This window comes from Escherichia sp. 93.1518, assembly GCF_013368915.2.
Classification (GTDB): Bacteria; Pseudomonadota; Gammaproteobacteria; order Enterobacterales; family Enterobacteriaceae; genus Escherichia; species Escherichia ruysiae.
In genome coordinates this window covers 1-50,451 of sequence record NZ_JABWMT020000029.1, presented here as the reverse complement: position 1 = coordinate 50,451, position 50,451 = coordinate 1, and the positions used below count along the sequence as shown (strand labels likewise).

At 49.5% G+C, this 50,451-nt stretch carries 44 protein-coding genes and 3 pseudogenes; 26 read left to right on the top strand and 21 right to left on the bottom strand.

Features of this window, described 5'->3' with window-relative positions; translation table 11 throughout:
• Positions 1-92 precede the first annotated feature (92 nt).
• Positions 93-329, bottom strand: coding sequence for a DUF1435 domain-containing protein (locus HEN21_RS18400; RefSeq protein WP_016231568.1), 237 nt, complete (start codon positions 327-329; stop codon positions 93-95).
• A gap of 140 nt (positions 330-469) precedes the next feature.
• Between HEN21_RS18400 and fhuF the strand changes: the two genes are divergently transcribed.
• Complete coding sequence (gene fhuF, locus HEN21_RS18395) at positions 470-1,258, top strand: siderophore-iron reductase FhuF (protein ID WP_176252096.1); 789 nt, start codon at positions 470-472, stop codon at positions 1,256-1,258.
• Between the two features lie 37 nt (positions 1,259-1,295).
• On the opposite strand, the gene bglJ is transcribed toward fhuF, so the two are convergent.
• Together bglJ and HEN21_RS18385 are read right to left on the bottom strand one after the other, a co-directional pair.
• A complete protein-coding gene (gene bglJ / locus HEN21_RS18390; protein WP_016159441.1) occupies positions 1,296-1,973 on the bottom strand; it encodes a DNA-binding transcriptional activator BglJ in 678 nt (225 codons plus the stop codon).
• The gene (locus HEN21_RS18385; RefSeq protein ID WP_000936648.1) at positions 1,931-2,656 is read right to left on the bottom strand and encodes a helix-turn-helix domain-containing protein; all 726 of its coding nucleotides are present in this window, start codon (positions 2,654-2,656) and stop codon (positions 1,931-1,933) included. The genes bglJ and HEN21_RS18385 overlap by 43 nt, the downstream gene beginning before the upstream one ends.
• 617 nt (positions 2,657-3,273) lie before the next feature.
• On the opposite strand from HEN21_RS18385, the gene HEN21_RS18380 reads away from it, so the two are divergent.
• From HEN21_RS18380 to opgB, 6 genes are all read left to right on the top strand, one after another.
• On the top strand, positions 3,274-4,044 hold the full coding sequence (locus tag HEN21_RS18380) for a threonine/serine exporter family protein (RefSeq protein ID WP_010351504.1): 771 nt from the start codon (positions 3,274-3,276) through the stop codon (positions 4,042-4,044).
• A complete protein-coding gene (locus HEN21_RS18375) occupies positions 4,035-4,508 on the top strand; it encodes a threonine/serine exporter (protein WP_000525340.1) in 474 nt (157 codons plus the stop codon). The genes HEN21_RS18380 and HEN21_RS18375 overlap by 10 nt, the downstream gene beginning before the upstream one ends.
• Before the next feature lie 106 nt (positions 4,509-4,614).
• The gene (gene dnaT, locus HEN21_RS18370; RefSeq protein WP_010351507.1) at positions 4,615-5,154 is read left to right on the top strand and encodes a primosomal protein DnaT; all 540 of its coding nucleotides are present in this window, start codon (positions 4,615-4,617) and stop codon (positions 5,152-5,154) included.
• A gap of 2 nt (positions 5,155-5,156) precedes the next feature.
• On the top strand, positions 5,157-5,894 hold the full coding sequence (dnaC, locus tag HEN21_RS18365; protein ID WP_176252095.1) for a DNA replication protein DnaC: 738 nt from the start codon (positions 5,157-5,159) through the stop codon (positions 5,892-5,894).
• 48 nt (positions 5,895-5,942) lie between these two features.
• Positions 5,943-6,434 (top strand): DUF2501 domain-containing protein YjjA, encoded by a 492-nt coding sequence (gene yjjA, locus HEN21_RS18360; RefSeq protein ID WP_016231567.1) that lies wholly within the window; start codon positions 5,943-5,945, stop codon positions 6,432-6,434.
• Positions 6,435-6,688: 254 nt separating this feature from the next.
• The gene (opgB, locus tag HEN21_RS18355; protein WP_176252094.1) at positions 6,689-8,980 is read left to right on the top strand and encodes a phosphatidylglycerol--membrane-oligosaccharide glycerophosphotransferase; all 2,292 of its coding nucleotides are present in this window, start codon (positions 6,689-6,691) and stop codon (positions 8,978-8,980) included.
• 119 nt (positions 8,981-9,099) lie between these two features.
• On the opposite strand, the gene HEN21_RS18350 is transcribed toward opgB, so the two are convergent.
• On the bottom strand, positions 9,100-10,122 hold the full coding sequence (locus HEN21_RS18350) for a zinc-binding alcohol dehydrogenase family protein (protein ID WP_176252093.1): 1,023 nt from the start codon (positions 10,120-10,122) through the stop codon (positions 9,100-9,102).
• Positions 10,123-10,260: 138 nt separating this feature from the next.
• Between HEN21_RS18350 and HEN21_RS18345 the strand changes: the two genes are divergently transcribed.
• On the top strand, positions 10,261-11,175 hold the full coding sequence (locus tag HEN21_RS18345; RefSeq protein ID WP_000091592.1) for a GntR family transcriptional regulator: 915 nt from the start codon (positions 10,261-10,263) through the stop codon (positions 11,173-11,175).
• Positions 11,176-11,393: 218 nt separating this feature from the next.
• Positions 11,394-12,755: an MFS transporter gene (locus HEN21_RS18340; protein ID WP_000410122.1), complete on the top strand. Its 1,362-nt coding sequence runs from the start codon at positions 11,394-11,396 to the stop codon at positions 12,753-12,755.
• A gap of 49 nt (positions 12,756-12,804) precedes the next feature.
• Here the strand turns inward: HEN21_RS18340 and tsr are convergent, their stop codons facing one another.
• Positions 12,805-14,466 (bottom strand): methyl-accepting chemotaxis protein, encoded by a 1,662-nt coding sequence (gene tsr, locus HEN21_RS18335; RefSeq protein WP_000919637.1) that lies wholly within the window; start codon positions 14,464-14,466, stop codon positions 12,805-12,807.
• 227 nt (positions 14,467-14,693) lie between these two features.
• Here tsr and HEN21_RS18330 point away from each other — a divergent pair, with 227 nt between their 5' ends.
• From HEN21_RS18330 to yjiA, 4 genes are all read left to right on the top strand, one after another.
• Positions 14,694-15,236, top strand: a complete 543-nt coding sequence (locus HEN21_RS18330; protein ID WP_105287033.1) for a hypothetical protein — start codon at positions 14,694-14,696, stop codon at positions 15,234-15,236.
• 414 nt (positions 15,237-15,650) lie between these two features.
• On the top strand, positions 15,651-17,801 hold the full coding sequence (btsT, locus tag HEN21_RS18325) for a pyruvate/proton symporter BtsT (protein WP_001309197.1): 2,151 nt from the start codon (positions 15,651-15,653) through the stop codon (positions 17,799-17,801).
• 117 nt (positions 17,802-17,918) lie between these two features.
• Positions 17,919-18,122 (top strand): YbdD/YjiX family protein, encoded by a 204-nt coding sequence (locus tag HEN21_RS18320; protein ID WP_000467859.1) that lies wholly within the window; start codon positions 17,919-17,921, stop codon positions 18,120-18,122.
• A gap of 10 nt (positions 18,123-18,132) precedes the next feature.
• Entirely contained in the window at positions 18,133-19,089 is a 957-nt protein-coding gene (gene yjiA / locus HEN21_RS18315; protein WP_001295525.1) for a GTPase, read from the top strand.
• A gap of 33 nt (positions 19,090-19,122) precedes the next feature.
• Here yjiA and HEN21_RS18310 read toward each other — a convergent pair whose 3' ends face one another.
• Together HEN21_RS18310 and HEN21_RS18305 are read right to left on the bottom strand one after the other, a co-directional pair.
• Positions 19,123-19,425, bottom strand: a complete 303-nt coding sequence (locus tag HEN21_RS18310) for a BrnA antitoxin family protein (protein ID WP_000063156.1) — start codon at positions 19,423-19,425, stop codon at positions 19,123-19,125.
• Positions 19,412-19,700 (bottom strand): annotated as a pseudogene (locus tag HEN21_RS18305) (BrnT family toxin). Before HEN21_RS18305 ends, HEN21_RS18310 begins: the two are co-directional and overlap by 14 nt.
• Positions 19,701-19,896: 196 nt before the next feature.
• Between HEN21_RS18305 and HEN21_RS18300 the strand changes: the two are divergent.
• The 5 genes from HEN21_RS18300 (at position 19,897) to symE (ending at position 28,042) form a co-directional block, all read left to right on the top strand.
• Complete coding sequence (locus tag HEN21_RS18300) at positions 19,897-21,063, top strand: restriction endonuclease (protein WP_108188963.1); 1,167 nt, start codon at positions 19,897-19,899, stop codon at positions 21,061-21,063.
• A gap of 63 nt (positions 21,064-21,126) precedes the next feature.
• Positions 21,127-22,746, top strand: a complete 1,620-nt coding sequence (locus HEN21_RS18295; RefSeq protein ID WP_176252092.1) for a type I restriction-modification system subunit M — start codon at positions 21,127-21,129, stop codon at positions 22,744-22,746.
• Positions 22,736-24,130 (top strand): restriction endonuclease subunit S, encoded by a 1,395-nt coding sequence (locus tag HEN21_RS18290; RefSeq protein ID WP_183082923.1) that lies wholly within the window; start codon positions 22,736-22,738, stop codon positions 24,128-24,130. The genes HEN21_RS18295 and HEN21_RS18290 overlap by 11 nt, the downstream gene beginning before the upstream one ends.
• A 94-nt stretch (positions 24,131-24,224) precedes the next feature.
• Entirely contained in the window at positions 24,225-27,488 is a 3,264-nt protein-coding gene (locus HEN21_RS18285; RefSeq protein WP_176251765.1) for a type I restriction endonuclease subunit R, read from the top strand.
• 215 nt (positions 27,489-27,703) lie between these two features.
• Positions 27,704-28,042, top strand: a complete 339-nt coding sequence (gene symE, locus HEN21_RS18280) for an endoribonuclease SymE (RefSeq protein ID WP_176251766.1) — start codon at positions 27,704-27,706, stop codon at positions 28,040-28,042.
• 42 nt (positions 28,043-28,084) lie between these two features.
• Here symE and HEN21_RS18275 read toward each other — a convergent pair whose 3' ends face one another.
• Complete coding sequence (locus HEN21_RS18275; protein ID WP_000394260.1) at positions 28,085-28,249, bottom strand: DUF1127 domain-containing protein; 165 nt, start codon at positions 28,247-28,249, stop codon at positions 28,085-28,087.
• A 175-nt stretch (positions 28,250-28,424) separates the two neighbouring features.
• Here HEN21_RS18275 and HEN21_RS18270 point away from each other — a divergent pair, with 175 nt between their 5' ends.
• On the top strand, positions 28,425-29,837 hold the full coding sequence (locus HEN21_RS18270; protein WP_176251767.1) for an aminotransferase-like domain-containing protein: 1,413 nt from the start codon (positions 28,425-28,427) through the stop codon (positions 29,835-29,837).
• Positions 29,838-30,079: 242 nt separating this feature from the next.
• Here HEN21_RS18270 and HEN21_RS18265 read toward each other — a convergent pair whose 3' ends face one another.
• Positions 30,080-31,048: an Rpn family recombination-promoting nuclease/putative transposase gene (locus HEN21_RS18265; protein ID WP_176251768.1), complete on the bottom strand. Its 969-nt coding sequence runs from the start codon at positions 31,046-31,048 to the stop codon at positions 30,080-30,082.
• A 184-nt stretch (positions 31,049-31,232) separates the two neighbouring features.
• On the opposite strand from HEN21_RS18265, the gene HEN21_RS18260 reads away from it, so the two are divergent.
• The 4 genes and pseudogenes from HEN21_RS18260 (at position 31,233) to HEN21_RS18245 (ending at position 35,038) form a co-directional block, all read left to right on the top strand.
• Positions 31,233-32,513: a DUF445 domain-containing protein gene (locus tag HEN21_RS18260; protein ID WP_176251769.1), complete on the top strand. Its 1,281-nt coding sequence runs from the start codon at positions 31,233-31,235 to the stop codon at positions 32,511-32,513.
• A gap of 127 nt (positions 32,514-32,640) precedes the next feature.
• Positions 32,641-32,765 (top strand): annotated as a pseudogene (locus tag HEN21_RS23470) (double-cubane-cluster-containing anaerobic reductase); the annotation flags it as partial.
• Between the two features lie 170 nt (positions 32,766-32,935).
• Complete coding sequence (locus tag HEN21_RS18250; RefSeq protein WP_176251770.1) at positions 32,936-33,793, top strand: SdiA-regulated domain-containing protein; 858 nt, start codon at positions 32,936-32,938, stop codon at positions 33,791-33,793.
• A 66-nt stretch (positions 33,794-33,859) separates the two neighbouring features.
• Positions 33,860-35,038, top strand: coding sequence for an MFS transporter (locus tag HEN21_RS18245; protein ID WP_176251771.1), 1,179 nt, complete (start codon positions 33,860-33,862; stop codon positions 35,036-35,038).
• A gap of 39 nt (positions 35,039-35,077) precedes the next feature.
• On the opposite strand, the gene kptA is transcribed toward HEN21_RS18245, so the two are convergent.
• A complete protein-coding gene (gene kptA / locus HEN21_RS18240; protein ID WP_176251772.1) occupies positions 35,078-35,644 on the bottom strand; it encodes an RNA 2'-phosphotransferase in 567 nt (188 codons plus the stop codon).
• Positions 35,645-35,807: 163 nt separating this feature from the next.
• On the opposite strand from kptA, the pseudogene HEN21_RS18235 reads away from it, so the two are divergent.
• Both HEN21_RS18235 and iadA read left to right on the top strand, forming a co-directional pair.
• A pseudogene (locus HEN21_RS18235) lies at positions 35,808-36,028 on the top strand (hypothetical protein); the annotation flags it as partial.
• A 12-nt stretch (positions 36,029-36,040) separates the two neighbouring features.
• A complete protein-coding gene (iadA, locus tag HEN21_RS18230) occupies positions 36,041-37,213 on the top strand; it encodes a beta-aspartyl-peptidase (protein ID WP_000568390.1) in 1,173 nt (390 codons plus the stop codon).
• Positions 37,214-37,288: 75 nt separating this feature from the next.
• Here iadA and iraD read toward each other — a convergent pair whose 3' ends face one another.
• The 4 genes from iraD to uxuA all read right to left on the bottom strand — a co-directional run bounded on the left by iraD (position 37,289) and on the right by uxuA (position 41,860).
• On the bottom strand, positions 37,289-37,681 hold the full coding sequence (iraD, locus tag HEN21_RS18225; RefSeq protein WP_176251773.1) for an anti-adapter protein IraD: 393 nt from the start codon (positions 37,679-37,681) through the stop codon (positions 37,289-37,291).
• Between the two features lie 410 nt (positions 37,682-38,091).
• Positions 38,092-38,865: a Uxu operon transcriptional regulator gene (uxuR, locus tag HEN21_RS18220; protein ID WP_176252145.1), complete on the bottom strand. Its 774-nt coding sequence runs from the start codon at positions 38,863-38,865 to the stop codon at positions 38,092-38,094.
• A gap of 269 nt (positions 38,866-39,134) precedes the next feature.
• On the bottom strand, positions 39,135-40,595 hold the full coding sequence (locus HEN21_RS18215; RefSeq protein WP_016231564.1) for a fructuronate reductase: 1,461 nt from the start codon (positions 40,593-40,595) through the stop codon (positions 39,135-39,137).
• 80 nt (positions 40,596-40,675) lie between these two features.
• Positions 40,676-41,860, bottom strand: a complete 1,185-nt coding sequence (gene uxuA, locus HEN21_RS18210) for a mannonate dehydratase (RefSeq protein ID WP_000438582.1) — start codon at positions 41,858-41,860, stop codon at positions 40,676-40,678.
• 339 nt (positions 41,861-42,199) lie between these two features.
• On the opposite strand from uxuA, the gene gntP reads away from it, so the two are divergent.
• Positions 42,200-43,543, top strand: coding sequence for a gluconate permease GntP (gene gntP / locus HEN21_RS18205; protein ID WP_016159466.1), 1,344 nt, complete (start codon positions 42,200-42,202; stop codon positions 43,541-43,543).
• A 184-nt stretch (positions 43,544-43,727) separates the two neighbouring features.
• Here gntP and fimH read toward each other — a convergent pair whose 3' ends face one another.
• From fimH to fimA, 7 genes are all read right to left on the bottom strand, one after another.
• The gene (gene fimH, locus HEN21_RS18200; protein WP_010352630.1) at positions 43,728-44,630 is read right to left on the bottom strand and encodes a type 1 fimbria D-mannose specific adhesin FimH; all 903 of its coding nucleotides are present in this window, start codon (positions 44,628-44,630) and stop codon (positions 43,728-43,730) included.
• 19 nt (positions 44,631-44,649) lie between these two features.
• The gene (gene fimG / locus HEN21_RS18195; RefSeq protein ID WP_016231563.1) at positions 44,650-45,153 is read right to left on the bottom strand and encodes a type 1 fimbria minor subunit FimG; all 504 of its coding nucleotides are present in this window, start codon (positions 45,151-45,153) and stop codon (positions 44,650-44,652) included.
• A 12-nt stretch (positions 45,154-45,165) separates the two neighbouring features.
• On the bottom strand, positions 45,166-45,696 hold the full coding sequence (locus HEN21_RS18190) for a fimbrial protein (protein WP_010353036.1): 531 nt from the start codon (positions 45,694-45,696) through the stop codon (positions 45,166-45,168).
• 9 nt (positions 45,697-45,705) lie between these two features.
• Positions 45,706-48,342, bottom strand: a complete 2,637-nt coding sequence (fimD, locus tag HEN21_RS18185; protein ID WP_176252144.1) for a fimbrial usher FimD — start codon at positions 48,340-48,342, stop codon at positions 45,706-45,708.
• A gap of 66 nt (positions 48,343-48,408) precedes the next feature.
• On the bottom strand, positions 48,409-49,134 hold the full coding sequence (gene fimC / locus HEN21_RS18180) for a type 1 fimbria chaperone FimC (RefSeq protein ID WP_000066582.1): 726 nt from the start codon (positions 49,132-49,134) through the stop codon (positions 48,409-48,411).
• A 36-nt stretch (positions 49,135-49,170) separates the two neighbouring features.
• Positions 49,171-49,710: a fimbrial protein gene (locus HEN21_RS18175; RefSeq protein WP_176252143.1), complete on the bottom strand. Its 540-nt coding sequence runs from the start codon at positions 49,708-49,710 to the stop codon at positions 49,171-49,173.
• A 65-nt stretch (positions 49,711-49,775) separates the two neighbouring features.
• Positions 49,776-50,324 carry a type 1 fimbrial major subunit FimA gene (fimA, locus tag HEN21_RS18170; protein WP_000695573.1) on the bottom strand — a complete coding sequence of 183 codons (549 nt, stop codon included), beginning with the start codon at positions 50,322-50,324 and terminating at the stop codon, positions 49,776-49,778.
• Positions 50,325-50,451 lie beyond the last annotated feature (127 nt).

Below are 50,451 nucleotides of genomic sequence, written 5' to 3'. Positions count from 1 at the left end.
TCAGGTGTTAGTGTCCTTACGGACGTGGGGGTTCAAGTCCCCCCCCTCGCACCAATTATCTTTACTTTCTCTCTTGTTTCTTCCCTGCTTTATCATCCCTGATTCCAGTTTATTATCATCAGCATGACGCCAGAAATAAGCGCCAGGCACGATGGTAGCAATACATAATGCCGTAACTGTTTGTGATACAGCATCACCGGCGTCAATACTAATCCCATCAGAATGACAATCCGCCACTGATCCGGCGATAAATCCGCATACATCAGCCCTGCAATCAGCAATCCCGGCAGCAACACTCCCCAGCCACTGCCCAGCGTACGTTGCAACATGGTTTCATCTCTTTCATTGATAATGATAACCAATATCATATGATAATTTTTATCATTTGCAAGCCAGAGAAATCCCTTGCTATCGGGTAAACCTATCGCTAGGATTAGCAATCATTATCATTTAGATTACCATCACGATTATGACCTATCGTTCCGCACCGCTTCCTGAAGATGTCATCTGGCGAACGCATCTCCAGCCGCAGGATGCTGGGCTTGCACAAGCCGTACGTGCGACGATCGCCAAACATCGTGAACATTTGCTGGAGTTTATCCGCCTGGATGAACCCGCTCCGCTTAACGCCATGACGCTGGCGCAATGGTCATCACCGAATGCGCTAAGTTCTCTACTGGCGGTCTATTCCGATCATATCTACCGCAACCAACCGATGATGATCCGCGAGAACAAGCCGCTGATCTCGTTGTGGGCACAATGGTATATCGGCCTGATGGTGCCACCATTAATGCTGGCGCTGCTGACGCAGGAAAAAGCGTTAGACCTTTCCCCGGAACATTTCCACGTTGAGTTTCACGAAACCGGACGCGCCGCCTGTTTCTGGGTCGATGTGTGTGAAGACAAAAACGCAACAACACATTCTCCACAACAGCGAATGGAAACGTTAGTCAGCCAGGCGCTTGTCCCGGTAGTGCAGACATTAGAAGCGACTGGAGAGATTAACGGCAAACTTATCTGGAGTAATACCGGTTATTTGATCAACTGGTATCTGACAGAAATGAAGCAGTTGCTCGGCGAGGCGACGGTTGAATCGCTCCGCCATGCCCTCTTTTTTGAGAAAACACTCACCAGCGGCGAAGACAATCCACTCTGGCGTACCGTGGTACTGCGCGACGGCCTGCTGGTGCGCCGAACCTGCTGCCAGCGTTATCGCCTACCGGATGTGCAGCAATGTGGCGATTGTACGCTGAAATGAAAGCACTGCCGGGGAAGTAAACCCGGCATCATGCGGATTAATAGGGATGCAACACATTACTTGCTTCGCAATGCCGCATACATAACAGAATATCTGCGGCCTCCAACAACCCTGCATCAGAACTGACGCCCAATTTCGACATCACATTAAATTTATGCGCGCGGATCGTTTTGATATTGCGTTTAAGCTGCTCGGCAATTTGTGTCATTGAGTAGCCACGCGACATAAAACGCAATATTTCTCTCTCCGTTGGGCTTAACGTCCGACTTTGGTTAATGTACCACTGATTGTTCAGCCGATCGGTTGCCTGACGCACACCATTTAATGACAAAAATAACTCCTGATGAAAAACTTCCAGCGTCGATGCTTTACTTAATACTCCGTCCAGTGGTGATGGAGATAATGAACCGATCAACCGTGCTTCAATATCATCATCTGCAATAACCAAACGTCGGGTACGCGGAAATTTAATCGCCAGCTCAGTCAGGCAAGATAATCCTTCTCTGCGCTCACTTCTCATGGCAGAAAAAGAAAAAATAACCGCCGCAAACGAGAACCGCGACATGGCATCCTGAAACGACTCCTGGCTGGTATAGGTGTGGAGCTTATAAGGGTTACCCGCAAACTTTCTGAATAAACTCTCAATACCGATACTGCTCATGACGCATTTTTCTATAAGTGCGACATTTCTCTTCTTAATTCGGTTGTGTTCCATTCTGCGGCATCTCCATAAACAGAAGGCAAGTTAAGTTCTCTTGCACCCTGCGCGCTATTTATCCATGCATACATCTCAGCATTGCTGTGAATTGCCAGCCGACGCATCGCACTGTTTTTTTGTGCGCTGATAGTTTTATTACTTTTCTTGAGCAATGAAGCTATCTGGTTGATGCCCCATCCTTTGCCTAACAGCCGCAGTACCTTGCGCTCTGAAAGGGTCAGAATGACGGTGCGATAGCTAAAATCCTGAGTTTCAGTCATTGCCGGAGAGGTCAGCATGGCGCTGATACGATCCGCATACGCATTGCCGGAACGAACGGTCTTAACCAGATTCTCAATGGGTTCGACATCGGACAGTAACGTCGCTGTTGGGCACATAAGCAGTTCTACTGCCGGGGAGTACCAGGCACGCGAAACCATGAAAACCCAATGTATTTCCCGGTATTGTGAGATCAATGAATAGTAATGTTCACAAACGGAACGCGGGTCTTCCGTTTCGCCGGATAAATCGGCAACCACTAACCCAGCACGACGTAATTGTAATAAGGTCAACTCCTCCGCAGAGGCGCTACTCGTTATTTCATATTCAGGTAGATGGGTCCTCATGACCTCTTTTAATCCTGCCTGCATAACGGGTATTTTACTGATAACAATTCCATTTTTGCAGCATCCTGGCAACATATATCCTCCATATCCACTCTCTATAAATCATGATGGTTTAATCAGGATATTCATCCCTCAAATGACTCCAACAAATTAATAGATCTAGCGAATAAATTATCCTTAGCATTCACTTTCATATCAGTTTACCCCTGACATACCAAAAATCCTTTGTATGTTTCAGGAGGCTAGCATCAAATAATAACCTGGTAAAATACCTCTGACACATTTAAAATATCTAAATTATGTTGTTAGAAATACTTAATCAAAAACCGCAAATCCAATCAGTTTACGATATCATTCAAAATAATGACCAAAGGCTAAATACAAGGCCTTTAGTCCGAAAGAACAACAAAAAAAGCAATAAAAACTGAAAGATATTTCTTATCCAGATTCGATAAATTGATTTCTCCTGCTATTAGCCAAACAAGTAAAAACAAAACCATAAATTCATTTCAGTGATAATATTCATGAGGATATTTATTTGACCTCCGACGCGGATCGCTTCCTGTGACCATAACCAGAATTAATCAGCGCAATTTTGATCTTAACCAACCCCAAAACAACCGCGCTTCATGATACAAATGGGGTCTCATTATTTGAACAATACGCAGCACGTCTATGACAAAGGGCGAGTTATGCAAACTGAGCAACAGCGAGCCGTAACACGGCTATGTATCCAGTGCGGATTATTTCTTTTGCAGCACGGGGCGGAAAGTGCGCTGGTGGATGAGCTTTCTTCACGACTTGGGCGTGCGCTGGGGATGGACTGCGTTGAAAGCTCCATCTCTTCCAACGCAATTGTGCTGACCACCATTAAAGATGGTCAATGTTTAACCTCGACACGTAAAAATCAGGATCGCGGCATTAATATGCATGTGGTTACTGAAGTACAGCACATTGTGATTCTGGCGGAACATAAATTGCTGGATTGCAAAGGTGTGGAGAAGCGTTTTAGTCAAATACATCCTCTGCGCTATCCGCGTTGGCTGGTAGCCCTGATGGTTGGACTTTCTTGCGCCTGTTTCTGCAAACTGAATAACGGTGGCTGGGACGGCGCGCTGATTACGTTCTTTGCCAGCATGATCGCCATGTACATCCGCCAACTGCTGGCACAACGCCATCTTCACCCGCAGATAAACTTTTGCCTCACCGCATTTGCCGCCACCACGATTTCCGGCCTCCTTTTACAACTTCCGACATTCAGTCATACGCCTACCATAGCGATGGCGGCCAGCGTTCTGTTGCTGGTGCCGGGCTTTCCGTTGATTAATGCCGTCGCCGATATGTTTAAAGGCCACATCAATACCGGGCTGGCACGCTGGGCAATTGCCAGCCTGTTGACGTTGGCTACCTGCGTTGGCGTGGTGATGGCACTGACGATTTGGGGACTACGCGGATGGGTATGATCGAATTTCTCATAGCGTTGGTGCAGGATATGATCCTCGCGGCAATTCCTGCGGTCGGATTTGCGATGGTATTCAATGTTCCGGTTCGGGCGTTACGCTGGTGTGCGCTGCTTGGCGCGATTGGTCATGGTTCACGAATGATCTTAATGACTACCGGGCTGAATATTGAGTGGTCAACCTTTATGGCATCTATGCTGGTCGGCACCATTGGTATTCAATGGTCGCGCTGGTATCTGGCGCATCCAAAAGTCTTTACCGTGGCGGCTGTTATCCCCATGTTCCCTGGCATTTCTGCTTATACAGCAATGATTTCAGCTGTAAAAATCAGTCAGTTAGGTTATAGCGAGCCGTTGATGATTACCCTGTTAACCAACTTTCTTACGGCATCATCAATTGTTGGTGCATTATCCATCGGTCTTTCCATTCCTGGATTATGGTTGTACCGCAAGCGCCCTCGCGTATAAAATTGCCTCGCTTAAAGCACACGGATGAGAGACAGCCTCCTTTCATCCGTGTGTTACTATAAAAGTAATCTCCCTTCTCGTTCATCGTTCCATATTGAGAAACAGTATGTCTTCCAGAGTTTTGACCCCGGACGTCGTTGGTATTGACGCCCTGGTACACGATCACCAGACCGTTCTGGCAAAAGCTGAAGGCGGAATGGTTGCCGTATTTGCTAACAACGCCCCGGCGTTTTATGCCGTCACGCCCGCGCGTCTTGCTGAACTGCTGGCGCTGGAAGAAAAGCTGGCACGTCCGGGAAGCGATGTCGCTCTGGACGATCAACTCTATCAGGAACCGCAAACTGCCCCCGTTGCCGTACCGATGGGAAAATTTGCCATGTACCCAGACTGGCGACCCGATGCCGACTTCACTCGCCAGGCCGCGTTGTGGGGCGTGGCACTAAGAGAGCCCGCTACCGCCGAAGAACTGGCCTCATTCATTGCCTACTGGCAGGCGGAAGGTAAAGTCTTTCATCATGTACAGTGGCAGCAAAAACTGGCGCGCAGTCTGCAAATTGGTCGCGCCAGCAACGGCGGACTAGCCAAACGAGATGTGAACACGGTCAGCGAACCTGACAGCCAAATTCCACCAGGATTCAGAGGTTAACGATGAAAAACGTTGGCGACCTGATGCAACGCCTGCAAAAAATGATGCCTGCCCATATCAAACCTGCATTCAAAACGGGTGAAGAGCTACTGGCCTGGCAGAAAGAACAAGGGGCGATCCGCTCCGCCGCTCTCGAACGTGAAAATCGGGCGATGAAAATGCAGCGCACCTTTAACCGCTCCGGCATTCGTCCGCTGCATCAGAACTGTTCCTTTGAGAACTATCGTGTTGAATGCGAAGGGCAGATGAATGCGTTGAGCAAAGCGCGTCAGTATGTCGAAGAGTTCGACGGCAACATCGCCAGCTTTATCTTTTCTGGCAAGCCGGGCACCGGTAAAAACCATTTGGCGGCGGCAATCTGCAACGAACTACTGCTGCGCGGCAAATCGGTATTGATTATTACTGTTGCCGATATTATGTCGGCGATGAAAGATACCTTCAAAAATAGCGGTGCCAGTGAAGAACAACTGCTCAACGATCTGAGCAACGTTGATCTACTGGTGATCGACGAGATCGGCGTGCAGACCGAATCTAAATACGAAAAAGTGATCATCAATCAGATCGTCGATCGTCGCTCTTCTTCCAAGCGCCCAACCGGAATGCTGACAAACAGCAATGTGGAGGAAATGACGAAGTTGCTGGGCGAGCGTGTTATGGATCGTATGCGCCTGGGTAACAGTCTGTGGGTGATCTTCAACTGGGACAGTTATCGTAGTCGGGTAACGGGTAAAGAGTATTAATCCCCATTCCCGGCGTTATACTGCGACAAAATTCCACCTTGAGTAATGATGATGAAAACTGTTAAACACCTTCTGTGCTGTGCAATTACCGCCAGCGCATTAATTTCCGCCGGGGTGAATGCCGCTTCCTGGAAAGATGCGCTCTCCAGCGCCGCCAGCGAGTTAGGCAATCAAAACACCACACAGGAAGGCGGCTGGTCGCTCGCTTCATTAACTAACCTGCTTAGTAGCGGCAATCAGGCATTAAGCGCAGATAACATGAACAATGCCGCAGGCATTCTGCAATACTGCGCGAAGCAAAAGCTGGCTTCGGTGACCGATGCGGAAAACATCAAAAACCAGGTACTGGAGAAGCTGGGTCTGAACAGCGAAGAGCAGAAAGAAGACACCAACTATCTGGACGGCATTCAGGGTTTGCTGAAAACCAAAGATGGCCAGCAGCTTAATCTGGATAACATCGGTACGACTCCGCTGGCGGAGAAAGTGAAAACCAAAGCCTGCGATCTGGTATTAAAGCAAGGTCTGAACTTTATCTCTTGATCCGCATAACGCCGCGTTTTAGCTGTTAATCGGCTGGCGCGGCAATCCCCTTCTCTTTTTCCCACTTCTGACGCTTTCATCCCCTGCTATGCGGGAAACAACCTCGATCAAAAAAGTCTGTTTATAAACTAATTCCTAACAACATCGCATTTTTTTGACACTAGAATTGCAGCAATATGGCAGCGCCATTACATTGTGTTTCTCAAAAAATCTTAAGCATCGGCTACACAGCCTGGTTTAGTGAGGATCGCCCGTTGTCAGAACTACTCTCATTTGCCTTGTTTCTCGCCTCTGTGCTGATCTACGCATGGAAAGCGGGACGTAACACCTGGTGGTTTGCCGCCACGTTAACGGTGTTAGGGTTATTTGTCGTTTTAAATATTACCCTGTTTGCCAGCGACTATTTTACTGGCGATGGTATTAACGACGCGGTTCTCTATACCTTAACCAACAGCCTGACCGGTGCAGGCGTCAGCAAATATATCCTGCCAGGTATTGGCATTGCACTGGCACTGGCAGTCGTTTTCGGTGCACTGGGCTGGATCCTGCGCCGCCGACGTCATCATCCGCACCATTTTGGTTACAGCCTTTTGGCGCTCTTGCTGGCACTGGGTTCTGTCGATGCCAGCCCGGCGTTTCGTCAGATAACAGAACTGGTGAAATCCCAGTCGCGCGACGGCGATCCGGACTTTGCGGCTTATTATAAAGAACCGTCGAAAACCATTCCTGACCCGAAACTCAACCTGGTTTATATCTACGGAGAAAGCCTCGAACGCACCTATTTTGACAACGATGCTTTCCCGGATCTCACGCCTGAACTGGGCGCGCTGAAAAATGAAAGTCTGGATTTCAGCCACACGCAGCAGTTGCCGGGAACGGACTACACGATTGCGGGCATGGTGGCTTCCCAGTGTGGTATTCCGCTTTTTGCTCCATTTGAAGGCAACGCTTCTGCATCCGTTTCCAGCTTCTTCCCGCAGAACATCTGTCTGGGCGATATCCTGAAAAACTCGGGTTATCAGAACTATTTCGTACAGGGAGCCAATCTGCGTTTTGCCGGTAAAGATGTGTTCCTGAAATCACACGGCTTCGACCATTTGTACGGCTCAGAAGAGCTGAAAAGCGTGGTCGCAGACCCGCATTATCGCAACGACTGGGGATTCTACGACGATACCGTGCTGGATGAAGCATGGAAAAAATTTGAAGAGCTTTCCCGCTCTGGTCAGCGGTTCTCACTGTTTACCCTGACGGTCGATACCCATCACCCGGATGGTTTTATCTCTCGTACCTGTAATCGCAAAAAATATGATTTTGACGGTAAACCGAACCAGTCATTCAGTGCGGTAAGTTGTAGCCAGGAGAACATCGCGACGTTTATCAACAAAATCAAAGCGTCACCGTGGTTTAAAGATACCGTCATCGTCGTCTCTTCTGACCATTTAGCGATGAATAACACGGCGTGGAAATACCTCAATAAGCAGGATCGCAATAACCTGTTTTTTGTCATCCGTGGCGACAAACCGCAGCAAGAGACGCTGGCAGTGAAGCGCAACACGATGGATAACGGCGCTACGGTACTGGATATCCTTGGTGGTGATAATTTTATCGGCCTCGGACGCAGTAGCCTTTCTGGTCAGTCAATGTCAGAAGTGTTCCTGAACATGAAAGAGAAAGTACTGGCGTGGAAGCCGGATATCATTCGTCTGTGGAAATTCCCCACCGAGATAAAAGAATTTACCATCAATCAGAATAAAAACATGATCGCCTTCTCGGGTAGTCATTTCCGTTTGCCGCTGCTGCTGCGGGTTTCAGACAAACGAGTGGAACCGCTGCCAGAAAGTGAATACTCCGCACCACTGCGTTTCCAACTGGCCGATTTCGCCCCACGTGATAATTTCATCTGGGTTGACCGCTGCTACAAAATGGGGCAGTTGTGGGCGCCGGAACTGGCGCTTTCTACCGACTGGTGTGTTTCACAGGGGCAACTTGGCGGGCAACAAACAGTGCAGCATGTCGATAAGCCAGAATGGAAAGGTAAAACGGCATTTAAGGACACGGTCATCGACATGGCACGCTACAAAGGCAATGTCGATACACTGAAGATTGTCGATAACGATATTCGCTACAAAGCAGACAGTTTCATCTTTAACGTCGCGGGTGCGCCGGAAGAGGTGAAACAGCTTAGCGGGATTTCCCGTCCGGAGTCGTGGGGTCGCTGGTCTAATGCACAGCTTGGCGATGAAGTGAAAATCGAGTACAAGCATCCGCTGCCGAAGAAATTTGATCTGGTGATTACCGCCAAAGCCTACGGTAATAACGCCAGCCGCCCCATTCCGGTACGCGTTGGCAATGAAGAACAAACCATTGTGCTGGGCAACGAAGTGACCACCACTACGCTGCATTTCGATAACCCAACCGATGCCGACACCCTGGTGATTGTGCCGCCGGAACCCGTCGCAACCAACGAAGGGAATATTCTCGGTCACTCGCCGCGTAAACTCGGTATCGGGATGGTGGAAATTAAAGTGGTGGCGCGTGAAGGGTAAACACTGACGGATTTACAGGTCGGATAAGACGCGTAAACGTCTTATCCGACCAACAAAACATTATTGATAAATAAAAATAGTGTCCAACACTGCATAGCCACTTTACCAGTCACTCATTATCAGAAAGTAACCACACCCTTAATCAACTCACGATTGTTAATCACATCGCGCTCATAGGTTTCTGCCAGCGTGGCGAACGGATAGCGATGGGTTAACATCATGCCGGCAGTGATCTTCCCTTCCGCCATCAGTCGCCAGACTTTCGCAAAATCTTCCGGCGTAGCGTTACGGCTGCCCATTATTGTGGCCTCTTTTTTGTGGAATTCTGGATCAGAGATTTGCAAATCGCCTTTAAACAGGCCGACAAAGACTACCGTGCCACCGTGGCGAATCAGATTAACAGTGTTATTCATCGCATGTTGATTACCTGTCGCGTCGATCACTTTCTGCGCCAGAGAGCCACCAAATTGCGCGCGTAGTTGGTCATCAAAATCTTCTGCGAACGGATCAAGCACGGGCAGCTCCAGACGCCTTATCACATGCTCACGCCGCGCCAGACTGGTATCGACCACCACCACCTGTGCGCCATCAACTTTAGCGATTGCCGCCGCGCCAAGACCGATTGGCCCCGCCCCGACCACCAGCACCTGCTCGCCAGGCGCAACTGCCGCGCGGCGCACCGCATGAGCACTAATGGCGAAGGGTTCAATCAACGCTGCCGCCTGTGGGTCGATGCCGTCTGCGGGCAAAATGTTCGCTTCTGGCACGCTTAAATACTCACTAAAACCGCCATCCTGATGCACTCCTATGACCGAAATGCTTTCACAGCAGTTGGTGCGACCACTTTTACACGCCGGGCATTGCTGACAGGCGATATAAGGGATCACTGCAACTTGCTGGCCATTTTTGAGATCAGCAATATCTTTACCTAATTCAACAATCTCTCCACATATTTCATGGCCTAACACGCGTGGATAACTAAAAAATGGTTGATTTCCACCCCAGGCATGAATATCAGTACCACAAATTCCGACAGACTTAATCTTTATCAATACTTCATCGCCACCGGGAATTGGCATTTCATATTGTTTCCAGACTAATTCTTTCGGTTTCTGGCAAATTAATGTATTTATCTTAGGCATAATTCTGCTCTCCATTTTTTGTTGTCTTAGATATCAATGAAAATGAAAAATGCCAGTGAAATAGAAAATCTATTTTGTGAAAATACACGCATAAAAATGTTTTAAATCGGGTTTTAATAGCGCGACAAGGAGAAAAATATGAGTCGCTCACAAAATTTACGCCATAATGTGGTTAACCAGTTTATTGATGAGATGGTATGTGGTCATATCCCTTCCCCACTCCCATCGCAAAGCTCACTAGCGGAAATGTACAACGTCAGTCGCACCACGGTGCGTCATGTTCTCAGCCACTTACGCGAATGCGGTGTCCTGACGCAGGTCGGGAATGACCACGTCATCACGCGTAAACCTGATCACAACGATGGTTTTGCCTGTCCCGCAGCTTCGATAAGCGAGCAAGACAAAGTATTTGAGCAGTTTTTTTTCACGATGATAAATCAGCGTCAGTTATTGCCTGGTGAAACTTTTTCTGAGCTGCAACTGGCGCGAGCGGCAGGTGTCAGCTCGATTACGGCAAGAAAATATCTTTTAAAATTATGGTGCTATAACCTCACCCAAAGCGAGAAACGCGGTCAGTGGAGGATAAAGCATTTCGATCAATCCTACGCCGAGCAGCTTTTTGAACTGCGCGAAATGTTGGAAACGCGCTCAATCCAGCGTTTTCTCACCCTGCCTGATAATGATCCGCGCTGGTTTCAGGTGAAAACCATGCTCGAACGCCACCGAATGCTGCGTAACAACATCGGCAGTAATTTTCACACGTTCTCGCAACTGGACAGAGAGTTCCATTCCTTATTGCTTTCAGCCACTGACAATATCTTTTTCAATCAATCCATTGATATTATCTCCGTCATCTTTCATTTCCACTATCAATGGGACGAAAACGATCGCCGGCAGCGCAATATCATAGCCATAGATGAGCATATGACTATTCTCAGTGCTTTGGTTTGCCGCAGCTATGTGGATGCAACGCTTGCACTACGTAACCATTTGAATTCAGCTAAACAAGCGATGATTCGTTCCATCAAGAAGAACAAGCGGTACGTTTATTAAATACAGATTAAAAACAGCAAACTATTAGTTTGTGCACGGTTTTATCAAAATATAAACACCCGAAATTTCCGACTTACCTATGCTCGCAACCAGTCGACTATAAATGTTTTCTTGTGAGCGGTAGTGAAATCCTAAAGATTTCATCTGCCATTAATATTAACCCTGCGCAATACATAATTACGCAAATAATTAATATATTATAGATACAGGAGTTCGGCGTGGAAAAAGAAAATATTACCCTCGATCCGCAATCTTCCTTTCGCTCAACGTCGTCGGTAGATATCCCCGTGCCACCAAATGGATTAATTCAACGCAGTACACGAATTAAACACATTCAAACCACCGCCATGTTGTTATTATTTATTGCTGCGGTAATAAATTTTCTCGATCGCAGTTCGCTGTCGGTGGCGAATGTAACTATTCGTGGAGAACTGGGGTTAAACGCCACCGAGATGGGCGCTTTACTCTCCGTGTTCTCGCTCTCTTACGGGATTGCGCAATTGCCAGCAGGCGCACTGCTGGATCGCAAAGGTTCACGTCTGATGTTGGGACTAGGGATGCTAGTCTGGTCGCTATTCCAGGCAATGTCTGGCATGGTACACAGCTTTACGCAGTTCGTGCTGGTACGTATTGGTATGGGGATCGGTGAGGCTCCCATGAACCCGTGCGGTGTTAAAGTGATTAACGACTGGTTCAACATCAAAGAACGTGGACGTCCGATGGGCTTTTTTAACGCAGCCGCCATCATTGGTGTTGCCATAAGCCCGCCGATTCTGGCAGCGATAATGCTGGCCATCGGCTGGCGTGGGATGTTTATAACCATCGGATCACTGGGTATTTTTCTCGCCATCGCCTGGTTTATGCTCTATCGCAACCGCGAGCAGGTAGTGCTGACCGCCGTTGAACAAACCTATCTCAACGCCGGTAGTGTCAATACCCGCCGCGACCCACTCACTTTTGCCGAATGGCGCAGCCTGTTTCGTAACCGCACAATGTGGGGAATGATGCTCGGTTTCAGTGGTATCAACTATGCGGCATGGCTGTACATTGCCTGGTTGCCGGGTTACCTGCAAACAGCCTATCACCTGGATTTAAAAAGCACGGGCTTGATGGCGGCAATACCTTTCCTGTTCGGTGGGATCGGGATGCTACTCAACGGATATGTGACCGACTGGCTGGTCAAAGGAGGGATGAAGCCGATTAAGAACCGTAAGCTCTGTATTATTACCGGGATGTTCAGTTCAGCCGCCTTTACTCTGATAGTACCGCAAGCGACAACCCCCATGAGCGCGGTTCTGCTGATTGGCATGGCGTTGTTCTGCCTTCACTTTGCCAGTACATCCTGCTGGGGACTGGTTCACGTAGCGGTCGCTTCTCGCATGACCGCGTCAGTGGGCAGTATCCAGAACTTTGCCAGCTTCATCTGCGCCTCATTAGCGCCGATTATTACCGGTTTTATTGTCGATACCACTCACTCATTCCGTCTGGCGCTACTCATCTGCGGTTGCGTCACCGCAGCAGGCGCGCTGGCGTACATCTTCATGGTACATCAACCCATTAGCGATCCGCATAAAGAGTAATCTCCCCTTGCCCGATAAGTCATCGCTTATCGGGCATTTTTTGTGGCAATTAAAACGTTTCCCAGTTATCCCCGCTATCAGCCACTACCGCTTTACGCGACACCATCGGTGCCACCGTTTTTACCGCCAACGCTTCGCGCTGACGCTGTTGCTCTTGCTGAATACGAAATACAGCCACAGCTTCAGTCAGGCGGCTGGCCTGCTCTTCCAGCGCGGCGGCAGCAGCGGCAGACTCTTCCACCAGCGCAGCGTTCTGTTGTGTTACCCGGTCCATCTCGACAACCGCTAAGCCAACCTGATCGATACCGCGACTCTGCTCATCAGAAGCGGAGGCAATTTCGCCCATGATATCGGTCACGCGGGTCACGGCGCTGACAATCTCCGCCATAGTTTCCCCGGCGCTTTCGACGAGTGTCGATCCGACATCCACTTTGCCAACCGAATCTTCAATCAGACTTTTAATTTCACGCGCCGCCTGGGCGCTACGCTGAGCCAGATTACGCACTTCTCCCGCGACCACCGCAAAACCACGGCCTTGTTCACCCGCGCGTGCTGCTTCGACTGCCGCATTCAAGGCCAGAATATTCGTCTGGAAAGCAATGCCGTCGATGACACTGATAATATCGGCAATTTTCTGCGAGCTTGTGGAAATATCGCGCATGGTTTGTACCACGCTATCGACCACATTACCGCCACGTTGTGCCGTTTCGGAAGCACTTAACGCCAGATGGCTTGCCTGTCGCGCGTTCTCGGCATTCTGTTTCACTGTCGCAGTCAATTGCTCCATGCTGGCTGCCGTCTCTTCTAACGAAGCGGCTTGTTGCTCAGTGCGTGAAGAGAGATCGTTATTACCGGTAGCGATTTCGCTGGCTCCGCTATAGATGGCATTAGCACCATTACGCACATCACCCACGGTACGTACCAGTTCACTTTGCATATGGCGCAAACTCTCTGCCAGTTGCCCCACTTCATTAGAGCCATCTACCTCGATCGGTTTCACCAGATCGCCGCCAGCAATATGACGAATGTTGTCGATCAGGCGATTCATCGGCGCCACCAGCGACGTTTTAATACCAAACCAGACGGCGAAGATAACCGCCAGTACGACGATCAGCACACCCGCCAGCACCCACATTGCCTGGTTAAAGGCAGCATTATTATCGGTGACGGCGATGTCATAGAGACGATCGTTTTGCTGCATATACGCCATATACTGCTTCTCGAAACCGTCCTGATATCCCTGAGTCGGTTGGTCAAAAAACTCGTTGATTTTGCCCGCCCCTAATAACTGGATCAGCTCCGCCAGTGCATTGTGATAGATATCGTAATTACGTTTGATCTCCGTGGCAGCCGCTGTGCTCTGATGCAAGTCTCGCGGTAATGCTTCGTAATCTGCCCAGTTTTTTTCCGCTTGTTTCAGCGAAATAGTGGCACTCTGCATCAGCTCGGCGACGGTCGAACCGCTGCCAATATTGTTCTGATCCATCATGTAGCGGATACCCGCACGGTTGAGGGTGTTACGCGTCTGCAACAACGCAACCCAACTGCCATTTAGCGTAGATTGCTGCTGGCGAATGGTTTGTAAGACGGAGAGATTTTCTTTGTCCTTTTTTAAAGCGTTAAAGAACAGGCTGCCTGATGTCAGTTGCAAAAGGCCGAAAACGGCCAAAACCAGCAGTAAGCTGGTCACGATCCTGATACGTTTTAACATGGTTTCTCTTTTCCTGTTGACCGATAGCAGGATTTTCGGCCTGGAATGAGAAAACTTTATAGGTAGCGACCTGAAACTGGTTAAATTTATCTCACTTTTTTATTTTTGTTCAAAAATACAATAACCACTCATTGATACATTTTTCTTTCTTATTTTTTTCACACTAACTGTATCTGTTTTGAACGAAATATGTTCTATATGTGAATTTTTAAGAAAGGACATCTGAAATGTTAAACCGTGACTTCGATCATCTCTCAACGCTATTACATCTCTTTTTTGAACGTGAGGATATTTGTCAAAAACTTAATATTATTGACCAAAACAATATCACTGGTTGGGAAGTGTGGCTTCAGGTTGAATTTGCCAATATGCTCTGCTCAACAGGCCATGAATGGTGGCGAGAACAAACACTTTGCTGTGATAAGCGCAGAAATCCCCAGCGCCCCACACTACGCACAGATTTCTTATTACGTAAAAAAGGCTGGACGCAAGATAGCTATATCGCACTTGAAATAAAACAAAACAGAGACGCGACTAGTTGTGTTAAAAATATGATCGCAGACTTAGAGAAAAGTGCCAAAATTAAACGTTCTGAACTTGATTTGCGTAGTTTCTGGACCCTGGGCATCACCCCCATGATAGACAGGGAAAGACTGGATTATCTCATCGACAGTTATTTAGATGAGAAATTTCACCTTACTAAATCTCGTAAAAAACACGTTTTACTTAAAGAAATAAATAATACACCATATTGCTATATTGTTATTTAATATTTATAGCGTGAATATAATTTTTATATGAGTAACACAACCGAGGGCTAAAAATCGCTTCGGTTGTGATCAATATCACATAAATAGCCTTCATAAACCTCGCCCAATACCGCTCAACTGCAAAACTGACCGCTTACGTCCCTAATATAACCACTCAGTTATTTACCTTACTTTACGCGCGCGTAACTCTGGCAACATCACTGCAGGATAGCGGTCAATTTACCTCCTCAAACGCAACGCAAACCTAGAACGGCTTCGGCCTATGATTAACAAATTACTCAATGGATTTTGGTTTGCAGGAAGGCAGCAAGTGAGTGAATCCCCGGGAGCTTACAACAGTAAGTGACTGGGGGAGCGAATGTAGCTGCCGCACCAGTAAGCCAAAAGACGACGAGTAAAATGCCAGGTTTTACTATGGATACGAAAAAACTATTCAAGCACATACCCTGGGTGATTCTTGGAATCATCGGTGCATTCTGCCTCGCGGTAGTTGCATTACGTCGGGGGGAGCACGTCAGTGCCCTGTGGATCGTGGTCGCCTCTGTGTCGGTGTATCTGGTGGCGTATCGCTACTACAGTCTGTACATCGCCCAGAAGGTGATGAAACTCGACCCCACGCGCGCGACGCCTGCGGTTATTAACAACGACGGTCTGAACTACGTTCCGACCAACCGTTACGTGTTGTTTGGTCACCACTTCGCCGCTATCGCCGGTGCCGGTCCGCTGGTTGGTCCGGTTCTCGCCGCGCAGATGGGCTACCTGCCGGGTACGCTGTGGCTACTGGCGGGGGTAGTGCTGGCCGGTGCAGTGCAAGACTTTATGGTGCTGTTTATCTCTTCTCGCCGTAACGGCGCATCTCTCGGTGAGATGATCAAAGAAGAGATGGGGCCAGTACCAGGGACTATCGCGCTGTTTGGCTGTTTCTTAATCATGATCATCATCCTCGCCGTCCTGGCGCTGATTGTGGTTAAAGCCCTGGCCGAAAGTCCGTGGGGTGTCTTCACCGTTTGCTCAACCGTACCGATTGCGCTGTTTATGGGTATCTACATGCGCTTTATCCGTCCGGGGCGTGTGGGTGAAGTCTCTGTCATTGGTATCGTGCTGCTGGTTGCCTCTATCTACTTCGGCGGCGTGATTGCTCACGACCCGTACTGGGGTCCGGCACTGACCTTTAAAGACACCACCATTACCTTCGCGCTGATTGGCTATGCGTTTGTTTCCGCACTGCTGCCGGTGTGGCTGATCCTCGCACCGCGCGACTATCTGGCAACCTTCCTGAAAATCGGCGTTATCGTCGGCCTGGCGCTGGGTATCGTGGTACTGAACCCGGAACTGAAAATGCCTGCGATGACCCAGTACATTGACGGTACTGGCCCGCTGTGGAAAGGCGCTCTGTTCCCGTTCCTGTTCATCACCATCGCCTGTGGTGCGGTATCTGGCTTCCACGCCCTGATCTCTTCCGGTACGACGCCGAAACTGCTGGCTAACGAAACCGACGCGCGTTTCATTGGCTACGGCGCAATGCTGATGGAGTCCTTCGTGGCGATTATGGCGCTGGTTGCTGCGTCCATCATCGAACCGGGTCTTTACTTCGCGATGAACACCCCGCCTGCGGGTCTCGGCATCACCATGCCTAACCTGCATGAAATGGGTGGCGAGAACGCGCCAATCATCATGGCGCAGCTGAAAGACGTTACCGCACACGCGGCAGCAACCGTCAGCTCCTGGGGCTTCGTGATTTCTCCAGAGCAGATCCTGCAAACCGCGAAAGACATTGGTGAGCCTTCTGTCCTGAACCGTGCAGGTGGTGCGCCGACGCTGGCGGTAGGTATCGCACACGTGTTCCACAAAGTGCTGCCGATGGCTGACATGGGCTTCTGGTATCACTTCGGTATTCTGTTCGAAGCACTGTTCATCCTGACCGCACTGGATGCCGGTACGCGTTCTGGCCGCTTTATGCTGCAAGACCTGCTGGGTAACTTCATTCCGTTCCTGAAAAAAACCGACTCTCTGGTTGCCGGTATCATCGGTACAGCGGGCTGTGTGGGTCTGTGGGGCTACCTGCTGTATCAGGGCGTGGTCGATCCGCTGGGCGGCGTTAAGAGCCTGTGGCCGCTGTTCGGTATCTCTAACCAGATGCTGGCAGCCGTGGCGCTGGTACTGGGCACCGTTGTGCTGATTAAGATGAAGCGTACCCAATACATCTGGGTAACTGTTGTTCCGGCGGTATGGCTGCTTATTTGCACCACCTGGGCGCTGGGTCTGAAACTGTTCAGCACCAACCCGCAGATGGAAGGCTTCTTCTACATGGCAAGCCAGTACAAAGAGAAGATTGCTAACGGTACTGACCTGACGGCGCAGCAGATTGCCAACATGAACCACATCGTTGTGAACAACTACACCAACGCAGGCCTGAGTATTCTGTTCCTGATTGTGGTGTACAGCATCATCTTCTACGGTTTCAAAACCTGGCTGAAGGTGCGTAACAGCGACAAACGTACTGACAAAGAAACACCGTACGTTCCAATCCCGGAAGGCGGCGTGAAGATCTCTTCGCACCACTAACCGGATGCCTTATCCGGCCTACAAAGTGTCTATCGTAGGCCGGATAAGGCGTGTACGCCGCATCCGGCAAATCCCCAGCCCGGACCTTCCGGGCTTTACGCATATCTGGAAGGCAAAATGTTTGGTAACTTAGGACAGGCAAAAAAATATCTCGGCCAGGCGGCGAAGATGTTGATTGGCATTCCAGACTACGACAACTACGTCGAGCATATGAAGACCAACCATCCCGACAAGCCGTACATGAGCTATGAAGAATTCTTCCGCGAACGCCAGAACGCGCGCTACGGCGGCGATGGTAAAGGCGGTATGCGCTGTTGTTAATGGAGAGAGCATGAACCCGATTGCAGTTACCCTACTCACCGGTTTTTTAGGCGCAGGCAAAACCACCCTGCTGCGCCATATTCTTAACGAACAACACGGCTACAAGATTGCCGTGATTGAAAACGAATTCGGCGAAGTCTCCGTTGATGATCAACTAATTGGCGACCGCGCCACGCAGATCAAAACGCTGACCAACGGCTGCATCTGCTGTTCGCGCTCCAACGAGCTAGAAGACGCACTACTCGACCTGCTGGATAATCTCGACAAGGGCAATATTCAGTTCGACCGTCTGGTGATTGAATGCACCGGCATGGCCGATCCCGGCCCGATTATTCAGACCTTTTTCTCCCATGAGATTTTATGCCAGCGCTACCTGCTGGACGGCGTGATTGCGCTGGTGGATGCGGTACATGCCGACGAGCAGATGAACCAGTTCACCATCGCCCAGTCACAGGTTGGCTACGCCGACCGTATTCTGCTGACCAAAACCGACGTCGCTGGCGAAGCAGAAAAACTGCGTGAACGTCTGGCGCGCATCAACGCCCGCGCACCGGTGTACACCGTCACTCACGGCGACATCGACCTGGGCCTGCTGTTCAACACCAACGGTTTTATGCTGGAAGAGAACGTTGTCAGCACCAAACCGCGTTTCCACTTTATCGCCGATAAACAAAACGATATTTCATCGATTGTGGTGGAACTGGATTACCCGGTAGATATCAGCGAAGTTTCCCGCGTGATGGAAAACCTGCTGCTGGAATCGGCAGATAAACTGCTGCGTTACAAAGGGATGCTGTGGATTGACGGCGAACCTAACCGCCTGCTGTTCCAGGGCGTCCAGCGCCTCTACAGCGCCGACTGGGACCGCCCGTGGGGCGATGAAAAACCGCATAGCACGATGGTGTTTATCGGGATTCAGTTGCCGGAGGATGAGATTCGGGCAGCGTTTGCGGGGTTGAGGAAGTAATTTTGGATGATGGCCGCCACGTGGCGGCCTGAATTATTTTTTGTTCTGATCGCGCAGCATCGCTTCACGTAAAATTGCGTTCAGGCGAGTTTGATAGCCTTTACCTGGTCGCTTCAGCCATTCCATCACATCAGCATCAATACGCACCGAAGCCTGGGTTTTCAATGGCCGATAAAACTTACCGCGTTCGGCGTTAGACCATTGCTCATCGCTGGAAGGTGGGATATCACTGTAATCAATATCTTCGTCGGATTTATTCGCCAGCGCCTTCAATTCGGCCTCATGCTGCACATCGAGTGTAGAGGAGGTCCCTCGTTTATGTTTAACCATGCTCATAGCGACTCCTCTCTTTACGATCTGCTTTTCGTGCACTGATGATTCGAATAATTTCATTTCCGCTTTCGAAACGGATGGTATGCGCAGCCAGGATAACCACGATGCCGTGAACCACGGCCGATAGTCTGCCAGCGATACTCACCGTTTTCTATGCGATCTTGCTGTGACAAATGTTGTGGATCATCAAACACTAACACCGCATCTTCAAAGCGGATGCCATGTTTCACCCGATTACTTTTGGCCTTGTTTGCATCCCATTCAAACTCCATAGGCATAGTTGCCATCCCTGATTGTATATACAAAAATGTATCTACAATTATTCTGCAATTATAGCGTTGATGTTGGAAATAGCATCACGTTTTGGATAATCAACCATGAAATTGACAATGAGTAAGTTGGACTTGATTCATCCAATAGAATTTCTCACCTGACATGGCACACTAAACACCTCGCTGTCGTTAAGGGATTACCGTGAAAAACTACAAAGTCATTACCCCGCTTTTTCCTACCTATGCGCAAGTTAAGGCTATGATGAAAGCCGTCTCAGGCTATTCCCTGAAAGCGGTACGCAATATGATTACCGCCATTCACGAGCAAACCGGTACGCCGCAAAAACCCGTTGACTGGTCGGAACCTGACCTGTGGATCAGCGAACGCTTAACGGGTGAAGATGCCGACATCGCCCGTCGTATTTGGGATACCGATAATCACATATTGAACCCGCGCCACAGCTACGGCTGCTACTTATTCCTCAACTATCCCCAGTTTGAGCTGATGGAAAGCACGCCAGACGATACCTGGCAGCCCACCTCGCGCGGGCAAAAATTCCTGCAAGATGATGAAAAAACGCTGCGTTCACTGGACGATCAGGAAGGCATTCTGCAACTGCTTGAACTGCTGGCTGGCCGCGAAATGTCGCGCCGCGCTGATTTATTGCCGGAATGGCAGGCCTTTTTGCATCAGCATTCGAAATTCGCTTCCGCCAGTTCGGTGAAAAGCACGCTCTACTCCCGTCTCTATAACCTTATCGACCGTGACATGGTTAACCGTGAAGGCATGAGCTATCGCATCACCGACACCGGGCGCGCCTGGCTTGGAAAAGCGTTGCCAGCACGAAAAAGCGATCCGCGTAAAGAGCTGTTGGAAGCGGTGAAACGCTACAACGAGCAGCAAAAAGAGCTGCTGCGCGAACAACTCAGCACGATGAACCCTTACAAGTTTGAGCAACTGGTCGGTCAATTACTGGAAGCAATGGGCTACGAGCAGGTCGAAGTGACCAAAGCCTCAGGCGATAAAGGCGTGGACGTGATTGGTCAGGTGCAGGTCGGCATCACCACCATTACCGAAGTGGTGCAGGTCAAAAGAATGCAGAACACCATCACTCGCCCGTATATCGACCAGTTGCGCGGGGCGCTGCCTTACCACAAAGCCATTCGCGGTACGCTCATCACCACCGGGAAATTTGCGGCGAAATGTGCAGAAGCGGCGCTCTTTCCGGGTGCCGCGCCCATTACGCTTATCGACGGCGATCGCTTACTGGAACTGTTAATCGAAAATAACGTCGGCATTCGCCGCAGCAATGCAGTGGAATTGCTGGATGTGGATTTGCAGTTGTTTGATGAGCTGGAGATGGATTAAAGGGCGAAATTTGCCGCCGCTACCATTACAATAGCGACCCAATTTATCTGAACAGAGTTCATCATGGCCAAAGCACCAACTAAAAAAGCCAAAGCAAAGAAAGGCTTTGAAGAAACATTATGGGATACCGCAAACCAGCTTCGCGGTAGCGTTGAGTCCTCCGAATACAAGCACGTGGTGTTGAGCCTCGTGTTCCTGAAATTCATCAGCGATAAGTTTGAAGCGCGCCGCAAAAAAATGATTGCCGATGGGCAAGCAGACTTCCTTGAGATGGAAGTGTTCTACCAGCAGGACAACATTTTCTACCTGCCGGAAGAGGCGCGCTGGTCGTTTATCAAACAAAATGCCAAACAGGACGATATTGCGGTTCGTATTGACACCGCCCTCTCGACCATTGAGAAACGTAACCCATCACTGAAAGGCGCGCTGCCAGACAACTACTTCAGCCGTCAGAATCTGGAAACCAAAAAACTGGCGTCACTGATTGATACCATCGACAACATCGAAACGCTGGCACACGAAACTGACGTTGAAACGTTATCGAAAGAAGACCTGGTCGGACGCGTTTACGAATACTTCCTCGGTAAGTTTGCCGCAACCGAAGGCAAAGGCGGTGGTGAGTTCTACACGCCCAAATGTGTGGTTACGCTGTTAACTGAAATGCTCGAACCTTTCCAGGGCAAAATTTATGACCCGTGCTGTGGCTCGGCAGGGATGTTCGTGCAGTCGGTGAAGTTTGTCGAGAGCCATCAGGGTAAAAGTCGTGATATCGCGCTGTATGGTCAGGAACTGACAGCCACGACCTATAAACTGGCAAAAATGAACCTCGCCATTCGCGGTCTTTCTGCTAACCTCGGCGAACGCCCGGCAAACACTTTCTTTAGCGACCAGCACCCGGACCTGAAAGCCGACTACATTCTGGCGAACCCGCCGTTCAACCTGAAAGACTGGCGTAATGAAGCCGAATTAACCGAAGATCCACGCTTTGCCGGTTATCGTATGCCGCCAACCGGTAACGCCAACTACGGCTGGATTTTGCATATGCTCTCCAAGCTGTCGGCTAACGGCACAGCAGGTTTTGTGTTGGCAAACGGCTCGATGAGTTCTAACACCAGCGGCGAAGGAGAGATCCGTGCACAGATGATCGAAAATGATCTAATCGACTGCATGATCGCTCTGCCAGGTCAGTTGTTTTACACCACGCAGATCCCGGTGTGTTTATGGTTTATGACCAAATCGAAGGCTGCCGATCCGGCCAAAGGTTATCGTGATCGTCAGGGCGAGACGCTGTTTATTGATGCGCGTAACCTCGGCAGCATGATTAGCCGCACAACTAAAGAGTTAACGGCGGAAGATATTGCCACAATCGCCGATACCTACCATGCCTGGCGCAGTACGCCGGAAGAACTGGCTGCACGGATTGCGCGTGGTGACAGCAAGCTGGAAAAATATGAAGACCAGGCAGGCTTCTGCAAAGTTGCAACCCTGCAAGATATTAAAGATAACGACTACGTACTGACACCGGGCCGCTATGTGGGTGCAGCCGAGCAGGAAGAAGACGGCGTGGCGTTTGAGACGAAAATGCGCGAATTGTCGAAGACGTTGTTTGAGCAGATGAAGCAGGCGGAAGAACTGGATCGTGCGATTCGCAAGAATTTGGAGGCGCTGGGTTATGGGGAATAAGTGGCCAGAATTCCGTTTGGATGAAATTACGACTTTAATTGTTGATTGTCCTCATTCAACGCCAGAATGGACAGACTCAGGAGTTATTGTTCTCAGAAGTAATAATATCCGCAATGGTGCTTTAGATTTAGCAACCCCTAGTTTTACAACAGAAGAAGGTTATCTAGAACGTATCAAGAGAGCCATTCCCTCTGAAGAAGATATAGTTCTAACCAGAGAAGCGCCAATGGGTGAAGTATGTATAATTCCAAAAGGGATAAAATGCTGCTTGGGACAAAGAATGGTATTAATACGTGCGGATAAATCTCAAGTCATCCCAGAATATCTACTATATGTAATGCAGAGTTCATATATTCAACATCAAATTAGCTGGAATGAAGGTACTGGAACAACCGTAAGCAATATCAGAATACCTAATATTAAAGCATTAAAAATACCTTTACCAAAAATCACTATTCAACGGACAATTGTTTCTAATTTATTAGTGATTGACAAAAAAATAGCAATAAATACTGGGATCAACCAAACCTTGGAACAAATGTCCCAAACCCTTTTCAAATCCTGGTTTGTGGATTTTGATCCGGTGATTGATAACGCTCTGGATGCAGGAAACCCTATCCCAGAAGCTCTGCAAGCTCGTGCAGAATTGCGTCAAAAAGTACGTAATAGTACTGATTTTAAACCGCTTCCGACGGAAATCCGCTCGCTTTTCCCAAGTGAATTTGAAGAAACGGAGTTGGGTTGGGTGCCAAAGGGCTGGCATTATAAAAATGCAGAAGAAATAGCAACGATCTCCATAGGAAAAACGCCGCCTCGTACTCAAAAAGAATGTTTTTGCGACAAAAAAGACAGTAACTATGCATGGGTCTCGATTAAGGATCTAGGAAATTGTAGTGTATTCATTAAAGATAGTAGTGAGTATTTAACTTCTGACGCAGTTAATAGTTATAATGTAAAAATTGTCCCTAAAGATGCTGTATTATTAAGTTTCAAGTTGACAATCGGTAGAATAGCGATAGCCGAAGATATATTAACTACCAATGAAGCAATTGCTCATTTTTATAATATGAAGCATGGCATCAACAAAGAATATTTATATTCATATCTAAAAATTTTTGATTATAATTCTTTAGGAAGTACATCTTCTATTGCAACAGCAATAAACTCTAAAATAATAAGAAAAATTCCAGTTCTTGTTCCTGATGGAGACATATTAGAAAAATATAAAAAATCAACAGATATAATATTTCAAAAGATAAAATTTAATAATGGAAACATATGTAACTTAACAGCCCTCCGCGACACCCTGCTCCCGAAACTCATCTCCGGCGAGCTATCACTGGACGATCTTCCGGATCTCACCACCGATACAGAAGCCCCATAACGCATTTTGCCCCTGTAAAATCAGGGGCTTTCTGGTAAGGTTTTCTACTGATACGGGAATGCTTACCAGAAATTAGCCAGGGTTGGAGCGCGATATGAGTCTCTCTTTCAGTGAAGCAAAATTAGAACAAGCGATCATTGAACTGTTACAGGATCAGGGATATCAACACCTGATCGGCGATAATGTCCCACGTTCGAGTCTCGATCAGGTCATTATCGAAGACGATGTCCGTCATTATTTAGCGGCACGCTACCAGCCTGATGGCATTACTGAAGAAGAGATTCAGCGACTGATCAAACAGTTCACCACACTTCCGGCCTCCGATCTTTATGAAAGCAACAAAACTTTTTGTCGCTGGCTGGCAAATGGTTTTCTGTTCAAACGCGACGATCGGCAACAAAAAGATCTCTATATTGAATTGCTCGACACCCGGCATCTACCTGTCGCACTGCGCCAGATATTTGACGCCGAAAATGTCCCGTTGCAACAGGCGGCGGAACTTCCGCCCTCCTATATTAACCCGCCACTTAACCGGATTAAGATTGTTAACCAGCTTAAAATCTCCGGCAAAGATAATCAGACTCGTATTCCTGACGGCATTCTCTATATCAATGGTCTGCCATTGGTCGTCTTTGAATTTAAAAGTGCGGTGCGCGAGCAGGAAGCCAGTATTGGCGATGCCTGGAAGCAGCTCTGTAAACGCTACCGCCGCGATATTCCGCAACTGTTTATCTACAACGCGCTCTGCATTATTAGCGATGGCGTAAATAATCGAATGGGCAACCTGTTTGCGCCCTATGAATACTTTTACTCATGGCGCAAAGTCACCGGTAATGAAAACCGTGAACAGGACGGAATTCCATCATTGCACTCAATGATTCAGGGGCTGTTTCATCCGGTACGTCTGCTGGATGTGATTAAAAACTTTATCTGCTTCCCGGATAAAGCCAAGCATGAAGTAAAAATTTGCTGCCGATATCCGCAGTACTATGCCGCCCGCAAACTCTATTACAGCATCAAGCAGGCGCGTAAACCTTTCGGTAGCGGTAAAGGCGGTACCTACTTTGGCGCAACGGGCTGTGGCAAAAGTTACACCATGCAATTTTTAACGCGTCTTTTGATGAAGAGCGTGGAGTTTGCCAGCCCGACCATTGTTTTGATCACCGACCGCACCGATCTGGACGATCAGCTTTCTGCGCAAATGTGCAACGCCAAAAATTACATTGGCGACGATACCATCGTTCCCGTTACCAGCCGTGAAGATCTGCGTAATCAACTGGCGGGACGCAATAGTGGCGGTGTATTCCTGACGACGATCCATAAATTCACCGAAGACACCGAACTCCTTTCTGAACGCAGCAATATCATTTGCATCTCGGACGAAGCACATCGCAGCCAGGTTAACCTCGACCAGAAAGTCATCGTCGATAAAGAAAGCGGAAAAGTGCGCAAAACTTATGGCTTTGCAAAATACCTGCACGATTCACTGCCAAACGCCACCTATGTTGGCTTTACCGGCACACCGATTGACGCGACGCTCGATGTCTTCGGTGAGGTGATCGACAGTTACACCATGACCGAATCCGTTCAGGATGAAATCACTGTACGCATCGTGTACGAAGGCCGTGCGGCGAAAGTGATCCTGGACTCCAGCAAACTGGAAGAAGTCGAAAAGTATTACGAAGAGTGCGCAAACGCAGGCACCAATGAGTGGCAAATCGACGAAAGCAAAAAAGCCACCGCAACCATGAATGCGGTTCTGGGTGATGAAGATCGGTTAAAAGCCCTCGCGGAAGATTTTGCCAAACATTATGAAAAACGCGTAGCCGAAGGTTCCACCGTAAAAGGCAAAGCCATGTTTGTTTGTGCCAGCCGTGAAATTGCCTGGGATTTCTACCGCCAGCTTAAAGCTATTCGCCCCGCCTGGTTTGAGGTGAAGCAAGCACCCGATGGCGTCGTCCTGACGGAACAGGAGCAGAAAGAGTTACCGCCTTCTGAAATGGTGAAAATGGTCATGACGCGCGGTAAAGATGACGACGAGGTGCTTTATGATTTACTGGGCACAAAAGAATATCGTAAAGAGCTGGATAAGCAGTTCAAAAACGCTAAATCGAATTTCAAAATTGCTATTGTCGTTGATATGTGGCTGACCGGTTTTGACGTCCCTGAACTGGACACCATCTATATTGATAAGCCCTTACAAAAACATAACCTTATCCAGACTATTTCTCGCGTTAACCGTAAACTGGAAGGCAAAAGTAAAGGGTTAGTGGTGGACTATATCGGCATTAAGAGTCAGATGAACCAGGCACTGGCAATGTATTCCCGCATTGATGCCACCAACTTTGAAGATATTCAGCAATCGGTAATAGAAGTTAAAAACCATCTCGATTTGTTGGGGCAAGTCTTTTACGAATTTGACAGTCGGGATTATTTTAGTGGTGAGCCACAAGCGCAATTATCCTGCCTCAACCGCGCGGCGGAATTTGTTCTGCGTACCCAGAAAGTTGAACGTCGTTTTATGGGACTGGTTAAACGCATGAAAGCCGCCTACGACGTCTGCTGCGGCAGCGAAGCATTATCACAGACAGAACGTGACTATATTCACTATTATCTTGCTGTTCGTTCAATTGTTTTCAAACTGACGAAAGGTGACGCACCGGATGTTACCCAGATGAATGCACGCGTTCGTGAAATGATTGCAGAAGCGTTAAAAGCTGATGGCGTAGAAGAAATTTATTTTCTTGGCGATAAAAAAGCGGAATCCATCGATATTTTTGACGAAGATTATCTGGCGCGAATTAACAAGATCAAACTTCCGGCAACAAAGATCCAGTTATTACAAAAATTACTGGAAAAAGCGATCAGCGACTTCAAGAAAGTGAACCAGTTGCAAGGGATTAACTTCACCCGCCGCTTCCAGGCGATTATAGATCGTTATAATGAGCGGCGAGAAGATGATGTACTCAACGGTGAAGAATTCGATACATTCAGTCAGGAAATGACCGATATTATCTATGATATTAAAACCGAAATGGGCACCTGGGCCGATTTAGGTATTGATATTGAAGAAAAAGCGTTTTACGACATTCTTGCTCATATGCGTGATAAATATCAGTTCACCTATGACGATGAAAAAATGCTGTCGCTGGCAAAAGAGATGAAAAGCGTGGTTGACAACACATCGAAATATCCTGACTGGAGTAAACGCGATGATATTAAAGCGAAACTGAAAGTTGAACTTATTTTGCTTCTACACAAGCATAAGTTCCCGCCAGTAGCGAATGATGATGTTTATATGGGTGTGCTGGCACAGGCAGAGAATTTTAAAGAACATCATATGAGTGCTTTAAATTAATTATGAAGGCCGGATACACTTTGTTATCCGGCCATTGTGAATTAACGTTCATTTCTCTTCCAGATCTTTCCAGTAACGCTTTTATTATTTTTCTATTTTTAGCTGGACTTTCCCCATATTTACTGATGATATATACAGGTATTTAGCGCGGTGCGGATGTGCGCCAACACACCCGCACCGCTCATCACAATCACTATTTATAGAGAATAGCAGTTATGACTGACACGCATTCTATTGCACAACCGTTCGAAGCAGAAGTCTCCCCGGCAAATAACCGTCAATTAACCGTGAGTTATGCGAGCCGCTACCCGGATTACAGTCGTATTCCCGCCATCACCCTGAAAGGTCAGTGGCTGGAGGCCGCCAGTTTTGCCACTGGCACAGCGGTAGATGTCAAAGTGATGGACGGCTGTATTGTCCTCACCGCCCAACCACCCGCCGCCGAAGAGAGCGAACTGATGCAGTCGCTACGCCAGGTGAGCAAGCTATCGGCACGTAAACAAAAGCAGGTGCAGGAGTTTATTGGGGTGATTAGTAGCAAAACGCCACGCTAAGTTTCTCTCCCCTTCCCCACACGGGAAGGGGAATTTCCCCCCTCACTCCACATCCTCCCTGCGTAACCCAATATCCTTCAACCGCTCATCACTCATCTGCTGTAACACACGCCGGGTCTGCTTTTTCAGCCACCAGCTTCGCACCGCCTGCCAGAGTTGCACGAAGCCGATAAACGGCGCTTTGGCTTTGTTTTCGTGAAATTCCATCTGCTGCCTCCTCATCTTTCAGAGGCTTCATCATCCGCCTTCTGGCAGTTCACAATACAGATGCAAATATTACTTTTATTTAACATACAGACAGGTTAAAACAGCATCTGCATCCGGTTTTTAGCCTCATCTGTACCGGTTTTTCTCTCTGTATGGTCCATATAAGGAATACAGCATGACGCGTTATCAACATCTGGCGACTCTACTTGCCGAGCGGATTGAGCAAGGGCTGTATCGTCACGGGGAGAAATTGCCGTCGGTGCGCAGCTTAAGTCAGGAGCACGGCGTCAGTATTAGCACCGTGCAGCAGGCGTATCAGACTCTGGAAACGATGAAGCTCATCACTCCGCAGCCGCGTTCGGGTTATTTTGTCGCGCAACATAAAGCCCAGCCGCCAGTGCCGCCGATGACGCGTCCGGTGCAACGTCCGGTGGAAATTACCCAGTGGGATCAGGTGCTGGATATGCTGAAAGCGCATAGCGATAGTTCTGTTATTCCGTTCAGTAAAAGCACGCCGGATGTCGAGGCGCCCAGCCTGAAACCGCTCTGGCGGGAGCTTAGCCGGGTGGTGCAGCATAATCTGCAAACCGTTCTCAGCTATGATTCGTTAACCGGTCAGCGGGTATTGCGCGAGCAGATTGCCCGCCTGATGCTCGACAGCGGCTCGGTGGTCACCGCCGATGACATTATTATCACCAGCGGCTGCCATAACTCGATGTCGCTGGCGTTAATGGCGGTGTGTAAACCGGGCGATATTGTCGCGGTTGAATCGCCCTGTTATTACGGTTCGATGCAGATGCTGCGTGGCATAGGCGTGAACGTGATTGAAATCCCAACCGATCCAGAAACAGGCATCAGCGTTGAAGCACTGGAACTGGCGCTGGAACAGTGGCCGATTAAAGGCATCATTCTGGTGCCAAACTGTAATAATCCGCTGGGATTTATTATGCCGGACGCGCGCAAACGAGCCGTTCTCTCTCTCGCTCAGCGTCATGATATTGTGATTTTTGAAGATGATGTCTACGGCGAACTGGCAACGGAATATCCGCGCCCGCGTACCATTCATTCATGGGATAGCGATGGTCGGGTGCTGCTGTGCAGTTCGTTCAGTAAAAGCATTGCCCCTGGCCTGCGTGTGGGCTGGGTCGCGCCGGGGCGTTATCACGATAAACTGCTGCATATGAAATATGCCACCAGCAGCTTTAATGTACCGTCCACGCAAATGGCGGCAGCAACGTTTGTGCTGGAAGGTCACTATCATCGCCATATCCGGCGGATGCGGCAGAACTATCAGCGCAATATGGCGCTTTATACCTGCTGGATACGGGAATATTTTCCCTGCGAAATCTGTATTACGCGCCCGAAAGGCGGATTTTTACTGTGGATAGAATTGCCTGAACAGGTCGATATGGTCTGCGTCGCGCGGCAATTGTGCCGCATGAAAATCCAGGTGGCGGCAGGTTCGATTTTCTCAGCTTCCGGTAAATACCGAAACTGTCTGCGCATCAACTGCGCTTTGCCGCTCAGCGAAACCTACCGCGAAGCACTGAAGCAAATTGGCGAGGCAGTGTATCGGGCAATGGAATAATTTCGAATTAGTGGCGAGGCCCCTGATTTACTCTCACGAATAGCGTGTGACTCGTTTTATCTTTGCAGGGTCATCGCCACGTTCCAGCATGACTTAGGCAAAGTGCGCTTTGTTCATGCCGGATGCCATGTGAACGCCTTACCAGGTCTACAAAATCTTTAAAGTTCAATATATTGAATGGGTTATGTAGACCTGATAAGCGTAGCGCATCAGGCTGCTTTGCGTTTGTCATCAGTCTCTGATTAGTACTCGATCCATGGATCGCGCTTGCTTTCAGGCAAGGGCTGATCTAATGCCTGCATTTGCTCTGCCGAAAGTCCGGTAATCTTTTGTATCCATTCAGGATCCGCCCCATTCTGCAAAAACAACCGGAGAAGACGCTGTTCCCCTTCTTCTTTACCTTCTTCTTTGCCTTCGATCCTCCCTTCTTCCCTTCCCAACAGCCATCCCGCATTATGTATTCGCTCTGCAATCGTCATGATTCGCTCCCTGTGTTGTGGCATTCGCCTGGCAAGCTCATTGACAAATTCTTCAAAACTCGCTTCATCACCAGCCAGTAAAATGTAATTTAACAGCGCGGTTATCTGGCTGTCATTAGCGCACTCTGTAACCAGTAATGCTACCAGTTGATCAATCAGCCCCATCATATTGCGCTGGCGAATATGCTTTTGGATCAACTCCAGCAGGGCGACTCTGCGATGCAGCACAATCTCGTCGTCCGGCACCACAGTGATATCCACCAGCGGGAACGCGGCGGTATAAAGCTTCCGTGCGGTAGTCGGGTCGGCAAATTCGTCCAGCCAGCACAAAGACCAGGGGTAAGGACTACGACTACCGTGATAAAACAGCATCGGAATAACCAGCGGTAGCGGCTGGCGTTTATCATGCTCTATATGACGCTGCATCACCGCCATGGAATATCGCATCAGCCGAAAGGCCATATGAATATCCTCGCGGCTCTGATGTTCAATCACCACGTAGATATAACCATCGCCTTCGCGGGTCTTTACCGACCATAAAATATCGGAGTGCAGCGCCCGCAGTTTTTCATCGACAAAGCTGGCTGATTCCAGTTTTAAGGTATCGAGATCGCACAGTTCACGTAAACCTTTTGGTAAATGGATCTCCATAAAGTCCCGCGCGGTGTCAGGGTGCGTGAGAAAAGATTTAAATAATGCGTCATGCGGCGTGCTGGTCGTGAAGTTTGTCATGGCGATCCATCACCTGTTGAAGAGATAGCCCGACTTTAGCGATTCCTAATTCCGCTCACATCCGGTAATTTCCCATTCCCCGAGGCGCTTTCCAGGTTATTTTTGTTCTCCTGCAAGCGATACATTTTTCTGGAAGGCGTCTCGATTTTTGCGTGAACCTGCCGTCAGGCTCTATTCTTACGATATGAATAAAATCATTGAACTCCGACGCGCCAAAATGCTGGCGCTCTCTTTACTGCTCGTTGCTGCCGCGACTTTTATCGTTACGCTTTTTTTGCCGCCCAATTTTTGGGTGAGCGGCGTGAAGGCGATTGCGGAGGCGGCAATGGTCGGCGCTCTGGCTGACTGGTTTGCGGTAGTGGCGCTGTTTCGCCGCGTGCCGATTCCGATTATTTCTCGCCATACGGCGATTATCCCGCGTAATAAAGACCGGATTGGCGAAAATCTCGGTCAGTTCGTACAGGAAAAATTTCTCGATACCCAATCCCTGGTGGCGTTAATTCGTCGTCATGAACCGGCGTTGTTAATCGGTAACTGGTTTAGTCAGCCAGAAAACGCCCGCCGCGTTGGGCAGCATCTTTTGCAGATCATGAGTGGTTTTCTCGAACTTACCGATGATGCGCGTATTCAGCGTCTGCTTAAGCGCGCGGTGCATCGGGCGATTGATAAAGTGGATCTTTCCGGCACCAGTGCGTTAATGCTGGAGAGCATGACCAAAAACGATCGTCATCAGGTGCTGCTGGATACTCTGATCGCACAACTGATCGCCCTGCTCCAGCGCGATAAATCACGCAAATTTATCGCCCAACAGATCGTCCGCTGGCTGGAGAGCGAACATCCGCTGAAAGCGAAAATTTTGCCGACTGAATGGCTGGGTGAACATAGCGCAGAGCTGGTTTCTGACGCAGTTAATTCTTTGCTTGATGATATCAGCCGCGATCGCGCGCATCAGATCCGCCATGCGTTTGATCGCGCTACCTTTGCGCTGATCGATAAGCTGAAAAACGATCCGGAAATGGCGGCGCGCGCCGACAATATCAAAGCGTATCTGAAAGAAGATGAAGCGTTTAACCGCTATCTCGGTGAATTGTGGGGGGATTTGCGGGAATGGTTGAAGGCCGATATCAATAGCGAAGATTCTCGCGTGAAGGAACGTATCGCGCGGGCGGGTCAATGGCTTGGCGAGACGTTAATTGCCGATGATGCCTTGCGGGCGTCGTTAAATGGTCATCTCGAACAGGCTGCGCACCGCGTCGCACCAGAGTTTTCGGCATTCCTGACACGCCACATTACTGACACGGTGAAAAGCTGGGATGCGCGGGATATGTCGCGGCAAATCGAGTTAAATATCGGCAAAGATCTCCAGTTTATCCGCGTCAACGGTACGCTGGTTGGTGGTTGTATTGGATTGATACTGTATCTTTTATCGCAAATCCCGACTTTGTTACCCCTCGGCAATTTTTAACCGCGAGAGTGAACAAATAAAGCAAACTCAAATCATGGTAATAATGCGGCCTTTTTCATTGTCTCCCGTGTACGGGGAAGGAAAATCATGCCATTTGTCGCCATTTTCGAGCAGTTCTCCGAAATGCGGCATTCCGCTGGCCGGCACTTACTGCACGTTTATGCCGCAGAAGATGCAAACGGCCTGCGGTGCGCTTGCTCCACCTCAGCTGAAACTCTCGGAGAAGCAGAGAAAGAACCTGCGCAATCTTTGTCATTGCACAACGAGCTGAATGTGATGACTGCCCGCATTCGTCAGTAATGGGAAGAAAGACAGCGACTGGAAATGCATTGCACATTACGATCTGACTCCGCGTTAAGGATTCATTAAGATCACTACGTATACTTATCGATATCTTATTGATTTTGTTGGATGGATATGCCATGACAAAAAGGTTTTCGTTAAGTAAACGTATCAGCATTATTATTCTTTTTGCCATTGTCGCAGTGTGTGTTTTCTTCGTGCAATCTTGCGCGCGCAAAAGCAGTTATCCCGCAGGGTTTCAAAATTACCACGTTAATATTGATGGTAAAGAGATTGCAGGTGTAACGAATAATATCTCCTCACTGACCTGGTCTGCGCAGAGTAATACCCTGTTTAGCACTATCAATAAACCTGCGGCGATTGTTGAAATGACCACGAATGGGGATTTGCTCCGCACCATTCCTCTGGATTTTGTGAAAGATCTCGAGACTATCGAATATATTGGTGATAATAAGTTCGTCATCAGTGATGAACGCGATTATGCCATTTATGTGATTTCACTTAATGAAAATTCAGAAGTGAAAATCCTCAAAAAAATAAAAATTCCGTTGCAGAAAACGCCAACCAATAGTGGTTTTGAAGGGCTGGCCTATTCTCGCCAGGATCACACTTTCTGGTTTTTTAAAGAGAAAAATCCGATTGAGGTCTACAAAGTTAACGGGCTACTAAGTAGCAATGAATTGCACATCAGCAAAGACCAGGAACTACAACGTCAATTTACTTTAGATGATGTGTCCGGCGCAGAAATTAACCAACAAAAAAATACGCTGCTGGTACTGTCTCATGAGTCACGCGCACTGCAGGAAGTGACGCTGGCTGGTGAGGTTATCGGTGAAATGTCACTAACCAAAGGCAGCCGGGGTTTGTCACATAACATCAAACAGGCTGAAGGGATTGCGATGGATGCCTCTGGCAATATTTATATCGTTGGCGAACCGAATCGTTTTTATCGCTTTACCCCTACATCATCACATTAACAGACTGGCATGTTTCACCTTTTTGTTATTAACTTGTTAACAACAAAAAGACAAGCAAGGTAAAACATGTCCCCGTCATCGCATCCCGTAGAACGCTTTTCCTTCAGCACCGCGCTTTTCGGGATGCTGGTTCTGACCTTAGGTATGGGGTTAGGTCGCTTTCTTTATACGCCGATGCTGCCAGTTATGCTGGCGGAGGGGCAGTTTTCATTTAGCGAACTGTCGTGGATTGCCAGCGGCAACTACGCTGGGTATCTGGCTGGAAGCCTGTTGTTTTCATTCGGCGCATTTCATTTACCCTCACGTCTGCGCCCGTTTTTATTGGCTTGCGCCCTGGCAACCGGATTGTTGATCCTTGCGATGGCGTGGTTGCCGTCGTTTATTCTGGTGTTGTTGATTCGCTTTCTGGCAGGCATCGCCAGCGCCGGGATGTTGATTTTCGGCTCGACGCTCATCATGCAACATACCCGCCATCCTTTTGTACTTGCGGCACTGTTTTCTGGCGTTGGTGTTGGTATCGCGCTAGGCAATGAATATGTGCTGGCTGGGCTGCATTTTTCCCTCTCCTCGCAAACGCTATGGCAAGGTGCCGGGGCGCTTTCTGGCATGATATTGATTGTACTGGCGCTTTTGCTTCCTTCGAAAAAACACACCATCGCGCCAACGCCGTTAGCAAAAACCACTCAACAACCCATGAGCTGGTGGTTGCTGGCTATTCTGTACGGTCTGGCGGGTTTTGGTTATATCATCGTTGCCACTTATCTGCCGCTCATGGCGAAAGATGCTGGCCTGCCATTACTGACCGCCCATCTCTGGACGCTGGTCGGCTTGTCGATTGTGCCAGGCTGCTTTGGTTGGTTGTGGGTAGCAAAACGTTGGGGGGCGTTACCCTGCCTGACGGCGAATTTGTTGGTACAGGCTATCTGCGTGCTGTTAACCCTCGCCAGCAGCTCTCCTTTATTACTCATCATCAGCAGTATTGGCTTTGGCGGCACCTTTATGGGCACGACCTCGCTGGTGATGACCATCGCCCGCCAGCTTAGTGTGCCGGGAAATCTCAACCTGTTAGGCTTTGTGACGCTTATTTATGGCATCGGGCAAATTCTCGGCCCGGCGCTGACCAGTATGCTCGGCAACGGAACGTCGGCACTCGCCAACTCCACGCTTTGTGGCGCAGCGGCGCTGTTTGTTGCCGCGCTCATCAGCACAGTGCAATTATTTAAGCTGCAAACGGCGACTTCATAAGGGGGGATTTTTCTCCCCACCATACCAGAGAAGAGCGCCTCAGTATTTCCCTTGCCAGTCAAGAAACTCAACCGCAACAGTTGCTGTCAGCCAGACCCCGTTTTCCGCTTGCCAGAAAGGTATTCCTCGTTTCGTCATTTCTTCGGCTTTGACGGTTAAGATAACCGGCGATCCATGTCTGGCTCCTACTTTGCGAGCTGTCGCTTCATCAGCAGAGAGATGCACGTAATGACGCTCCCCTGCAATCAATCCCTGACTTTTTATCGCCTCAAGGAAGCGACTTGCCGTACCGTGGTAGAGAAATTGTGGCGGTGTTTTTTCGGTGAAGGCAATGGCGACCTGCGAGGTCGAATGCCCTTGAACAGCGCGAATGCACTTACCATCATTCGAATAACTAAAACGCTTTTTATCGCTAGTGGCGACAACGACATCCAGTAAGGCACGGGTTAACCGCTTGCCCACTTTTTGTGCACAGAGTATGAGTTTATCGACATCCGCCCATCCTTCACGATCCAGCGCGATGCCAATCGCCTCTGGTTTATGTCGGAGGACAAAACTTAAAAACTTACTCGTATCTGCCAACTCTTTTTCGCCATACTTTGCCATTTTGTCTTCTTCCCTGTATTTCCTGTTTTTATTCAGCTACGTCATTGTCACTGGGTTTATGAATTTTTTGCAACTCAATCCTGTTTTTCCACTCTGCAAAAAACACGTAGCAACACGCAGATACAAAAACGTTGTGGGGATTACCGCTGTCCCTTTAGCCACGGGCAGCGCAGTCGGCGTTGCTGTCAGCCATGCGACCGCAGGCGAACCGGCCATGATGTCACCGTTTTACTGCCCGCAATGTATTTAATGGCCAGCACGGTGCAAAATGTCGGTCGCAGCCTGGAGACAGCCGAAGTGAATGCTAAATGCTATCTGCATATCATTACGGTCTGCGCGATTAACGCATTGCTGTCGATCTGGGTTATGCAGATTATTGTTTAACAAGGAGTTTACATGATTGATTATTCCGCAGCCGGTTTCATCCTGCTGCAGGGAGCGCATTTGTATGCGCCGGAAGATCGGGGAGTTTGCGATGTCCTCGTCGCTAACGGCAAGATTATCGCCGTTGCCAGCAATATCCCTTCTGACATCGTACCGAACTGCACGATTGTCGATCTCAGCGGGCAGATCCTCTGCCCTGGTTTTATTGATCAACACGTCCATTTGATTGGCGGCGGCGGCGAAGCTGGCCCCACTACACGCACGCCGGAAGTGGCGTTAAGCCGCCTGACGGAAGCGGGCGTCACGTCGGTGATTGGCCTGCTTGGCACCGACTCTATCTCTCGCCACCCGGAATCCCTGCTCGCCAAGACCCGTGCGCTCAATGAAGAAGGCATCAGCGCCTGGATGCTGACCGGTGCTTATCATGTGCCTTCCCGCACCATTACGGGTTCTGTGGAAAAAGACGTGGCGATCATCGATCGCGTGATTGGCGTGAAATGTGCCATTTCCGACCACCGGTCTGCCGCGCCGGATGTTTATCATCTGGCCAATATGGCGGCGGAATCCCGCGTTGGAGGCTTGCTCGGCGGTAAACCTGGCGTCACCGTGTTCCACATGGGCGACAGCAAAAAGGCGCTACAGCCTATCTACGATCTCCTGGAAAATTGCGATGTGCCAATCAGCAAGTTGCTGCCGACGCACGTTAACCGCAACGTTCCTTTGTTTGAACAGGCGCTGGAGTTCGCCCTTAAAGGCGGCACCATCGACATCACCAGCAGCATTGACGAACCGGTCGCCCCTGCCGAAGGGATTGCCCGCGCCGTTCAGGCGGGGATTCCGCTGGCTCGCATCACCCTCAGCTCCGACGGCAACGGTAGCCAGCCGTTCTTTGACGACGAGGGGAATTTAACGCATATCGGCGTTGCCGGTTTTGAGACGTTGCTGGAAACCGTGCAAGTGCTGGTCAAAGACTACGGTTTCAGTATCAGCGATGCCGTGCGTCCACTCACCAGCAGCGTCGCCGGTTTCCTCAACCTGACCGGGAAAGGCGAAATTCAGCCCGGCAATGACGCGGATTTGCTGGTTATGACACCGGAACTGCGCATTGCGCAGGTGTACGCTCACGGCAAACTGATGGTCAAAGACGGCAAGGCGTGCGTGAAAGGAACGTTTGAAACTGCATAAGCGGTTGTCAGCCGCACGAATGGACGTAGGATGCCCGTTCGGACGGCTGACAGAGTAAAACTCAGAAGATGGTATTTAGCTGACTTTCCCCACCGTCGCACTGTACCAACCACCATGCTGCCAGACCAGCTCAAACGTCAGCGGTTCATCGTCGTGGTACAGCATCATCTCCAGACTGATCGTCAGATCGTGGCAATATGCTTCTTTCAGACTCACCTGCAATGCAGCAATACGTGGTTCATGAAATAAAAGAGCGGAACGCAACTGGCGGCAATACCAGCTCTGGAGATGTTTGTCGCTCTGATTATCCCCTTGCCACTGTGGCATACCTGAAATAAGTAATGCGGGTAGCGGTGAGTGAGGAGAATTGAAAAGTTGAAAGAGATCCCGACATACGGAATCACGCAGCGATGATGTATTGCTGCCTGTGTTTTCAGGTAATACGGTCTGAAATAATTGGCGCATCATTTTGCGCACTCCTGACGTTTAGCGGCATCGATATCTTGCCCTGACGGCTTGACACCACTGGGTTGATGCTCATTTTCCATAGTCATTCCTTTTTGCTCATCGCATCCGTGCCTGATAACAGGCTTGATTCTTGCCCGCAAAGTATAAGACCCTGAACAGAAATGAAGATCCACTTACTTTTTATTTAAGAAGATATAATTTGATAAAAGTCACTAAACCAGACAGAAACAAACCAATATATTTTGATTATTCCGAATAATCACTCAGATTTAAATAGATATATAATGTTTATAAAAGACATGTAATAAGTAATTATTAAATTACTCATCGTTTATTATTAATAATATCGGTTATTACGTGGCTAAAAGGCCTGGTGCAAAGCTGCTCAACTTTGCACCAGAAATAAAGGGTCAGGCGTCAACTTTATCCAACGGCCAGGAGTCGAAGAGATAGCCGTCAAAATAGATATCGTCAACATTGGAAAACTCCAGCAGGCGCTGTTTCACATTTTCCAGATGCTGCCACATTGCCAGCTTCGCCGCACGGGCGTCTTTTTTGATTAACGCGGCGAGGATCTGTTTGTGATCGCCCAGCCACTCTTTGCGATACAAGCTGTCATCCAGATGGCTGTGCAACTGGATCCACATCGGATTGTTTTCCCGCCACTGCCAGGACTGCCGGAACAGCTCCACCAGCATACTGTTATGGGTCGCTTCGGCAATGGCGAGGTGAAACTGCATATCGCCGCTTTCACTGCTGCCCGGCGCGCTGGAAGCCAGCTCACGCTCTTCCAGTTGCAATGCCTGGCGCATTTTGACGATATCTTCGCGGGTGGCCTGCAAAGCGGCAAATTCCGCGATGTTACTTTCCAGTAACTGACGCGCCTGTAGCAGCTCAAAAGGACCGGCGTCATTGCAGACGTTGGCATCCGGGTTATCTGTGTTCTGGCTGCCTGAACTATCAAGAACATAAATACCGGCGCCGCGCCGCACTTCAACCAGCCCTTTGATCTCCAGCATGATCAACGCCTCACGCACCACAGTACGCGTGACCTCGAGCATTTCTGCGATTTCACGCTCCGGCGGCAGTCGTTCGCCAGGATTGTACGGTGTTTTGATGATCAGATCGCGGATCATCGCCCCGACTTCCTGGTAAGGTCTTTGCGCAGAGGTGGCAGATTTCATGGTGTTGTGTCCGTTAGGTGCGGTTAATCAAATTATTGCCGGATGCGACGTGAACGCCTTATCCGGCCGACAAAGAGTGCGTATTCAATAAGTTGTGATTGATACCCAGGCTCGATAAGCGTGCGCATCGGGCGATCTTACGTTGATCGTTAATGACAAACTATACCATTAGCACTGGAAGTTGGCACGTACAGGTGGGCAAAAAAACGAAAACTGGTCAACCAAATATGAGTTTGATTGACCAGTAAGTCTGTCGGGGAATCAGTCAGTTACAGTGCAGCCACGCATTCGCGCGCGCCGCGCTCGCACAGTTGCTGATATGCCGCCGTCACCGCACCAACAAAGTCGGCATTCTGCGGCAGATCATCGGCAAAAATACCGCTCAGGCTCAACAGGGCTTTTACGCGTTCTGCTCCCTGATATTGCGCGTTGATCTTCTGGAACTCAGCCAGCATCGGATCAACTACGTCGATGGCGTTACCTTGCTCATCCACGCCCTGGGTGTAACGCATCCAGCCAGCCACGCCCAGCGCCAGATGACGCCAGCTACCGCCGTTTTGCAGGTGCAGACGCACCGGATCCAGCAGACGCTGCGGTAACTTCTGGCTGCCGTCCATCGCAATCTGCCAGGTACGGTGACGCAGAGACGGGTTGCTGAAACGCTCGATCAGCAGTGTCGCATAGGCGTTCAGATCAGTCCCTTCCGGCATCGACAGCGTTGGCGCTTGTTCCTGCATCATCAGGGCAAAGGCTGCTTTGCGATAATCCGGGTTAGTCATGGTGTCGGCAATGGTTTCATAGCCGCCGAGGTAACCGAGGTACGCCAGGAAAGAGTGGCTGCCGTTAAGCATACGCAGCTTCATCATTTCGAACGGCACAACGTCTGCAACAAACTGTGCGCCCACTTTATCCCAGTCCGGGCGACCATTAACGAAGTTATCTTCAATCACCCACTGACGGAACGGTTCGCAGGCAATGGCGCACGGATCGTAAACGCCCAGCTGATCAGCAATTTCCTGTAAGGTTTCTGGCGTCGCCGCCGGTACGATGCGGTCAACCATGGTGCATGGGAAGGTGACGTTATCTTCAATCCATGCCGCCAGCTGCGGGTCACGCGCCTGAGCCAGCCCCAGAACGGCAACTTTCGCCACATGACCGTTTTCACGCACGTTGTCGCAGGACATCACGGTAAACGCTTTCAGCCCTTTTTCACGACGCAGACGCAGGGCTTCTACGATGTAACCAATCGCGGACTTCGGCGCGGTCGGGTTTTCCAGATCGTGCTTGATCAGCGGGTTATTAAGATCCAGCTGACCGCTCGCCGCATCGGCGCAGTAACCTTTTTCCGTGACCGTCAGGGAGACAATCGCTGTTTGCGGACGCGCCATTGCGTTGAGAATACCTTCGCAACCGTCGATTTCCGGATGCAGGGCTTCTTTCATCGAACCGATAATTTTCAGTTCAGTGCTTTCTGCACCTTTTTCCGCCACGGTGTACAGCAGTTGCTGTTTTTTCAGGTTTTCGATCAGCACGCGGTCGTTGCCTGGCATCAGGTTAACTTCGCAGATACCCCAGTCGCTGTCGGTGCTTTCCAGCAGGTGATGGGTATACAGCGCCTGGTGCGCGCGGTGAAACGCCCCGCAACCGAGATGCACAATGCGTGATTCCAGACGAGAATGATCCCATGACGGGCGGGCAACCGGCAGATTGCTGTCAACAATAGTAGTCATCGTAAACTCCAGAATCCGTCTTCAGAGAGTGACGGCAAGGAAGAAGGAACCGGCACGGCGCGCAGCCATGCCGGTGGATATTAACGGCTAAAGAAAGCGCGCTGGATCGCCAGTTCGACACCGCGAACTTCGGCCAGGCCTTTCAGACGACCAATCGCGGAATAACCTGGGTTGGTTTTCTTCTTCAGGTCGTCCAGCATCTGATGACCGTGATCCGGACGCATCGGGATCAGGTCTTCTTTGCCTTCCGCTTTACGACGGTGTTCTTCTTCAACGATCGCTTTCACCACTTCGTACATATCAACGTCGCCGTTCAGGTGCGCCGCTTCGTGGAAGGTTTTCGGGTTATCTTCACGCATGGTGGAACGCAGATGGGTGAAGTAAATGCGCGGACCAAACTGCTTGATCATATCAACCAGATCGTTGTCAGCGCGCACGCCGTAGGAACCGGTGCACATGGTGAAACCGTTCGCCATGCTGTTTACGGTATCAACCATCCACTGCATATCTTCAATGGTGGAAACGATACGCGGCAGACCGAGGATCGGGCGCGGCGGATCGTCCGGGTGAACCGCCATACGCACGCCGACTTCTTCGGCAACCGGAATAATGGCTTTCAGGAAGACGGCAAAGTTTTCGCGCAGTTTGGCTTTGTCGATATCTTTGTACAGCTCCAGGTGCTTACGGAACTGGTCGAGGGTGTAACCTTCTTCCGCACCCGGCAGACCAGCAATGATGTTACGGGTCAGACGCGCTTTGTCTTCATCGCTCATGGTGGCGAAACGTTCTGCTGCCTGAGCAATTTCTTCTTCGGTGTAATCCGCTTCCGCGCCTGGGCGCTTCAGGATGTGCATTTCAAACGCAGCAAATTCGATCTGGTCGAAACGCAGGGCTTTGGAGCCGTCCGGCAGTACGTATTCGAGGTCAGTACGGGTCCAGTCAAGCACCGGCATGAAGTTGTAGCACACGGTGCGGATGCCGCACTGCGCCAGGTTGCGCAGGGTCTGCTGATAGTTAGCGATCCACTGCTCATAGTTGCCAGTGTGGGTTTTGATATCTTCGTGAATTGGCACGCTTTCCACGACAGACCACACCAGACCTGCGTCTTCAACGATAGCCTTGCGTTTGAGGATCTCTTCTACGGACCATACTTCGCCGTTCGGGATATGGTGCAGCGCGGTAACCACGCCAGTTGCGCCCGCCTGACGGACATCAGCTAAAGAAACCGGATCGTTTGGGCCGTACCAGCGCCAGGTCTGTTCCATGATTTTTCCTCTTTCACATAGTGGGTTCCACAGCGAAGAGACGCGGAACCCCGGAGTTGTTTAGGTATCCGGATGAACAACCAGACCACAGCCGTGGCGTCGCACCGGATGAGATGGCGTATAAGTTCTACCTTTTGGTAAGACATGTCAACCCGGATTCTAAAATTGGTTAACCACATCACAAGAAATCCACTCTCCCGCCGATTGTTGCAAATTACAGCAAAGGGTAAACAACGGTTATTGATCAGGGTATGTGATATTCATCGCAACAATGGTTGACCAATTTACATAACATGTCGCCCAAAATAACAATGGCTCAACCAGGTAAGGTAAAACTTTATGCATGTGCTTAACATTCTTTGGGTCGTCTTCGGTATCGGCCTGATGCTGGTACTGAATTTGAGGTTCAAGATCAACTCGATGGTAGCTTTGTTGGTGGCTGCTCTGTCCGTCGGGATGCTGGCGGGTATGGACTTAATGTCGCTGCTGCACACCATGAAAGCAGGCTTCGGCAACACGCTGGGGGAACTGGCGATCATCGTGGTATTCGGTGCGGTCATCGGTAAATTGATGGTCGACTCTGGCGCGGCTCACCAGATAGCGCACACGCTGCTGGCGCGTCTCGGTCTGCGCTATGTTCAGATATCGGTGATTATCATCGGCCTGATTTTCGGTCTGGCGATGTTCTATGAAGTGGCCTTTATCATGTTGGCACCGCTGGTGATCGTGATTGCAGCCGAAGCTAAAATCCCGTTCCTGAAACTGGCTATTCCGGCAGTAGCGGCTGCCACCACCGCACATTCACTGTTCCCGCCGCAGCCGGGTCCGGTGGCGCTGGTAAATGCTTATGGCGCGGATATGGGGATGGTTTATATCTATGGCGTGCTGGTGACGATCCCAAGCGTAATTTGCGCTGGCCTGATCCTGCCAAAGTTCCTCGGTAATCTTGAGCGACCGACACCGTCATTTCTGAAAGCAGATCAACCAGTAGATATGAACAATCTGCCTTCTTTCGGCATCTCGATTCTGGTGCCGCTGATCCCGGCGATCATTATGATCTCCACCACCATCGCCAATATCTGGCTGGTAAAAGACACGCCTGCGTGGGAAGTGGTTAACTTTATTGGTTCCTCGCCGATTGCGATGTTTATTGCGATGGTAGTTGCGTTCGTACTCTTTGGCACCGCGCGCGGGCACGATATGCAGTGGGTAATGAACGCCTTTGAAAGCGCGGTAAAAAGCATTGCGATGGTGATTCTGATCATCGGTGCTGGCGGCGTACTGAAGCAGACCATCATCGACACCGGCATTGGTGACACCATCGGCATGTTGATGTCGCATGGTAATATTTCACCGTACATCATGGCGTGGCTGATCACCGTACTGATTCGTCTGGCGACCGGTCAGGGTGTGGTTTCGGCGATGACTGCCGCCGGGATTATCAGTGCTGCAATCCTTGATCCAGCAACCGGTCAGCTGGTTGGCGTGAATCCGGCGCTACTGGTGCTGGCGACGGCTGCGGGGTCCAACACCCTCACCCACATTAACGATGCATCTTTCTGGTTGTTTAAAGGTTATTTTGACCTGTCGGTAAAAGACACGCTGAAAACCTGGGGTCTGCTGGAGCTGGTCAACTCCGTAGTTGGGCTGATTATTGTGTTGATTATCAGCATGGTAGCGTAAAAGCACACCAGAGCCTGCCATTGGCAGGCTCTGTTCGGAGTGTCGACAAAGTGTGCCTTGTTTATGCCAGATGCGACGCTGACGCGTCTCATCTGGCCTACAAAGGGCTAACGTGCAGGTTTTGTAGGTAGCGTAGCGCATCACGTAATATTGCGTACCAGCATTAGCAAGCCCTGTGGTTTTTTTATTGATAAACAAAAGTCACACCAATAATCGACTGCACATTACCTGCTGTCACCTGCCCTCCAGTACGTGCGTAATTTGCCGTTAATCCCAGACTTACCGCCGAAGTCCCTACTGCCCCTAATGACACAGTGCTATTCGCTGGAATAATCGTACCGTTGCGCGTCAGCTGTACGCCGACTCCCTGTGCTGGCGAAAACGACGCGGTATTGGTGAAAATCGAGTTGCCCGCATCTGCGGTTGTGCCTGAAAGGTAATACCCCAGGTTTTGGCTTTTCGCACAATAAACGGTAAGAGGAATCGGCACCGAACCAGGATAATCCGGCAGAGTAACGGTGACATCACGAGCGGAAACATCACAGCCGCCGGTGGGCACCACCACATCATTATTGGCGTAAATATTCCACACAAACTGGAAATCATCGCTGTTATAGTTGTTGGTCTGGCGCAAAATGAGCACGGCAATTAATGAGCCAGCCTTAATCGCCACCCCGCCCGCACTGCTCACAGGCGTCAAATAAAGCGCCACCGGCCAGGGCTTATCCGTTCTCGAATTATAAACAACGCGCGGCGTTTCGCTGGTGGTCGGGAAAGGATAGCTACTGCCATTATATTTTACGGTTCCGGAAAAATTAGATAACACGCCGCCATAAGCCGAGCCTCGTTGCAGTGTGACATAGTCTGTAATCGTTTCCGGGTAATCGTTATGGCAAAAGATCTGCGTCGAAAGATCCACGACCAGGTTTTGCCCCACATTCACGGCGGGCGCAAGGTTAACATAGACATTGGCGCTGCCACCGCCAATAGGGATAGCGGTGCCATTGGCGGTTTTACAGGCGAATGACCAGGCATTTACCGACCAGCCCATCAGCAGTACAGCAAACAAGGTAATAACTCGTTTCATTACAATCATCTCTTCGGGTTCAGCTGTAGGTATAGGTGATGCTAATCACTGCCTGAATGGTTCCCTGAGTGGTTCCGCCATTTACCGTCAATGCTCTGACCTGTAACGGGAAGTGCGCTGATTGTGAGGAATCATCCACCTGAACTGTTTTGGTTGCGCCGGTATTCAATGTATTACCGCTGTCATCCTGTAGCTCTAACTGGATGTTTTGCGCGGTTCCCTGGTTTTTATAATATCCGGTGCTGTCAGCTGCCCCGCTGAAGCTGGCGGTGACCCTGGACGTTCCCACCGGACAATTAGTCAACTCAAGCGCAACATCATGCCAGGCCGATGCCGCTCCGGCAGACATCAGGCTGAAAGAATAAAGATCGCCGAGATCAACCGTGGCATTGGTGGTGGAAACCGTGCACGGTTTGGCGACGACCTTACCGTTCACCGTGATGGTGACATCGGCTGCCCATACCGTCGCGCTTGCGAGCGCCAACATTGCCGCCAATAAATACCCACGTTTGCGCCATTTCATGAGCATCTCCAGTTACTGATATTCAAGAGTAAAGGTTGCCGTAGCGTTGATACGCCCCGCAGTGACAGGCACCTGTGTCGCCATTAGCCTGGCGTAAAAATTCAGCGTGTTTGGTTTACCCGGCGTCAGGGTCGTCCACGCAATCGCGGACGATGGGGCATTAAGTGGGATCTGATTTTGTTGCTCATTCAGAAGCTGTATTCCCAGCCCTGCGGCCGCTGACACCGTATTATCAAGTGCAAGCAGGTTGGCATTGTGGCTATCCGCAACACCAGTAAACCCAACCTTTACAGCAGAAACCGCATTACCACAGGGTGACAGCAAAATACGAAATGGAACGACCGGGGTCGTCGCCCCAATGTTGCTAAATTGCTTCGCCGCGTTTTCCATCAGATCAACGGTAAAATTGGTTGATTCAGCCGCCACACTACAGCCGTTATCCCTGACATAGCCGCGAATAGTAATCGTGCTATCTGCGGCCCTGGCGTGACTGGCAACCAGCCACAAAAAAGCGCACACAAGATAAAAAGGTTTGCTTTTCATCACGTCCCCTTAACGACATTCGGCTGATAGCTGAGTTAATAACTGCTGCTGACTCTCTGGTGGCAGTTTGTAATCGGCGACACAGCGAGCATTCTCCCCTTCACCCCATTTCACCTGAACTTTTCCCACTAAAGGCATCCCGCTGAGGTAAACCTGGCCATTATCCGCAACAATGCCGCTACTCTGGCTACTCTCTGATGTGACCATCGCCCCAAACGGCAGCGGCTTATTATTGTGGGTTAGCGTCATGAGCAGTTTTATTCCTACGCGCGCTTTAAACTCTGCTCGCACAATTGCCCCACGGGTGGGAACAACGTTAGCGACCGCGTTATCTAAATCGACGTTATCAGCCAGGGTATTGGTATCCAGCGCCACTCTATTCTCCCGATATTCAGTGGCATAAGGCAGCACGGCATAACCGCGCCAGTCGGTACGAACACCCGTCTGGTTTTCGACTTTTGCATCTTTTGCTCCTGGCGCTTTAATAAGCACAACCGTATCGTTTAACGGCTGCCCCAGCGTTACGCCATTGGCATGAGCCAATACCCCACCGCTGACGCCATAATAGAGCTGCTTAATATCATCGCTATGGCTGTACCCTATGTTGGCATTGCCGTAGCCGCCGCGATAATTCAGCGCGGCATAGCCTGTACTTCCGCTATTACCATCGCCTCCCCCGGCATAACCGGTTTGCACGCTGTAGCTGAGGTTATTGTCTTCCAACAACGTACCGTATACACCGGCCAGATTGGTCATCCGACCGTTGAGATCGTGTGACATGCTGTAGCTGGCACTGGCATGTCGCCACTGAGATTTACTGTCAGAACGCAGCCAGTGGCTGAAAGGAATATTGACGTTAAGAGCTAACATCTGATCCCGTCCTTTTTGCCAGGCGTTTTTCGTCAGGCTATAGCTGAGCGTCCAGTTGATATCTTCGAATGCGGTATTTAATCCGGCCTGGAATTGTTCATCGACATTACTCGTTCCCCAATAAGTCTGATGGCTACCACTCAAATACAGTGTTGATGTGCGCCCAACTTGCTGAGTGACGGTGAGTTGTAATTTCCCGCGTTTGTTATAAGCGAGGTTGTAATAGTCGGTGAATTTCGGCTTAACCTGAATAACACCATCCTGCGTTTCAATGTTGTAGCCATTCATTCGGCTGTATGTTGTATCAGCGAAATTAAAATACCCACTGGTCGAATAGCGATAACCCACTAACTGAATATTCGTGCCTGATTCATTGAGCGATTTGTTATAGAGAAAACGCACCGATTGTCCGTCATGCTGACTTTCATCGGGAAGTGTGGCATTAGCCTGCGTCATATCCACAGACAGAGCGCCCAGTGCCCCCATATTTTTCCCGATACCGAAATTAAAAGCACGATAACGATCTGCCAGTTGCGTTCCACCATATATTGTCCAGCCAGCCGGAAGGCCGTGGAGTAATGTACTTTGGAAAAAGCGGGGTTTTTCCTGTTGCGCATTTCCACTACGGTATTCTCCTGCCGTAATGGAATAACGAGTATGCCCTTCACGTTGCAAAAGCGGGACTGACGAATAGGGTACGGTAAAAATCTGCGTGCTGCCGTCAGCCTCTTTAATCGTTACCTGCAAGTCACCACTATTACCTGCGGCATAGATATCGTTGATGGTAAAAGGCCCCGGCGGCACCGTACTATTATAAATGTCATACCCATTCTGTTTAATAGTTACCTGTGCAGTACCACGAGCAATACCGTGGATCACCGGGGCAAATCCTCTTTGGCTATCGGGTAACATATTGTCATCGGAGGCCAACTGTGCGCCGCGAAAGTTAATACCATCGAAAATATCGCCCTGGGTATAACCATCACCCAGCGTCAGTCGGGAACGTAACGGAATGATGTCGCGCTCAAGCCAGGTATTAATATGTTGCCATTTATTTTTGCTACCTGATGAATTTCCGCTACTGTTATAACTCCAGGTGGTATTGTCGCGTAAACGCCACGCACCAATATTTAATCCACTCTGTAGATTTAAATATGCATAATGGCTGTTACCCCCAACCCGATTCTGCACACTATTTCCGCTGAAGTTATAATTGAGCAATCCGGCATTAATACCTGAATCCCACAACTCTGGTGGAATATAACCACGCGCGCGCTGATTCATAAATGCTTGAGGGATCGTGATGTTGAGCCGCTGCTGGCCAACATCTAAATGCGTGGTGGCTTCATTGATCATTGAGGTTAATGGCACGCAGGCATCATCCGCCAGCAGATTCATACCGGAAACAGAAGCCTTATTCAGCCCCATACTGGCGAGTTGAGCGCGAGTCAGGCAAGGGACAATACCTTGCTCACTGTCACCCGTATTAAACGTGACATCACGCGTTGCCATATAACCATTATTCATATAGATATCGACACGATACGTCCCCGGCGGTAATTCTTGTCCATTTTCAAAGCTCGATAAATCGGCAACAGCCTGAGGATCATCCGCTAAAAAGCGCGGGTTAAAATAGAGTTCGGCAGATGAAAAAGGTGCCTGTGCGGCAAAAGCACAGGCAACAGAGAGCCGGATAAAAAAACCAGCCAGACAATGCTTACGATTATGCAAGCATTGCGTGTTTCGCTGGTAAAGTCTTAAATTCAGATATGACATTGTTCCTCCGGTTTAAAATCACCCGGCAGTCAATTCTTTTTATTCAGGCGAATAAATCCCCCTGCGTTATTCCATTACGCCCTTCATTTTGGGGGTAAGTGCGCCATAATCATTTATTGTTCGGTAAGTAATGTTGCTTCCGGCATCAGAAGGCAATTTAACCGTGCTTTCGCCCATTGGAGGCACCAATGCATTTTCAAGAATCCGTGTTCCGGCATTAAGCTCCGTTACCGTCAGGTAATAGGGTGTCGGGTTAATCAGCGTCAGAGAATTGGCGCCACGACGGAATCTTAATTTTTCTGCGGCCTGATCGGGGGGTAACGCTAATTTAGCCGGGCGGTAATACAGTTTTATGCGGCTGATAATCGCGAGCTGTAGCGTATTCTCGGTCAATTTTGATTTATCCATTGACGGAATCGCTTTTACATTCATCCAGAACAAACTTTCCCGATCCTGCGGCAATTGATTATTTGTGGCATCAAGAATACGTAAAGTATTCTCTTTTTTTCCCTTCATTGCAAACAGAGGTGGCGTCACGATAAAACGGCCATCCTTTACACCATCGGCATTTTCTACCCATGATTGAATTAAATAAGTGCTATTTTCATCATTATTTGTCACGGCAAGTTGAACTTGTTTTTGCCCTGCCGGATAAATTACGCGGGTCGCACCTAAGGCCACTCCCGCTTCAGCGCGTCCGGCAAGCATCATTGCTACGATCATCAGGATACCTGCCAGTAAGCAGAATGTTATTTCCTGCGATTTCCTTACATTGACGTTTTTATTACTCACTGTCCTGTTCCTGTTATCACAATATCTGCTTAACAATTACTGATAGGTTAAGGAGAACCAGGCCTGGGCATTAGCCATGCCGCCAGTCACCCGACGCCCGGTTGCGCGATATTTGGCAATGAAATGTAGCGAAGTAGAACCTGAGTAAAGCCGTTTCCAGTTAGCTGGAGGTCGGTTAATTGGTACGAGGTTTCCTTCGTCATCAAACAATGCAATACCAATATTGGTTGCAATTCCTGGCCCCTCACCCACGGAAAGCACATCCGGATTTTTACCATCCGCGACACCGTGAAACGCCACGCCCACACGTTCACTCACCACCGTGCTACATTCCCGTAAATGAATAACAAAAGGCACCGGTGCGCTATCTTCCCCTACCGCATGAAACCGGTTACTACTGATTTGCCCCATATTGACCGTCATTTGTTTATCACCGGCCTCAATCCGGCAAGTTTCCGCAATAATGACGCCCTGAAACTGCATATTTCCACCGGGCAATGTGGTGTTCCATTTATTTCCGGCCAGTGCAAACATCGGCAGTAACGACGCTACTAGAAATAATTTCGTCCTTTTCATCGTTATTCTTATCGCGCAGGGGCGGGCATCCTTGCCCATAATGACTTCCCTAAAACCTGAGTGGGTTATTGATACTGAACCTTGAAGGTCGCATCCGCATTAGCAGCGCCTGGGGTTGCAGTACCGGTTGCAAAATAACGCGCCTGGAACGGAATAATGTTGGTTCCGTTATTCAGTGTTGTTTGTGCGCTAAATGTCGCACCGTCCAGCGCCAGCGCAGTACCCGTTCTGTCCAGGATCTGCACACCAACATTTGTTGCGCTGCCCGCAGCTGAACTCTGCAAAGCCAGTACGTTGGTATGATTTCCATCAATTGCTGTGCCAAGGAAGGCAACAGCGGCTTTGTCTGCAACAGTGGTATCGCAGTCATTCAGCTGAATGTTAAAACCGACGGCAGAACTGGTTGCCCCCTCTTGTGCCAGCGATGCGGTACGAACCTGACCTAACTGAACGGTTTGATCAACAGAGCCCGCATCAACCGCACAAGCGGCGTTAACAACTTCCCCTTTAAAGTGAACTGTCCCACCATTTACCGTCGTGGTAGCGGCCAGAGCCGCAGTGGAACTGAGGGACAGAGCCGACAGAACAACGATTGCCAGAGTTTTAATTTTCATACTGCTTTCCTTTTTAAATCTACGTATAAATCGACATGGGCAGTCGTTCTGTACACTTTGTTTTGAAAACGAGTTTGACTGCCAACACTGCACAGTTTCCCCCCAAAAAATGAAACATTTGGGGCCA

Excerpts from the sequence above, each read along its gene's own strand:
- fimG (WP_016231563.1), bottom strand. The coding sequence starts at position 45,153 with ATGAAATGGCGCAAACGTGGGTATTTATTGGCGGCAATGTTGGCGCTC.
- bglJ (WP_016159441.1), bottom strand. The coding sequence starts at position 1,973 with ATGGAACACAACCGAATTAAGAAGAGAAATGTCGCACTTATAGAAAAA.
- HEN21_RS18385 (WP_000936648.1), bottom strand. The coding sequence starts at position 2,656 with ATGTTGCCAGGATGCTGCAAAAATGGAATTGTTATCAGTAAAATACCC.
- iraD (WP_176251773.1), bottom strand. The coding sequence starts at position 37,681 with ATGATGCGCCAATTATTTCAGACCGTATTACCTGAAAACACAGGCAGC.
- HEN21_RS18265 (WP_176251768.1), bottom strand. The coding sequence starts at position 31,048 with ATGACAAACTTCACGACCAGCACGCCGCATGACGCATTATTTAAATCT.
- btsT (WP_001309197.1), top strand. The coding sequence starts at position 15,651 with ATGGATACGAAAAAACTATTCAAGCACATACCCTGGGTGATTCTTGGA.
- yjiA (WP_001295525.1), top strand. The coding sequence starts at position 18,133 with ATGAACCCGATTGCAGTTACCCTACTCACCGGTTTTTTAGGCGCAGGC.
- symE (WP_176251766.1), top strand. The coding sequence starts at position 27,704 with ATGACTGACACGCATTCTATTGCACAACCGTTCGAAGCAGAAGTCTCC.
- HEN21_RS18350 (WP_176252093.1), bottom strand. The coding sequence starts at position 10,122 with ATGCCTAAGATAAATACATTAATTTGCCAGAAACCGAAAGAATTAGTC.
- HEN21_RS18375 (WP_000525340.1), top strand. The coding sequence starts at position 4,035 with ATGGGTATGATCGAATTTCTCATAGCGTTGGTGCAGGATATGATCCTC.
- tsr (WP_000919637.1), bottom strand. The coding sequence starts at position 14,466 with ATGTTAAAACGTATCAGGATCGTGACCAGCTTACTGCTGGTTTTGGCC.
- dnaT (WP_010351507.1), top strand. The coding sequence starts at position 4,615 with ATGTCTTCCAGAGTTTTGACCCCGGACGTCGTTGGTATTGACGCCCTG.
- fhuF (WP_176252096.1), top strand. The coding sequence starts at position 470 with ATGACCTATCGTTCCGCACCGCTTCCTGAAGATGTCATCTGGCGAACG.
- HEN21_RS18400 (WP_016231568.1), bottom strand. The coding sequence starts at position 329 with ATGTTGCAACGTACGCTGGGCAGTGGCTGGGGAGTGTTGCTGCCGGGA.
- fimH (WP_010352630.1), bottom strand. The coding sequence starts at position 44,630 with ATGAAACGAGTTATTACCTTGTTTGCTGTACTGCTGATGGGCTGGTCG.
- HEN21_RS18275 (WP_000394260.1), bottom strand. The coding sequence starts at position 28,249 with ATGGAATTTCACGAAAACAAAGCCAAAGCGCCGTTTATCGGCTTCGTG.
- HEN21_RS18175 (WP_176252143.1), bottom strand. The coding sequence starts at position 49,710 with ATGAAAAGGACGAAATTATTTCTAGTAGCGTCGTTACTGCCGATGTTT.
- HEN21_RS18260 (WP_176251769.1), top strand. The coding sequence starts at position 31,233 with ATGAATAAAATCATTGAACTCCGACGCGCCAAAATGCTGGCGCTCTCT.
- HEN21_RS18320 (WP_000467859.1), top strand. The coding sequence starts at position 17,919 with ATGTTTGGTAACTTAGGACAGGCAAAAAAATATCTCGGCCAGGCGGCG.
- gntP (WP_016159466.1), top strand. The coding sequence starts at position 42,200 with ATGCATGTGCTTAACATTCTTTGGGTCGTCTTCGGTATCGGCCTGATG.
- fimA (WP_000695573.1), bottom strand. The coding sequence starts at position 50,324 with ATGAAAATTAAAACTCTGGCAATCGTTGTTCTGTCGGCTCTGTCCCTC.
- kptA (WP_176251772.1), bottom strand. The coding sequence starts at position 35,644 with ATGGCAAAGTATGGCGAAAAAGAGTTGGCAGATACGAGTAAGTTTTTA.
- HEN21_RS18270 (WP_176251767.1), top strand. The coding sequence starts at position 28,425 with ATGACGCGTTATCAACATCTGGCGACTCTACTTGCCGAGCGGATTGAG.
- HEN21_RS18310 (WP_000063156.1), bottom strand. The coding sequence starts at position 19,425 with ATGAGCATGGTTAAACATAAACGAGGGACCTCCTCTACACTCGATGTG.
- HEN21_RS18215 (WP_016231564.1), bottom strand. The coding sequence starts at position 40,595 with ATGACTACTATTGTTGACAGCAATCTGCCGGTTGCCCGCCCGTCATGG.
- HEN21_RS18345 (WP_000091592.1), top strand. The coding sequence starts at position 10,261 with ATGAGTCGCTCACAAAATTTACGCCATAATGTGGTTAACCAGTTTATT.
- uxuR (WP_176252145.1), bottom strand. The coding sequence starts at position 38,865 with ATGAAATCTGCCACCTCTGCGCAAAGACCTTACCAGGAAGTCGGGGCG.
- HEN21_RS18190 (WP_010353036.1), bottom strand. The coding sequence starts at position 45,696 with ATGAAAAGCAAACCTTTTTATCTTGTGTGCGCTTTTTTGTGGCTGGTT.
- HEN21_RS18285 (WP_176251765.1), top strand. The coding sequence starts at position 24,225 with ATGAGTCTCTCTTTCAGTGAAGCAAAATTAGAACAAGCGATCATTGAA.
- HEN21_RS18250 (WP_176251770.1), top strand. The coding sequence starts at position 32,936 with ATGACAAAAAGGTTTTCGTTAAGTAAACGTATCAGCATTATTATTCTT.
- HEN21_RS18330 (WP_105287033.1), top strand. The coding sequence starts at position 14,694 with ATGTTAAACCGTGACTTCGATCATCTCTCAACGCTATTACATCTCTTT.
- dnaC (WP_176252095.1), top strand. The coding sequence starts at position 5,157 with ATGAAAAACGTTGGCGACCTGATGCAACGCCTGCAAAAAATGATGCCT.
- iadA (WP_000568390.1), top strand. The coding sequence starts at position 36,041 with ATGATTGATTATTCCGCAGCCGGTTTCATCCTGCTGCAGGGAGCGCAT.
- HEN21_RS18380 (WP_010351504.1), top strand. The coding sequence starts at position 3,274 with ATGCAAACTGAGCAACAGCGAGCCGTAACACGGCTATGTATCCAGTGC.
- yjjA (WP_016231567.1), top strand. The coding sequence starts at position 5,943 with ATGATGAAAACTGTTAAACACCTTCTGTGCTGTGCAATTACCGCCAGC.
- fimD (WP_176252144.1), bottom strand. The coding sequence starts at position 48,342 with ATGTCATATCTGAATTTAAGACTTTACCAGCGAAACACGCAATGCTTG.
- HEN21_RS18295 (WP_176252092.1), top strand. The coding sequence starts at position 21,127 with ATGGCCAAAGCACCAACTAAAAAAGCCAAAGCAAAGAAAGGCTTTGAA.
- HEN21_RS18245 (WP_176251771.1), top strand. The coding sequence starts at position 33,860 with ATGTCCCCGTCATCGCATCCCGTAGAACGCTTTTCCTTCAGCACCGCG.
- HEN21_RS18290 (WP_183082923.1), top strand. The coding sequence starts at position 22,736 with ATGGGGAATAAGTGGCCAGAATTCCGTTTGGATGAAATTACGACTTTA.
- uxuA (WP_000438582.1), bottom strand. The coding sequence starts at position 41,860 with ATGGAACAGACCTGGCGCTGGTACGGCCCAAACGATCCGGTTTCTTTA.